General features: G+C 73.5%; 48 protein-coding genes and 3 pseudogenes (2 of these 51 only partly in view). 23 read left to right on the top strand and 28 right to left on the bottom strand.

The annotated features are described in order from the left end of the window. From A6A27_RS16120 to A6A27_RS16095, 6 genes are all read right to left on the bottom strand, one after another. Positions 1–393, bottom strand: the 5' portion of a protein-coding gene (locus A6A27_RS16120) for a DedA family protein (RefSeq protein ID WP_073835447.1). The gene continues 285 nt to the left of window position 1, outside the view; only the first 393 of its 678 coding nucleotides appear in the window; it begins with the start codon at positions 391–393; its stop codon lies beyond the left edge, outside the window. A gap of 31 nt (positions 394–424) precedes the next feature. Continuing rightward, positions 425–973: a phosphatase PAP2 family protein gene (locus A6A27_RS16115; RefSeq protein ID WP_073835427.1), complete on the bottom strand. Its 549-nt coding sequence runs from the start codon at positions 971–973 to the stop codon at positions 425–427. 103 nt (positions 974–1,076) lie between these two features. Next, on the bottom strand, positions 1,077–2,489 hold the full coding sequence (locus A6A27_RS16110; RefSeq protein WP_073835426.1) for a sensor histidine kinase: 1,413 nt from the start codon (positions 2,487–2,489) through the stop codon (positions 1,077–1,079). Between the two features lie 61 nt (positions 2,490–2,550). Next, entirely contained in the window at positions 2,551–3,228 is a 678-nt protein-coding gene (locus tag A6A27_RS16105) for a response regulator transcription factor (RefSeq protein ID WP_073835446.1), read from the bottom strand. 122 nt (positions 3,229–3,350) lie between these two features. Next, positions 3,351–4,217, bottom strand: coding sequence for a COG4705 family protein (locus tag A6A27_RS16100; RefSeq protein WP_241825278.1), 867 nt, complete (start codon positions 4,215–4,217; stop codon positions 3,351–3,353). 7 nt (positions 4,218–4,224) lie between these two features. Then, the gene (locus A6A27_RS16095; protein ID WP_073835444.1) at positions 4,225–4,767 is read right to left on the bottom strand and encodes a hypothetical protein; all 543 of its coding nucleotides are present in this window, start codon (positions 4,765–4,767) and stop codon (positions 4,225–4,227) included. A 164-nt stretch (positions 4,768–4,931) separates the two neighbouring features. Between A6A27_RS16095 and A6A27_RS42195 the strand changes: the two are divergent. From A6A27_RS42195 to tnpB, 3 genes and pseudogenes are all read left to right on the top strand, one after another. Further along, positions 4,932–5,254, top strand: a pseudogene (locus A6A27_RS42195) (nitroreductase family protein); the annotation flags it as partial. A gap of 47 nt (positions 5,255–5,301) precedes the next feature. Then, positions 5,302–5,878, top strand: a pseudogene (locus A6A27_RS16085) (IS607 family transposase). Continuing rightward, positions 5,875–7,332, top strand: a complete 1,458-nt coding sequence (gene tnpB / locus A6A27_RS16080; protein WP_073835424.1) for an IS607 family element RNA-guided endonuclease TnpB — start codon at positions 5,875–5,877, stop codon at positions 7,330–7,332. The pseudogene A6A27_RS16085 and the gene tnpB overlap by 4 nt, the downstream one beginning before the upstream one ends. Before the next feature lie 67 nt (positions 7,333–7,399). On the opposite strand, the gene A6A27_RS16075 is transcribed toward tnpB, so the two are convergent. The 6 genes from A6A27_RS16075 to A6A27_RS16050 form a co-directional block, all read right to left on the bottom strand. Further along, positions 7,400–8,443 carry a LacI family DNA-binding transcriptional regulator gene (locus tag A6A27_RS16075; RefSeq protein WP_073835423.1) on the bottom strand — a complete coding sequence of 348 codons (1,044 nt, stop codon included), beginning with the start codon at positions 8,441–8,443 and terminating at the stop codon, positions 7,400–7,402. 83 nt (positions 8,444–8,526) lie between these two features. After that, positions 8,527–9,960, bottom strand: a complete 1,434-nt coding sequence (locus A6A27_RS16070; protein WP_073835422.1) for a GH1 family beta-glucosidase — start codon at positions 9,958–9,960, stop codon at positions 8,527–8,529. Beyond that, positions 9,957–10,829, bottom strand: a complete 873-nt coding sequence (locus tag A6A27_RS16065) for a carbohydrate ABC transporter permease (protein WP_073835443.1) — start codon at positions 10,827–10,829, stop codon at positions 9,957–9,959. Before A6A27_RS16065 ends, A6A27_RS16070 begins: the two co-directional genes overlap by 4 nt. Positions 10,830–10,855: 26 nt before the next feature. After that, a complete protein-coding gene (locus tag A6A27_RS16060) occupies positions 10,856–11,839 on the bottom strand; it encodes a carbohydrate ABC transporter permease (protein ID WP_073835421.1) in 984 nt (327 codons plus the stop codon). A 126-nt stretch (positions 11,840–11,965) separates the two neighbouring features. Further along, positions 11,966–13,279, bottom strand: coding sequence for an extracellular solute-binding protein (locus tag A6A27_RS16055; protein ID WP_073835420.1), 1,314 nt, complete (start codon positions 13,277–13,279; stop codon positions 11,966–11,968). Between the two features lie 290 nt (positions 13,280–13,569). Continuing rightward, positions 13,570–14,115 (bottom strand): plasmid pRiA4b ORF-3 family protein, encoded by a 546-nt coding sequence (locus A6A27_RS16050; RefSeq protein ID WP_073835419.1) that lies wholly within the window; start codon positions 14,113–14,115, stop codon positions 13,570–13,572. Positions 14,116–14,265: 150 nt separating this feature from the next. On the opposite strand from A6A27_RS16050, the gene A6A27_RS16045 reads away from it, so the two are divergent. Further along, positions 14,266–15,051, top strand: coding sequence for a pyrimidine reductase family protein (locus tag A6A27_RS16045; protein ID WP_073835418.1), 786 nt, complete (start codon positions 14,266–14,268; stop codon positions 15,049–15,051). 200 nt (positions 15,052–15,251) lie between these two features. Here A6A27_RS16045 and A6A27_RS16040 read toward each other — a convergent pair whose 3' ends face one another. Both A6A27_RS16040 and A6A27_RS47450 read right to left on the bottom strand, forming a co-directional pair. Continuing rightward, entirely contained in the window at positions 15,252–16,784 is a 1,533-nt protein-coding gene (locus tag A6A27_RS16040) for a M4 family metallopeptidase (protein ID WP_073835417.1), read from the bottom strand. Between the two features lie 435 nt (positions 16,785–17,219). Then, a pseudogene (locus A6A27_RS47450) lies at positions 17,220–18,797 on the bottom strand (hypothetical protein). A 366-nt stretch (positions 18,798–19,163) separates the two neighbouring features. Between A6A27_RS47450 and iscB the strand changes: the two are divergent. The 7 genes from iscB (at position 19,164) to A6A27_RS16000 (ending at position 28,985) form a co-directional block, all read left to right on the top strand. After that, positions 19,164–20,735, top strand: a complete 1,572-nt coding sequence (iscB, locus tag A6A27_RS16030) for an RNA-guided endonuclease IscB (RefSeq protein WP_338013286.1) — start codon at positions 19,164–19,166, stop codon at positions 20,733–20,735. Further along, positions 20,732–22,480: an ATP-binding protein gene (locus tag A6A27_RS16025; RefSeq protein ID WP_073835416.1), complete on the top strand. Its 1,749-nt coding sequence runs from the start codon at positions 20,732–20,734 to the stop codon at positions 22,478–22,480. Before iscB ends, A6A27_RS16025 begins: the two co-directional genes overlap by 4 nt. 75 nt (positions 22,481–22,555) lie before the next feature. After that, positions 22,556–23,704, top strand: a complete 1,149-nt coding sequence (locus A6A27_RS16020; protein WP_073835415.1) for an exonuclease SbcCD subunit D — start codon at positions 22,556–22,558, stop codon at positions 23,702–23,704. Then, entirely contained in the window at positions 23,704–26,178 is a 2,475-nt protein-coding gene (locus A6A27_RS16015; protein ID WP_073835414.1) for an AAA family ATPase, read from the top strand. Before A6A27_RS16020 ends, A6A27_RS16015 begins: the two co-directional genes overlap by 1 nt. Next, positions 26,175–27,134 carry a hypothetical protein gene (locus A6A27_RS16010; RefSeq protein WP_073835413.1) on the top strand — a complete coding sequence of 320 codons (960 nt, stop codon included), beginning with the start codon at positions 26,175–26,177 and terminating at the stop codon, positions 27,132–27,134. The genes A6A27_RS16015 and A6A27_RS16010 overlap by 4 nt, the downstream gene beginning before the upstream one ends. Further along, complete coding sequence (locus A6A27_RS16005) at positions 27,134–27,991, top strand: spermidine synthase (protein ID WP_073835412.1); 858 nt, start codon at positions 27,134–27,136, stop codon at positions 27,989–27,991. Before A6A27_RS16010 ends, A6A27_RS16005 begins: the two co-directional genes overlap by 1 nt. A gap of 82 nt (positions 27,992–28,073) precedes the next feature. Next, positions 28,074–28,985, top strand: a complete 912-nt coding sequence (locus A6A27_RS16000) for a DNA-3-methyladenine glycosylase family protein (protein WP_073835411.1) — start codon at positions 28,074–28,076, stop codon at positions 28,983–28,985. A gap of 25 nt (positions 28,986–29,010) precedes the next feature. Here the strand turns inward: A6A27_RS16000 and A6A27_RS15995 are convergent, their stop codons facing one another. Both A6A27_RS15995 and A6A27_RS15990 read right to left on the bottom strand, forming a co-directional pair. Next, complete coding sequence (locus tag A6A27_RS15995) at positions 29,011–29,511, bottom strand: DUF1990 family protein (protein WP_143194015.1); 501 nt, start codon at positions 29,509–29,511, stop codon at positions 29,011–29,013. Between the two features lie 63 nt (positions 29,512–29,574). Then, positions 29,575–29,787, bottom strand: a complete 213-nt coding sequence (locus A6A27_RS15990; RefSeq protein WP_073835409.1) for a hypothetical protein — start codon at positions 29,785–29,787, stop codon at positions 29,575–29,577. A 136-nt stretch (positions 29,788–29,923) separates the two neighbouring features. Here A6A27_RS15990 and A6A27_RS15985 point away from each other — a divergent pair, with 136 nt between their 5' ends. The 4 genes from A6A27_RS15985 (at position 29,924) to A6A27_RS15970 (ending at position 33,808) form a co-directional block, all read left to right on the top strand. Further along, the gene (locus tag A6A27_RS15985; RefSeq protein ID WP_073835408.1) at positions 29,924–31,036 is read left to right on the top strand and encodes an ATP-dependent DNA ligase; all 1,113 of its coding nucleotides are present in this window, start codon (positions 29,924–29,926) and stop codon (positions 31,034–31,036) included. 55 nt (positions 31,037–31,091) lie between these two features. Beyond that, positions 31,092–32,660: an alpha/beta hydrolase gene (locus A6A27_RS15980; RefSeq protein WP_241825281.1), complete on the top strand. Its 1,569-nt coding sequence runs from the start codon at positions 31,092–31,094 to the stop codon at positions 32,658–32,660. Between the two features lie 41 nt (positions 32,661–32,701). Beyond that, positions 32,702–33,154, top strand: a complete 453-nt coding sequence (locus A6A27_RS15975) for a GNAT family N-acetyltransferase (RefSeq protein WP_073835407.1) — start codon at positions 32,702–32,704, stop codon at positions 33,152–33,154. Positions 33,155–33,259: 105 nt separating this feature from the next. Further along, positions 33,260–33,808: a hypothetical protein gene (locus A6A27_RS15970; RefSeq protein ID WP_073835406.1), complete on the top strand. Its 549-nt coding sequence runs from the start codon at positions 33,260–33,262 to the stop codon at positions 33,806–33,808. A gap of 150 nt (positions 33,809–33,958) precedes the next feature. On the opposite strand, the gene A6A27_RS15965 is transcribed toward A6A27_RS15970, so the two are convergent. The 5 genes from A6A27_RS15965 to ligD all read right to left on the bottom strand — a co-directional run bounded on the left by A6A27_RS15965 (position 33,959) and on the right by ligD (position 42,751). Next, positions 33,959–34,675, bottom strand: a complete 717-nt coding sequence (locus A6A27_RS15965; protein WP_073835405.1) for an ABC transporter ATP-binding protein — start codon at positions 34,673–34,675, stop codon at positions 33,959–33,961. After that, complete coding sequence (locus A6A27_RS15960; RefSeq protein ID WP_073835404.1) at positions 34,672–35,664, bottom strand: ABC transporter ATP-binding protein; 993 nt, start codon at positions 35,662–35,664, stop codon at positions 34,672–34,674. The genes A6A27_RS15965 and A6A27_RS15960 overlap by 4 nt, the downstream gene beginning before the upstream one ends. Position 35,665: 1 nt before the next feature. After that, the gene (locus A6A27_RS15955) at positions 35,666–38,398 is read right to left on the bottom strand and encodes an ABC transporter permease (protein WP_073835403.1); all 2,733 of its coding nucleotides are present in this window, start codon (positions 38,396–38,398) and stop codon (positions 35,666–35,668) included. Next, positions 38,395–41,574: an FtsX-like permease family protein gene (locus A6A27_RS15950; RefSeq protein WP_073835402.1), complete on the bottom strand. Its 3,180-nt coding sequence runs from the start codon at positions 41,572–41,574 to the stop codon at positions 38,395–38,397. Before A6A27_RS15950 ends, A6A27_RS15955 begins: the two co-directional genes overlap by 4 nt. Positions 41,575–41,722: 148 nt before the next feature. Next, on the bottom strand, positions 41,723–42,751 hold the full coding sequence (ligD, locus tag A6A27_RS15945) for a non-homologous end-joining DNA ligase (protein ID WP_073835401.1): 1,029 nt from the start codon (positions 42,749–42,751) through the stop codon (positions 41,723–41,725). 47 nt (positions 42,752–42,798) lie between these two features. Here ligD and msrB point away from each other — a divergent pair, with 47 nt between their 5' ends. Continuing rightward, positions 42,799–43,209 carry a peptide-methionine (R)-S-oxide reductase MsrB gene (gene msrB, locus A6A27_RS15940; RefSeq protein WP_073835400.1) on the top strand — a complete coding sequence of 137 codons (411 nt, stop codon included), beginning with the start codon at positions 42,799–42,801 and terminating at the stop codon, positions 43,207–43,209. A 40-nt stretch (positions 43,210–43,249) separates the two neighbouring features. On the opposite strand, the gene A6A27_RS15935 is transcribed toward msrB, so the two are convergent. After that, entirely contained in the window at positions 43,250–43,525 is a 276-nt protein-coding gene (locus A6A27_RS15935) for an isoamylase early set domain-containing protein (protein WP_073835440.1), read from the bottom strand. Between the two features lie 157 nt (positions 43,526–43,682). Here A6A27_RS15935 and A6A27_RS15930 point away from each other — a divergent pair, with 157 nt between their 5' ends. Next, the gene (locus A6A27_RS15930) at positions 43,683–43,943 is read left to right on the top strand and encodes a Prokaryotic metallothionein (protein WP_073835399.1); all 261 of its coding nucleotides are present in this window, start codon (positions 43,683–43,685) and stop codon (positions 43,941–43,943) included. Positions 43,944–44,091: 148 nt separating this feature from the next. Beyond that, positions 44,092–44,541, top strand: coding sequence for a GNAT family N-acetyltransferase (locus A6A27_RS15925; protein WP_073835398.1), 450 nt, complete (start codon positions 44,092–44,094; stop codon positions 44,539–44,541). 70 nt (positions 44,542–44,611) lie between these two features. On the opposite strand, the gene hemQ is transcribed toward A6A27_RS15925, so the two are convergent. Genes hemQ through hemE form a run of 3 tightly spaced genes read right to left on the bottom strand, consistent with a single transcriptional unit; the run spans position 44,612 to position 47,821 of the window. Beyond that, positions 44,612–45,313: a hydrogen peroxide-dependent heme synthase gene (gene hemQ / locus A6A27_RS15920; RefSeq protein ID WP_073835397.1), complete on the bottom strand. Its 702-nt coding sequence runs from the start codon at positions 45,311–45,313 to the stop codon at positions 44,612–44,614. Further along, the gene (gene hemG, locus A6A27_RS15915; RefSeq protein WP_073835396.1) at positions 45,310–46,719 is read right to left on the bottom strand and encodes a protoporphyrinogen oxidase; all 1,410 of its coding nucleotides are present in this window, start codon (positions 46,717–46,719) and stop codon (positions 45,310–45,312) included. Before hemG ends, hemQ begins: the two co-directional genes overlap by 4 nt. Before the next feature lie 10 nt (positions 46,720–46,729). Next, entirely contained in the window at positions 46,730–47,821 is a 1,092-nt protein-coding gene (gene hemE / locus A6A27_RS15910) for a uroporphyrinogen decarboxylase (protein ID WP_073835395.1), read from the bottom strand. 190 nt (positions 47,822–48,011) lie between these two features. On the opposite strand from hemE, the gene A6A27_RS15905 reads away from it, so the two are divergent. Beyond that, positions 48,012–48,584, top strand: a complete 573-nt coding sequence (locus tag A6A27_RS15905; protein ID WP_073835394.1) for a DUF3000 domain-containing protein — start codon at positions 48,012–48,014, stop codon at positions 48,582–48,584. Between the two features lie 60 nt (positions 48,585–48,644). On the opposite strand, the gene A6A27_RS15900 is transcribed toward A6A27_RS15905, so the two are convergent. Then, the gene (locus A6A27_RS15900; RefSeq protein WP_073835393.1) at positions 48,645–49,580 is read right to left on the bottom strand and encodes a hypothetical protein; all 936 of its coding nucleotides are present in this window, start codon (positions 49,578–49,580) and stop codon (positions 48,645–48,647) included. A 121-nt stretch (positions 49,581–49,701) separates the two neighbouring features. Next, on the bottom strand, positions 49,702–50,817 hold the full coding sequence (locus A6A27_RS15895) for a trypsin-like peptidase domain-containing protein (protein ID WP_443189973.1): 1,116 nt from the start codon (positions 50,815–50,817) through the stop codon (positions 49,702–49,704). A gap of 689 nt (positions 50,818–51,506) precedes the next feature. Between A6A27_RS15895 and A6A27_RS15890 the strand changes: the two genes are divergently transcribed. The 4 genes from A6A27_RS15890 to A6A27_RS15875 all read left to right on the top strand — a co-directional run bounded on the left by A6A27_RS15890 (position 51,507) and on the right by A6A27_RS15875 (position 57,425). Next, positions 51,507–52,763, top strand: a complete 1,257-nt coding sequence (locus A6A27_RS15890) for a ribonuclease D (protein ID WP_443189972.1) — start codon at positions 51,507–51,509, stop codon at positions 52,761–52,763. Positions 52,764–53,002: 239 nt separating this feature from the next. Next, positions 53,003–54,226, top strand: a complete 1,224-nt coding sequence (locus A6A27_RS15885; RefSeq protein WP_073835390.1) for a thiolase family protein — start codon at positions 53,003–53,005, stop codon at positions 54,224–54,226. After that, complete coding sequence (locus A6A27_RS15880; protein ID WP_073835389.1) at positions 54,223–56,292, top strand: 3-hydroxyacyl-CoA dehydrogenase NAD-binding domain-containing protein; 2,070 nt, start codon at positions 54,223–54,225, stop codon at positions 56,290–56,292. Before A6A27_RS15885 ends, A6A27_RS15880 begins: the two co-directional genes overlap by 4 nt. Before the next feature lie 305 nt (positions 56,293–56,597). After that, positions 56,598–57,425, top strand: a complete 828-nt coding sequence (locus A6A27_RS15875; RefSeq protein WP_073835388.1) for a hypothetical protein — start codon at positions 56,598–56,600, stop codon at positions 57,423–57,425. Between the two features lie 59 nt (positions 57,426–57,484). On the opposite strand, the gene A6A27_RS15870 is transcribed toward A6A27_RS15875, so the two are convergent. Next, positions 57,485–57,671, bottom strand: the 3' portion of a protein-coding gene (locus A6A27_RS15870; RefSeq protein WP_073835387.1) for a VOC family protein. 200 nt of this gene lie beyond the right edge of the window; only the last 187 of its 387 coding nucleotides appear in the window; its start codon lies off the right edge, out of view; its stop codon occupies positions 57,485–57,487.

Below are 57,671 nucleotides of genomic sequence, written 5' to 3'. Positions count from 1 at the left end.
GAACCGGGCCAGCACGATCGAGCGGGCCCCGTAGCGGGCGAAGAACTGGTTGGCCCGCTGCACGTTCTCCTGCTTGAACAGCCGCGAGTTGGGGCGGCGGAACAGAGCCGGGCCGACCCGCTTGCCGAACAGGTAGCCCACCTGGTCACCGGCGATGGCGGCCACGGCCACCAGCAGGCAGAGCAACCACAGCGGCTGGTGCAGGTAACGACCGTCGGCGACGAGCAGCCCGGCGGTGAACAGCAGCGAATCGCCCGGCAGGAAGAACCCGATCAGCAGCCCGGACTCGGCGAACACGATGGCCAGAATGCCGATCAGTCCGAAGGTGGAGATCAGCCATTCCGGGTTGAGGACGGTGGGACCCGCAGCGAGGAGCGGCTGGGGCGATGGCACGGACACCTCCAAGACGGCGGGAACCTGCGGGCTACTGGCCGACGGTCGGGCGCGAACTCCGCTGCCGCGCCCACCGGTCGTACGCCCGACCACCGGTGTGCACGACGGCGACGGCGGCGGCGGCGATGAACACCCCGGCGAGGATGTCCGCCGGATAGTGCACCCCCGCCCAGACACGTGCGAATCCGATGATGGTGGCCAACACCGTCAGCGCTACCCCCCACCGCCGGGACAGAAACGCCCCCACCGCGAACGCCACCGCGAATGCCGCCGTCGCGTGGTCGCTGGGCAGCGACGGCCCCGCGGCGTGCGGAATCAACTGGTGCACCGAATGGGTCTGGAACGGTCGCACCTCGGTACTGACGGCGGCGACGACCTGCCCGACCACGAACGCCACCGCGAGCGCCCCCGCGACCCGCACGACGGCGGCTGGTCGGGACCGCACGCTACACAGCACGGGGACCGCCGCCACGACGCCGAGGACGAAGATCAGCCACATCGCCGCCCACTCGAAGATGTCATCGACCGGGTCGCTGCGCCCGGCGGCGGCGTTGATCAGCTCGAACAGGTGGTAGTTCATCCCCCGACCACACTTCCTGGTCGACCCGGCTCCCCCGTACGGCCGGCTGCCGCCAGCCTGCCCGCCAGCACCTGAGAAGAGCCTGAAACGGACGACGGCAGGGTCAGTGCGACCGGGTGCCGCAGCTGAGCGGCAGGAGGATGCGGACCCTCAGGCCCGGTCCGGGCACGACCTGCACGGTGCCGCCGTGCGCGGCGATGATCTCCCTGGTGATCGGCAGTCCGAGGCCACTCCCGCCGTCGGCGCGGGCCCGGCTGTCGTCCAGCCGGACGAACCGGTCAAAGATGCGCTCCCACTGGTCTTCGGGGACACCCGGCCCGTCGTCACCGACCTCCACGCAACCCCACCCGTCCCGTACCGAAACGTGCAGCGCCACCTGGGAGCGCGCGTGCCGGGCGGCGTTGTCGGTCAGGTTTCGCAGCGCCCGGCTGAGGTCGTGCGCGTCGCCACTGACCCGTACCGGAGCGAGGTGGGCACGGACGGTCAGGTCGGGCCGGCGGGCGGCGATCCGGCTCCGCTCGGTATAGGCCAGGTCGTCCAGATCGACGTCGTCATGGCCCCCGGTGGCGCCCAGCTCGTCGATGCGCGCGAGCAGCAGGAGATCGGACACGAGGCGGCCGAGGCGCTCCGACTCGAGGCGCAGCAGCCCGATCAACTCCTCGGTGGTGGCGGTCCGCGGGCTCAGCGCCAGCCGGTCCAGGCCGGCCTGCAAGGTGGCCAGCGGGCTGCGCAGTTCGTGGCTGGCGTCGGCCACGAACCGCCGCTGGCTCGCCGCCGCCGTGTCCAGCCGGTCGAGCATGCTGTTCATCGTCTCGGCGAGCGCCGCCACCTCATCGTGCGCCGTCGGCACCGGAACCCGGGCATGCAGGTCACGAGCGGTGATGCCGGCGACCCGGCGACGGATCGCCTCGACCGCGTGCAGCGACCGCCCGACGAACAGGAACACCGCCGCGCCGACCACGAGCAGCATCGGTGGCAGTCCGGCGATCAGGATGGCGGCGACCGCCTCGGTGCTCTCGTTCACCGGCCGCAGCGACTGTGCCACCAGCACGGTCTGCGTGCCGGAGCCGACGGCGACCCCTTCGGCGACCACCCGGTACGGGTCCTCGTCGGCGAACGGCAGCAGCCGCTGCTCGCGCAGCACCTCGCCGGGGCGGGGGCGTAGCGGAGACAGCGGCGCGGCGCCGCCGAGCGCGGCCGAGGCGGCCTCAACCCGACCGGAGGGGCCGAGGACCTGCACCAGGGTCTGCTCCCCCGGGCTGGGCCTCAACGTCTGGGCAATCGCCGCCTGGTCGCCGGCCGCCACCGCCGAGGCGACCTCGGCCGCCCGCTGCCGGGCGGCGGCGTCAACGTTGCCGACCAGGTCCATGCGGGCCAGGTAGACGAAGGCCGCCGCGCCGACGGCAAAGGCAAACGCCACCACCACGGCGGCGGCCAACGCCGAGCGCAGGCGCACCCCCAGGCGCCTGCGCACCCACCGGACCAGGTCCCTGAACGACCCGCGCCTGCCCGCCATTTCCGCAGCGTAGGCACCGCCGGCGGGAGAAGGCCCGGAGAAGCCAGTAGTGCGCTTTCCGTCAGCCGCCATCGGCCGCCAACCGGTACCCCATCCCCCGCTCGGTCTGGATGGCCGACCGGCCGAACGGCTGGTCGATCTTGCGGCGCAGGTAGCCGATGTACACCTCGACGATGTTGGGATCGCCGTCGAAGTGGGCATCCCAGACGTTCTCGATGATCTGGGTCTTGGACACCACATCCCCGCGATGGCGCATGAGGAACTCCAGCAAGGCGAACTCGCGCGCGGTGACCCGGACCGGCTGCCCGGCCCGGGCGACCAGCCGCCGCGCGGGATCCAGCGTCAGATCACCGGCGGCCAGGACCACCGGGCGAGCGGGGGCACCCCGGCGGACCAGGGCGCGGAGCCGGGCCACCAGCACCACGAAGGAGAACGGTTTGGTCAGGTAGTCGTCGGCGCCGAGGTCGAGGGCGTCGGCCTGGTCGTACTCGCCCTCCTTCGCGGTCAGCATCAGCACCGGCGTCCACACGCCGCGCGACCGCAACTGGCGGCACACCTCATAGCCGCTGAGACCGGGCAGCATAATGTCGAGCACGACCACGTCGTAGGCGTTCTCGCTGGCCGCCCAGAGCCCGTCCGGGCCGGTGTGCTGCACATCGACGGCGAGCCCCTCCTCGACCAGCCCCGCGCGGATCACCTCCGCCAGAGCGGTCTCGTCCTCGACCACCAGCACCCGCACCAGTTCGGCTCCCATCCTGTCTCCAGACCCGCGGCTCCCCCTCGGGCCGACGTCGCCGTACCGCCCGACGGCACCACCGGGCGACGCCGGCCCCGGGCATGGTGGGGGCAGCGACGCCGCGGTCACCGCCGCGCTGCCAGATCCCTCTCGTCGCGTGTGACGAGCGGGAGCGACGCATCCCGCCTCGTCACGCCCAGGTAGCCGACCAGGACAACGATCGTCGCCAGGAACAGACCGCTGGTGATCACGGGGCCGATGCCGAGGCCACCTTCGTCACGCCCCTGCGAGAGGTAGTCACCGAGCGACGCACCGAGCGGGCGAGTCAGCACGTAGGCGATCCAGAACGCCAAAATCGGGTTCAGCCACGACCCAGCGTACGTCGCCCCGACCACGGCGATCAGCGCGGCGAAGATCAACCCGGAGCGCCAGTAGCCCAGGTCGAACCCCTCGGACAACAGATCGCCGGCCGCCGTGCCGAGCGCGAAGGTGAACAGGATCGCCGCCCAGTAGAAGCCCTCTCGGCGGGCGGTGACAATCGAGTGGATCGACAGAGTGCCCTCACTGCGGTACCAGATCCCGAAGGTGGCGGCGAGGGCCACGGCGAACACCGCCGTGCTCACCTCAAGCGGGACGCCGAGACTGTCGGTCAGATTGTCCGTGATCAGCGTGCCGACGATGCTGACCAGCACCACCGCCAGCCAGTAGATCCCCGCCACGTACCGCCGGACCCGGAACTGCCAGACGAGCACCGCGGCCAGCGCGACGGCCATGACCAGCGTGGTGCCGGTCAGGCCGAAGTGAAGGTTGACGTTGAGAAAGTCCGCCGCCGTCTCGCCCACCGTGGTCGAGAGGACCTTGATGATCCAGAAGTAGACCGTAACCTCGGGGACCTTGTTGAGCATCTGTCGCATTTGCGGTGATTTGCCAAGGGTCATGCCCGCAAACTCCCACGCCCACGCTGAGAGCAGGCTGAACTGGGCAACCGGCACGGACCGGTCAGCGGGGCGACACCCGCGCTCGGAACAGCGCCATGACCGCGTAGCCGAGAAGCAGCAGGCCGACGCCGGTGCCGACGACCGGCCCCACCAGCGCGGACGAGCCGAACCCGACGAACAGACCGACCAGCGCCACGAGGCACACCGCGAGGCCGAGCGGCCGGAGCAGGCGATCGCGCAGCACCGGCGCCAGCGGCAGGAAATGCAGGCCGACGACGGCGCTGACGAGCACCGGAATGAACGCCGACCAACCCGCCAGCCCGAGCAGCCAGGCACCGAGCCCGGCCAGGGCGAACTCCACGCCGACGATGAGCAGGTAGCGCCGGTCGGCGGCCCGGTCTCGCGGCGGCGCACCGGCATCGCGACCACCGGCACCGGCGACGACAGCGCCGAGGACCGCGGTCAGCAGGGCCGCCACACTGCCCAGGAGCAGCACCGTGTGCAGCGGCGGCTCCGCCTTCGGCACGCTGAACCAGAGGGCCGCGAAGACGCCGAGGTACAGCGCGGTCAGCCCCGCCTGCCGACGGGTTCCCGTTCGTGTCATCATCCCGTCCCCGCAGATCGCTTCACCGCCCGACCACCCGATCGACGGCTTCATGATCATATGGTGCCTCACCAGCGTCTCGGTCATGAGGTGGCGCGACCCGAGCAGCCGCTGGCCCCGACGGAGTGGGGCCGCGTCGGGCCGGCTGAGCAACTAGGTTGCTAATGGATTTTCAGGATGTTGTCCGGCGGCGACGCATGGTGCGCAGCTACGACCCGGACCGGCGGGTACCCCCGACGTCGTCGAGCGCATCGTCCACAACGCGCTGCGGGCGCCGTCGGCAGGTTTCTCTCAGGGCTGGGGCTTCCTGGTGCTCGACAATCCGGCCGACATCGCGAGGTTCCGGGACGCCGCACGACCCGAGGAGGGCACCGAGAACTGGTTCGCGGCGCGGGTCGAGTCCCCGCTGCTGATCGTTCCCCACTCGAACACGGACGCCTACCTGGACCGCTACGCCCAGCCCGACAAGGGGGTTGGCGACAGCTCGGGATTTTATGGGCAATCATAGTCGAACATTCACATGTATCGTGGGGTGTGAAGCTGCCAGACTGGGCACGCGAGCAGGGCGTGACCTATCAGACCGCCTGGTGGTGGGTGAAGGACGGCAAGATGCCCGTTCCTGTCCGTCAGGCGCCGTCTGGTACGTGGATCGTGGAAGAGGTGCGGTCCGCGGCCGGTCGCGTGGTCGCCTACTGCCGCGTGTTCTCCTGGGATCAGAAGGGTGACCTGGACCGCCAGACGGTGCGGGTTGTGGAGGGGGCCAAATGCTCAGGGTCTGGCCGTGGCGGAGATCGTGACTGAGATCGGCTCCGGCCTGAACGGCGAGCGCCGCAAGCTGCATCGTCTCCTCGCCGACCCGACTGCGGTGGTGATCGTGGTCGAGCACAAGGACCGGCTGGCCTGGTTCGGTGTGGAGCACCTGCAAGCCGCGCTCGCTGCGACCGGGCGTCGCCTGGTGGTTCTGGACCCGGAGGAATCCACGAACGACCTGGTCGAGGACATGGCCGACGTGTTGACGTCGATGTGTGCCCGGCTGTACGGGCAGCGGGCGGGGAAGATCCGTGCCGCCCGTGCTCTGGCCGCCGTGACCGGCGAGGAGCCGTTGGTGTGAAGAAGTTCGAGCCGCGGCCCGGTTTCGTGGTCCAGGCGTTTCGTTTCGCGTTGGATCCGAACGTCACGCAGGAGCAGCGGCTGCGGTCGCACTGTGGTGCGGCTCGCGCCGCCTACAACTGGGCTGTCTCGTGGGTGATGGCGTCGTGGTGGCAGCGCAAGGCGGAGGCCTCGTACGGCATCGCCGAGGAGGAGTTGACGCCGTGGCGGCCGTGGTCGCTGCTGGCGTTGCGGAAGGTGTTCAACGAGGTCAAGAAGACCGACCCGCGTTTCGCCGGCTGGTGGCAGGAGAACTCCAAGGAGGCGTACAGCACAGGTTTGGCGAACGCGGCGGCGGCGTTCGACAACTACGCCACGTCCAAGCGCGGGCAGCGTGAGGGCAAGCGGGTGGGCATGCCCCGGCCCAAGTCCAAGCACACCGCCCGGCTGGCTTGCCGGTTCACTACCGGCGCCATCCGCGTGGAGCCGGACCGGCGGCATGTCACGTTGCCGCGGCTGGGGACGATCCGCACCCACGAGTCCACCCGCAAGCTGCAACGCCGTATCGCAGGCGGCACCGCCCGCATCCTGTCCGCCACGGTCCGCTTCGAGCGAGGCAGGTGGTTCGTCTCCTTCCAGGTCGAGATCCAGCGCGCCACCAACCGGACTCCGGCACGTCCGGATGCGGCGGCGGGTGTGGACCTGGGCGTGAAATGCCTCGCGGTGATCGCCGAGAGCCAGGGCAGAGTGCGGTTCGTGCCGAACCCGGCGTACTACGACGGCGCGGTCAAGCAACTCAAACGGCTGTCCCGGCGGGTCTCCCGCCGTCAGGGGCCGGACCGGCGCACCGGGCAGAAGCCGTCCAGGCGGTGGCTCGCCGCGAACACCGAACGCAACCGCGTGCACCATCGGGTGGCGAATCTACGCGCCGACGCCCTACACAAACTCACCACCGACATCACCGCCGAGTACGGCACCGTCGTGGTCGAAGACCTCAACGTGGCCGGCATGCTCCGCAACCGACGCCTCGCCCGCAAGATCGCCGACGCCGGCTTCGCGGAGATCCGCCGGCAGGTGGAGTACAAAACCGCATGGAACGGCGGCCGGCGGATAGTAGCCAACCGCTGGTATCCCTCCAGCAAAACCTGCTCGGCCTGCAGCACGGTGAAAGCCAAGCTGCCACTGCACGTCCGAGTGTTCACCTGCGACGCCTGCGACCTGGTTATCGACCGGGACGAGAACGCAGCCCGCAACCTCGCCGCCCTCGCGACGGCAGCAACAACGGGTACCGGAGTGGCCGGAGACCCGGGCGTGCAAGCGCCGAAACCGCGTGGAGCCGACCACAAGACCCGCACCACCACCCGCAGCCGCAACGCCGCGGGTGGGCGGGCAGGTGGCGAAACCCTGCCCCGCCAACGGCAGCAGGAAACGCGAGACCGTCATCAGGACACCGAAGCGCAACCCGCGCTCCGGTGACACCGTTACGGGCTCTCCCAGCCGAAAGGCTGGGATTGCTGACATCCGACTACGGAATCAGCAACGGTCAGGCGGAGGCGCGGTGGATGAGCTTGGTGTCGAGGAGGACGTGCGGGGACACCTCCTCGCCGCGGATGCGGGAGACCAGCAGGCGGGCCATCTGGCGGCCCATCTCCTCCACCGGCTGGAAGACCGTGGTCAGCGGCGGGTCGGCCTGCCGGGCGATCGGGGCGTCGTCGAAGCCGATCACCGCCACGTCCTCGGGCACCCGGCGGCCGACCTCGCGGAGCGCCCGCAGGGCGCCGAAGGCCATCAGGTCGGAGGCGACGAAGACCGCGTCCAGGTCCGGGCAGACCTCCAGCAGCCGGCGCATGCAGGCCGTGCCGCTGCCCTCGCTGAAGTCGCCGTACTCGATCAGGTCCGGGTTCACCTCGCCGCCGGCGGCCTGGACGGCCTCCCGGTAGCCGGTCAGCCGGGCCAGGCCGGCACCCATGTCCTGGGGGCCGGCGATGGTGGCGACCCGCCGCCGGCCTCGTTCGAACAGGTGCTCCACCGCCTGCCGGGCACCGCCGACGTTGTCCACGTCGACGAACCAGGCCGGCTGGGCGTTCGGGTGCAGCATCCGGGCCGGCCGGCCGCCGAGCACGGTGGGCAGGCCGCGCTCCTCCAGCAGGGTGGGCAGCGGGTCGGCGTCGTGCAGGGAGAGCAGCAGCACGCCGTCCACGTGCTGGTTGGTCAGGTGGTGCTCGACCCGTTCCCGCTCGATCTGGGACTGCGCCATGGCCAGCCAGAGCTGCATCGGGGTCTCCAGCAACGCGGAGCTGACGCCCCGGACGATGCCGGCGAAGAACGGCTCGGTGAAGACCCGATCCCCCGACTCGGAGACCACCAGCGCCACCGAGTCGGTCCGCTGGGTCACCAGCGCCCGGGCGGCGCGGTTGGGCACGTACCCCAGCTCGGCGATCGCCGCCTGGACGGCGGCCCGGGCCTCGGGGCTGACCTGGGGCGAGCCGTTGACCACGCGAGAGACCGTGCCGCGCCCCACGCCGGCGCGGGCGGCGACCGCGTCCAGGGTCGGGCGCCCGAGCGACCGCGTGCGCTGCGTTGTCATCGTCTGCACCTCCGACGTCGGACGGACCCGGCACCTGCTTGGGCGTCGGTGCCGGGCCGCCCGTTACTGGCTGGCCTTCCGCCCTATTGTGCGGCCAGGCCGTTACGTCGGATCACCTCGGCGTACCACCTGGCGCTGGACTTGGGGATCCGGGCCTGGCTGTCGTAGTCGACGTACACCATCCCGAAGCGCTTGGTGTAGCCCCAGGCCCACTCGAAGTTGTCCAGCAGCGACCAGGCGAAATACCCCTTCAGCGGCACCCCGGCGCCGATCGCGGCGTGCGCGGCGCGCAGGTGCGTGTCGAAGTACGCCAGCCGGTCCGGGTCGTCCACCCGGCCGTCGATCACCGTGTCGACGAACGCGGAGCCGTTCTCGGTGACGTACAGCGGCAGGTCGGTGTAGTCCCGGTGGACGCGTTCCAGGGTCTCGACCAGGCCCGGGGCGTCGATTTCCCAGTCCATGTCGGTCATCGGCACCCCTCGGGTGACGAACCGGACGTCCGCGCTGCCGGGCCAGCAGGACGGCGCCCGCCAGTAGGCCTCCGCCCCGGCCGCGGGGACCGGTGCGGCGACCACGTACCGGCTGTAGTAGTTGACGCCCACCATGTCCAGCGGCGCCGAGATGATCCCCAGGTCGCCGTCGCGCACGTGCCCGAAGTCGGTGACCTGGCGCAGGTCGGCCTGCAGGTCCGCCGGGTAGGCCCCGCGCAGCACCGGGTCGAGGAAGAACCGGTTGGCCAGCCCGTCGATGCGGCGGGCGGCGTCGGTGTCCGCGGGCGAGTCGGTGGCCGGGGTCACCGGGTAGAGGTTGAGCGTGATGCCGAGCTGCGCCTCCGGCCGGGCCGCCCGCACCGCCTGGACGGCCAGCCCGTGCCCGAGCATGAGGTGGTGCCCGGCCCGGACCGCGTCCGACCCGTTCGAGCGGCCGGGCGCGTGCAGGCCGGAGCCGTAGCCGAGGAACGCCGAGCACCACGGCTCGTTGAGGGTGGTGAAGTATCGCACCCGGTCGCCGAGGGCGTCGGCGACGAGCCGGGTGTAGTCGGCGAACCGGCCGGCGGTGTCGCGGGCCGGCCAGCCGCCGGCGTCCTCCAGTGGCTGGGGCAGGTCCCAGTGGTAGAGGGTGAGCCACGGCTCGATGCCGTGGGCCAGCAACTCGTCGACCAGCCGCCGGTAGAAGTCCAGTCCCGCCTGGTTGGCCGGTCCGGTACCGCCCGGCTGGACCCGCGGCCAGGAGATCGAGAAACGGTACGACTTCAGGCCCAGGTCGGCCATCAGCCGTACGTCCGCGGGCATCCGGTGGTAGTGGTCGCAGGCCACGTCACCGGTGTGCCCGGCCACCGTCCGGCCCTCGGTGTGGCTGAAGGTGTCCCAGATCGACGGGGTCCGGCCGCCCTCGGCCGCCGCCCCCTCGATCTGGTACGCCGCGGTCGCCGCACCCCACAGGAAGCCGGGCGGGAAGGTGCGTTCCGGACCCTGGTCGAGGATCCCGACGGCGGGTGGGCTGGCTGGGTTACTCACGACTTGACGGCGCCTTCCATGATTCCGCCGATGATCTGGCGGCCGAAGATGATGAACACGGCCAACAGCGGCAGGGTCGCGAGCGCGGTGCCGGCGAACAGGGCCACGTAGTCCGTCTGGTACGGCCCGGACGAGAGGATCTTCAGGGAGTATTGCACCGTCGGGGTGTCCGGGGTGAGCACGATGAACGGCCAGAGGAACTCGTTCCAGGTCTGCATGAAGGTCAGCAGGCCGAGCACCGCCGCCGCCGGCCGCAGCGCGGGCAGCACCACGTTCCAGTAGATCCGCCAGGTGGAGCAGCCGTCGAGCCGGGCCGCCTCGATCAGCTCGTCGCTGATCGCGGCCATCGCGTACTGGCGCATCATGAACACCCCGAAGCCCTGCACCAGGAACGGCACGATGACCGCCTGCAGGGTGCCCGTCCACCCGAGATCCACCATCATCAGGTAGAGCGGGATGACGCCGAGCTGGGTCGGCACCATCATGGTCAGGATGATGAGCAGCAGCAGCGCGTTGCTGCCGCGGAACCTGAGCTTCGCGAAGGCGAAGCCGGCCAGGCTGGAGAAGAAGATCACCGAGATGGTGACCACGCTCGACACGACGGCCGAGTTGACCAGACCGTAGACGAACGAAGCGTCCTCGTTGGCGAGCATCCGGTCGATGTTGGTGAACAACTGGTCGCCGGGGCTCGGCGGCATCTCGTAGACCGCGCTGTTGTCCCGGGAGGCGATGATGAACGACCAGATGATCGGGAAGATCGACAACACGCAGCCGATGATCAGCGCTAGGTAGGTCAGCGGGCTGGCCTGCCAGAGTTGTACGCCGGGGGTGCGCCGGCGGCGTCGCGGGGCCGGCGGTGGTGGGGCCACCGACCGGGGCAGGGTCTGCGCGGTGGTCACTTCTGCTCCCCCTTCACCGACCGGCGTACGAGCGCAAAGTTGATCAGCGCGAAGATGATGATCATCATGAAGAGCAACCAGGACATCGCCGAGCCGTACCCGTACTCGGCGTTGCCGGTGAAGGTCCGCTCGTAGATGTACATGGCCAGGGTCTGGAACTGGTGGTCGGCGCCACCACGGACCAGGCCGAACCCGTACATCAGAGGCTCGGTGAAGATCTGGAAGCCACCGATGGTGGAGATGATGACCGTGAAGAGGATCGTCGGCCGGATCAGCGGCACGGTGATCGCCCAGAACTGCCGCCAGGCCGAGGCACCGTCCAACGCGGCCGACTCGTACAGGTCCTTCGGGATGGCCTGCATGGCGCCGAGGTAGATCAGCGCGTTGTAGCCGGTCCACCGCCAGTCGACCATGAAGGCGACCGCGAACCAGGAGGCGTAGCGGTTGTCCCGCCAGGCGATCGGATCGACGCCCACGGTGCCGAGCAGCCAGTTGATCAGGCCGTACCGGTCCGCGAAGATCAGCGCGAAGATGATCCCGACCGCGGCCACCGAGGTGATGTTGGGGATGAGAATGCCCATCCGCAGCAGCGTGCGGGCCCGCATCTGCCGGTTCAGCAGGTTGGCGATGATCAGCGCCACGACGAGCTGCGGCACGGTGCTGAGGATGAAGATCCCGACGGTGTTGTAGGCCGCGTTCCAGAACTGGGCGTCCGCCATCAGCTCCCGGTAGTTCTCCAGCCCCGCGAACTCCTTGGTGCCGCTGAGCAACTCGTAGTCGAAGAGCGATACGTAGGCGGTGTAGAGGACCGGGAAGAGGCCGAAGATCCCGAAGAGGACGAAGAACGGGGCGATGTAGAGGTACGGGGAGTAGCTGAGGTCCCAACGGCCGAGCCGGTACGACCGGCGCCGGCGCGGCGGGGCGGGCGGGGGTGGCGAGGCGGCACGCGACGATGGCACCGCGCCGACAGTGGAACGCATTGCGGGTCCTTCCGGGGAGTTGGGCGTTGGTGACCTCGCGGCGGCGCCCACACCCGGGCCGGGTGTGGGCGCCGCCACCGGTCTGCGGGCCCTGGACGCCCGCGGGCTCGGCGGGTCACCGGCGACTCAGCTGGCCGCCTTCCTGGCCTCGTCCATCGCCTTCTTCCAGGCGGCTTCCGAACTGATCTGGCCGCGCTCGGCCGCCTGCATCTGCGGCTCGACGATGGTCTCCCAGATCTGCTGGTGCTTGGCGCCGAGGAAGACCGGCTTCATGTTCTTGACGCTCGCACCGAAGATCTGGCCCGTGGGCGCGCCGCTGAAGTAGTCGCTCGTCTTGTCCTTGAACGCCGGGTCCTCGAGGCCGGCGATGTCGGACGGCATGGCGCCCGCCTCCTTGAACGCCGCCAGGTGCCCCTCCTTGCTGGTCAGGTACTTGGCCAGCAGGTACGCCTCCTTCGGGTGCTTGGTCTGGGCCGGGATGGCGAGGTAGGAACCACCCCAGTTACCGCCACCGCCGGGGATCGTGGCGATGTCCCACTTGCCGGCGTTCGCCGGGCCCGAGCGCTGGGCGATGACGCCCTCGGTCATCCAGGCCGGGCAGGGGAGGGTGGCGAACGCGGAGTTCTTGAAAGCGGCGTCCCAGTCGGCGCTCCACCGCTGCGCCTTGGCGGTCAGCCCGTCGGCGGCCATCTGCAGGCCCAGGTCCCAGGTCTGCTTGATCACCGGGTTGGTGTCGCCGATGAACTTGTTGTCCTTGTCGAAGAAGAAGGTCTCCGAGTTCTGCATGACGTACGGCTGCATCAGGCTGGTCGCGCTGTCCAGCCAGGCCGCCTTGACCTTGCCGCTGGCCTTGAACTCCTTGCCCAGCGCGATGTAGTCCGGCCAGGTGCTGATCCGCTTGGCGACCTCGTCCCGGTCCGTGGGCAGGCCGGCCTGCTGGAACAGGTCCTTGCGATAGCACATGGCCAGGCCGCCGACGTCGGTGCCGAGGCCGATCAGCTTCTTGCCGTCCGGCGTCAGGGCGTTGTTCCACTTCCACTCGGGGAAGTTGGCCTTCAGCTCACCGGCGCCCAGGTCGAGCAGGTTGGCGAACTTGTCGTGGTTCTGGACGTACCCGAGCAGGACGCCCTCCTCGAGACCGACCACGTCGCCGGCGCCGCTGCCCGCGGCGAGCCACTGCACCAGCTTCGGCTGGAAGTCGCGCAACTCGCCCATCTTCTGGTGCTCGACCTTGATGTTGGGGTTGGCCGCCTCGAAGTCCTTGATGGCCTGGTCATAGCCGAAGTTCTGGAAGGTCTGCAGGACCAGCTTGACCTGGCCGCCCCCGCCGGTCGACCCCTCGTCCTCGCTCTTCTTGCTGCACGCCGTGCTGCCGAGAGCCACGCCCGCGGCGAGCGCGGCTACCGCGACAGTTCGGAGCCGGCGCCTGATGACGCTCATCCCTGACCCCTCTCAGGTGGGTAACTCGTGTGGTGGTGATTGACCCGTGCCGCCCGTCGGCGGGGCGGGTCACGTGGTGGGGTTGTGCCGGTTCTGGACGCCGCCGCGACAAGCGATGTGGCTTGGAACACACGCCGGGAGCGCTCCCATGAGCTTGCCGATCCGCTTCAGGAGGTGTCAACAGGCCTGTGGGAGCGTTCCCAGATTGTTACCGGCGACGGCTCCACCGAGCCGGCCGAGGGGTGCGGCAGACCGAGACGACCAGCCCCGGCCGGCGCGCGGTCAGCAGGTCAGCAGAAGCGGCGCAGCAGGGTGGTGGCCCGGGCGGCGTCGAACGAGTCCGGGTCGAACCCGTCGGCGACCCAGTCCCGCATCGCCTCGTGCTCGGGGTGGGCCGGGTCGGCGAGCGCGGCCAGCAGGACGGCGTACCCGGACGGGCCGCCCACGTTCTCCGGCGGGCAGGCCCGCTCCCCCTCCAGGCAGGACGGGTAACGCCCGTCCGGGTCGGCGGTGCAGGAGTCCTCCACCACCAGGTCGTGCTCCCACCAGTCGCCGAAGTCGTAGGTGTAGCGGAACCGGCTGCCCTTGCCCAACACCTCGTCCAGCCGGACGTCCAACTCGTCGCGGAGCGCCAGATCGCCGTCCGGATCGGGTTCGCCGTACTGGCAGCCGTCGATCTCGAACGAGTGCAGGTGGCAGTCGCGCCAGCCCATCGCGTGCTGCACCACCCGATGCAGCCGGTCCAGGGTGTAACCGCCGGGAACCTGCACCCGCCGCCACACCGGCGGCCGGACCCCGGCGAGGGAGACCTTCAGCTGGAAGATCTGACGCGGCATGCTGTCCCATCCTTCCTCGGCATAGGCTGCCAGCATGATCTGCCGAGCGTGCCGGGAGCGGCGGCACGACGACTGTCCTGGCCGGAAGTGGTGCGACTGCCAGCACCGTACCCCCGAACCCACCCCTCCGGTCACCGGTCCGGCCGGCGAATGACCGACGGGATGGCGATTTCGCGGGTCTGGCCGGCACCCGCGACCGGGCCGCTGACCGACCCGGAACTGGCTGCCCTCTACGGCCGCGCCGCCCGGCCCCACCTGCGGGTGAACTTCGTGGCCAGCGCCGACGGGGCGGTTTCGCTCGACGGGTTCTCGGCCGGGCTCTCCGGAGAGCCGGACAAGCGGGTCTTCGGGCTGCTGCGGATGCTCTGCGAGGGGCTGGTGGTGGCCGCCGGCACGCTGCGCCACGAGGGCTACCGGGCGGTCCGGCTCGACCAGGCGCGCCGGACCTGGCGCCGGGAGCACGGCCTGGCCGAATATCCGACCCTGGTGGTGGTCTCCGGCTCGCTCGACCTGGACCCGGCCCAGGCGGCCTTCGCCGACGCCCCGGTCCGGCCGCTGGTACTCACCCGGGCCGCCGCCGAGCCGCCCCCCGGGCTCACCGACGTGGCGGAGCTGGTGCGGTGCGGCCAGGAGCAGGTCGACCTCGCCGCCGGCCTGGCCGAGCTGCGCCGCCGGGGGCTCGGCCAACTGCTCTGCGAGGGCGGCCCGTACCTGTTCGGCGCGCTCACCGCAGCCGATCTGGTCGACGAACTCTGCCTCACCGTCGCGCCGATGCTCGCCGGGGCCGGCCCGGGCCGGATCACCGCCGGGGCCGGCAGCACCGCGCGCCACCTGCCGCTGCGCCACGTGCTGGCCGCCGAGGACGGGGTGCTGATGCTGCGCTACGCCCGCGACCCGGAGGAGTCACCACCCGCCGGGTCCGCCCCCGCCGCCTGACCGGACCGACCCGATCGACCCCGGGTCGGCGATGTGGTGGGGTCCGCGGCGCCCGGATGCCGCCAGATCGGCGACGCGGGTAGTTGCCGTCCGGCACTGCGAAGGGCGCGGGCACACCCGGGAGGGCGAGCCCGCGCCCCTGGCGACGCGGCGGGACCGGGGCCGGCGGTGGAGGAGACCGCCGGCCGCGGTTCAGCGGGTCAGTTGACGGAGACGGCCGACCAGGCGGCGGCCACAGTGTTGTACTCGACGCTGCCGGTGCCGTACAGGTCCTTCGCGGCCGACAGGGTGGCGGTGCGGGCACCGGCGTAGTCGGTCCGCGAGGTCATGTACGTGGTGAGCGCGCGGTACCAGATCGCGCCGGCCTTGGCGTTGCCGATGCCGGTCACGGTGCTGCCGTTGCAGGTCGGGCTGTTGCCGTACGACGACGCGCCGCTGCCCACGGCGAGCAGGTAGAAGAAGTGGTTCGCCACGCCGGACGAGTAGTGCACATCGAGCCGCCCGACGGACCGGCTCCAGCAGTCGGCGGACGCGCCGTCCTTGGACGGCTTGTCCATGTAGCGCAGCGGGGCGCCGCTGGTGCGCAGCTTCTCGCCGATCAGGTAGTCGCCCGGGTCCTTGGCGTTGTTCGCGTAGAACTCCACCAGGGTGCCGAAGATGTCGCTGGTGGCCTCGTTGAGGCCGCCGGACTCCCCGCTGTAGCGCAGGCCGGCGGTGTTGCTGGTGACGCCGTGGCTCATCTCATGACCGGCCACGTCCAGCGAGGTGAGCGGGTACCAACCGGAGCTGCCGTCGCCGTAGGTCATGCAGAAGCAGGAGTCCTGCCAGAACGCGTTGGCGTAGTTGGTGCTGTAGTGCACCCGGCTGTACGCGCCGACGCCGTCGTTGCGGATGCCGTTACGGCCGAACGTGGTCTTGTAGTAGTCCCAGGTCATCTGGGCCCCGTACGCGGCGTCGGCCGCGGCGGTCTGCCGGTTGGCCAGGGTGCCGTCGCCGAAGACGTTCGAGACGCTGGTGACCAGGGTGCCGGTGCCGGTGGTGCCGCCGTTCAGGTCGTACGTCCGGTGGCCACCGCGGGTGGCGTCGGCGAGCTGGTAGGTGGTGCCGGAGAGGGTGCTGCCCACGGTCACCGTGCCGGAGTGGAAGGTGTTGCCGGTGCCGTCGCGCTGCACGCCCTCCCACGAGTCGCGGACCCGCCCGGTGGTGGCGTCGACCAGCACGTGCAGCTCGCTCGGCGTGCCGTCGGCGTACGCGCCGCCCACCACGACCTCGTAGGCGAGCGCGGTGCCGGCGGCGTCGGCGTCGTACACCAGCTGGCTGCCGTCGACGCGGCGGGCGGCGGCGGTGGAGGCGGCGAGTGCGGTGCGGCCGGCCGCCGCGGCGCTGACCCGGGCCTTCGCGCCCCGGGTCGGGGCGGCGGCGAGCGTGTGGCTGGCGCCCCGCCAGGTGTTGCCCTTGCCCAGGTGGACGACGGTGTCGCCGCCGAGCACCGGCAGGCCGTCCTGGTAGCGGTTGAGCCGGACGTGCTCGGTGCCGTCGACGTCGGCCTGGACGTTACGGAGCGTGAACGTCTGGCCGTCGGCGACCAGGGCGCCACCCGAGTGGGCCCGGAGCTGGGCCACCGCGCGGGTGAACGCGTCGGTGGAGACGGGGGCGGCGGAGGCCGTGGCGGGCAGGCCGGCCGCCAGCAGCGCGGCTGTGGCCAGACTGCCGAGGAGAGTGCTACGACGCATGAAGTCCCTACCTTCACTAGGACTGCCGGTCGGGGGGGTACCGACCGACGGGGCGACCCGCCGGTGGGCGACGGATCGGCACGCCCGGTGATGACCGGACGTGACGACGCACGAGGTATCGACGGAGGAAAGATCCTCGATGCGTTGTTGCACATTCTTGCGCCGCGGGGCCCTTGTCTGTCACGACCTGGTGCCAAGATTTTTTCCAGAACTTTCGTGGCCCGTTCACCACCGGTTCGTGGGAGCGACCGGCCACGCGGGCTGGATCGGGGCCCTAGCCTGGGACGACGGGCTCCACGGGGTGGGTGGCGCGGACGGCGCAGGGGATGTACGCAGCTGACATCGTCGCGTGGGCCTGGCCGCACGTCGCGATCGGCGTCGCGGTGGCGCGCGCCGGGTTCCGGCACGCCCGGGCCGGTGGCCCACCTGGTGCGATCAGCGCGGCTCGCAGACCCGGCCGGTCAGCGCCGGATCCCCTTCCCGGGTCGCCGACCACAGGGGGTTGAGCGCGAGGACCAACGGGGGCGCCTGCCAGGCTGCGCCCAGCTGCTGGAGCAGCGCGTACTCCCGGCGGGGCTGCGCCACCGGCTCGCCGGCCAGGAAGGCCTCCACCCGGTCCTCCACCGCCCGCCGCCCGATCAGGCCGCCGTGGAACGCCGGCTCCTGATAGACCGGGATGCGGCTGTACTCACCGGGTGGCGCCTCGGCAGCGCTGACCGTGGGCAGGAAAGCGATCATCCGGACCCCCGGCACCGGGCAGAGGATCCGGTTGCGGTAGAACGGCGCGTCGACCAGCACCGAGCGGACGAACGGCTCGTCGGGATGGTCCTTGACCGGCCGGGGGAGATTCGCGAGCCAGAACAGCACCCGCAGCTCCCAGCCCGCCGCGACCCCCCAGCCCTCGTGCCCCGGCGGCGGGTAGTACGTCCGCCCCGCCTGGACCAGCGGGCTGAACATCACCACGGCGCTGACCGGGCCACGGGGCAGCCGCTCCAGGTAGGTGCGCGCCACCATGGAACCCTCGCTGTTGCCGAACAGGGCGATCGGTCGGCCGGTGCGGTGGTGCAGCGCGTCCACCTGCGCGGCGAGCAGGGCGCTGCTGGAGTCGAGCGACCGGTGGGTCGCCTCCGGCGGGTACGGCAGCGGCCGGCCGTGCGCGTCCAGCCCCCGGTAGGAGAAGCGCTCGACCCGGGGATCGGCGGACGGCTCGCCGTCCCAGCGCGAATCGTGCCCGCTGAGGACGATGATCGCGTACGGCACCCGGTCGGACAGCCGGTCGCTGAGGATCGGGGGCATTCACGGGCCGTGCCGGCCACCTCCGGCGATCCCGACCAGCGCCTCGGCCCAGACCGCCCCCACCACGGCCAGCCCGATCGCGATCGGGGCGACCGGGAGCCGGGGCAGCCGGACCCGGGCCGGCAGCACGGCGGCGGCCACCGCCCCGCGCCACAGCAGCCCGTTGGCCACCCCGGTCAGCGCGGCCACCCCGACCGCCCACCAGCCCGGGACGCTGGAGATCAGCGCGCCGGCCAGGGTCAGCAGCAGGAAGTTCAGCGACGACCAGCCGAGCAGCTCGATCGTGGGCAGCCCTCGCCACCAGCCGGCGGCCACGCCGGCCCGGGCCAGGAAGGGGGCGAGCACCAGCATCGGGACCAGCGAGGCGAACAGGTACCAGGAGAGCGACACCGCGGAGAAGGCGACCGAGAGCGCGGCCCACGGCGAGATGACCAGCGCGGCCAGCACCGCGACCGACAGGTTGCGCCGGACCAGCCAATTCCAGGCGGGACGCGCCGCGCCGGCCGGCCAGGCCAGCGCGGTCAGCCCGGCGGAGAGCAGCCCGCGGGCCACCGTGACCGTCACCAGCCCGAGCAGGAAGGTGCCCCACGAGTCGTGGTACACCAGCAGCCAGCGCAGGTCGTGGTACGAGTCGTAGGGCCAGACGGCGGTGGCCTGCGGGGTGAGTCCCTGGGCGGCGCGGAAGCCGAACGCCATCAGCAGCCCGCCCTCGAGCATCGGCGGCAGCGCGGCGAGCACGAGCAGCGCGACCACCCGGCGCCGTGTCGATCCCACGTCCACTCCCCGCTTCCCCGGCCTCCTGAGGATCTCGCGGATCAGTCGCCGGTGGGATGGGAATCGCGCGGAGAGGCGTACCGTCCGTGGCCATCCGACCCCGCTGGGCAAGCTCGGCGGACGCGGGCCGTGGCGTCCGCCGCGTCGCGTGGCAACCTGTCGCATCCCTCGGGCAGGATGCACCTCGTGCGCCGCGAACGGGACGACCAGCCGACCGGAGACTGCCGGTCAACTTTCTCGGCCCTGACGGATCGAGCTTGCTCGGTTCTTCGGGATGGTTGACCAGCCCCAGAAACCCCTGAAAGGGAGGTGACTACGTTGTACACAGGTGTGAAGACCAATTCCGGGGTGCTTCCTCAGCTCCGGACTCTGGAATCCGTGTCAGCAGACACGGCCCCGAGAAGCCACGAAACGGGACACGGACGCCGCAAGGCAGCCGGTGTGCGACATGGGCGAGGGGAGACCGGCGTGAGCCGGCGTCACCCGGAACCTGCCTCGGCGGGAACCGGCGAGGGCCGTGAGGCCCACACCCATCCGGTGGTGTTCGTTGTTGACCGACACCATCGTCCGTTGCAGCCGTGTTCCCCGGCACGGGCACGCAAGCTGCTCGCCTCCGGGCGGGCGGTGGTGCACCGGCACACTCCGTTCGTGATCCGGCTCAAGGACCGTGGGGTCGCCGACTCGCAGGTGGATGGGGTTGAACTCGGCATTGACCCGGGTTCAAAGGTCACCGGTATCGCAGTCTTCCGCGCCGACAACACGCTTCGGACCGGCCTGTTCGCGATCGAGGTCCGCCATCGGGGCGGGCAGATTCGTGACAAGCTGACCGCCCGTGCCGTATTCCGGCGTGGCCGCCGGTCGCGGAACCTGCGCTACCGGGCACCCCGGTTCCTCAACCGCCGCCGGTCGGATGGATGGCTAGCGCCGTCGCTGCGGCACCGGATCGACAACACCGTGTCCTGGGTCCAACGGCTGTGTCGGTGGGCCCCCGTGACCGGCCTGCATGTGGAGCGGGTCGCGTTCGACACCCAACTCATGCAGAACCCGAACATCGCAGGTGTCGAGTACCAGCACGGCACCCTGCACGGCTACGAGGTGCGTGAGTATCTGCTGGCCAAGTGGGGACGCGAGTGCGCCTACTGCGGCGCGTCCGGGGAGCCTCTGAACATCGACCACATTGTGCCGCGTTCGCGGGGCGGCTCGGACCGGGTGTCGAACCTGACCCTGGCCTGCGTCCCGTGCAACTTGGCTAAGGGCGCCACCCCGGTCGAAGTCTTCCTCGCGGACCGGCACGATGTATTGGCCCGGATCCGACTCCAAGCGAAACTGCCGCTGCGGGACGCCGGGGCCGTGTCGGCGACCCGGCGGGCGGTGTGGCAAGCGCTGGCCGCCACCGGCCTGCCGGTTGAGGTATGCACGGGTGGACGCACCAAGTGGAACCGGCACCAGACCGGCGCGCCGAAAACCCACTCCCTCGACGCCCTGCACGTCGGGGTCCTCGCTGGCGTGCAGTCCTGCCCGGGGGAGGTGCTGGTCGCCGCCGCGACCGGACGCGGCTCGTACGCCCGCACACGCTGTGACCGGTACGGCTTTCCCCGGCTGCGATTGCCAAGGAGCAAATCGGTGTACGGGTTCCAAACCGGCGACCTGGTGCACGCTGTCGTATCCGCCGGTAAGAACAAGGGCCGGCACATTGGTCGAGTCGCTGTGCGAACCACCGGAGAGTTCAACATCCGCACCAGCCACGCCCTTGTGCAGGGCATCCATCACCGGCACTTCCGGCTGCTGCAACGCGCCGACGGATGGGCCTACGCCCGAGAGGAGGAGCGGCGTTTTTTCCCGGCCCTGAACGGCCGGGTTTCCACGCCGCAACGCCGATGACCGACGACCTGCTCGACGGCCCCGGCGACGGGGTCGGCCGGGTGCTCGGCACCGCCGACGCCACCCCGCTCACCTTCTGGACCGCCGTCTCCCCCGGCAGCTACCTGCAGCTCGACGACGTGGTGGTCACCCGCCGCGAGCTGCCCGACCGGGAGCCGGTGACCATCGCCGGCGTGGTCACCCAGGTGCGGGCCCGACACGAGGGCGCGCAGTTCGACTCCGACGTCTTCGCCATCGCCGACGGCACGCTCCCCGCGCAGGTGCAGGAGGCGGCCGAGGTCACCACCACCCGGGTCGACCCTGAGTTCTACGTGCCGCCCACCCCCGGTGCGGTGGTGCACCGGGCTGAGGGCGACGCCCGGGCCCGGGCGCTGCACTTCGACCGGATGGAGCGGCGCATCCCGATGGGCATGGGCCGCGACGGCGTGCCGGTCTACCTCAACGCCGACTTCCTCGACGGCACCCGGGGCGCGCACGTCTCCATCTCCGGCATCTCCGGGGTGGCCACCAAGACCAGCTTCGCCACCTTCCTGCTCTACTCGGTCTTCCGCTCGGGCGTGCTCGGCGGCGACGCAGTCAACGCCAAGGCGCTGATCTTCAACGTCAAGGGCGAGGACCTGCTCTTCCTCGACCACCCGAACGCCCGGCTCGACGACGACACCCGGGCCGGGTACGCGAAGCTCGGGCTGGCCGCCGGTGCCTTCCCCGACGTGCGGGTCCACGCGCCGCCCCGGGTCGGTGACTCCTCCGGCACGCCGGACGTGAGCAGTCGGCTCACCGGCGTCGACAGCTTCTACTGGACGCTGAGCGAGTTCTGCGCCGACCGGCTGCTGCCCTACGTCTTCGCCGACGCCGACGACGAGCGCCAGCAGTACACGATGGTGGTCCACTCGGTCGCCGCCCACCTGGCCCGGTACGCCCAGCCCGCCGACGGCGGGGTGAGCATCGACGGGGTCCGGCTCGGGTCGTACGCCGACCTGGTCGACCACATCGTCGAGCAGCTCAACGACGACGAGACCCGGGGCGACTGGGCGGGCAGCGCGGTTGGCCTGGGCACGGTCAACGCGTTCGCCCGCCGGCTGATCGGCAGCAAGAAGGACCTCGGCCGGCTGATCCGGGGCGACCTGGCCACCCGCCGCCCGCACTCGATCAACACCGCGGAGAGCGCCCAGGTCACCGTGGTCGACCTGCACAATCTGCCGGACCGGGCACAGCGCTTCGTGGTGGGCGTGACGCTCAAGAGCGAGTTCGAGCGCAAGGAGAAGGCCGGCACCGCCAAGCCGCTGCTCTTCGTCGTCCTCGACGAGCTCAACAAGTACGCCCCACGCGAGGGCTCCTCCCCGATCAAGGAGGTGCTGCTCGACATCGCCGAGCGGGGCCGCTCACTCGGGGTGATCCTGGTCGGCGCGCAGCAGACCGCCAGCGAGGTGGAGCGGCGGATCGTGACCAACTCGGCGATCCGGGTGGTCGGCCGGCTCGACCCGGCCGAGGCGTCCCGCCCGGAATACGGCTTCCTCCCGCCCGCCCAGCGGCAGCGTGCCCTGCTGGCCAAGCCGGGCACCATGTTCGTCAACCAGCCCGACATCCCGGTCCCGCTCTGCCTGGAGTTTCCCTTCCCGGCCTGGGCCACCCGGGTCTCCGAGGCCGGCCGCGCGCCGTCGGAAACGCTGCGCTCGATCACCCAGGCGGCCGACCCGTTCGCGGTGGTGGGCTCCGGCACCTCCGACGACGACATCCCGTTCTAGGAGGCGTGAGCGACCGGTGAGCGCGAGGAGCGCAGCGCGGCGGAGCCCCGCAGCCGCGAACGAAAGGGTGGCACGGTGAAGATCCTGCACACCTCCGATTGGCACGTCGGCAAGGTCCTCAAGGGGCAGTCCCGCGCCGACGAGCACAAGCAGGTGCTCGCCCAGGTGATCGAGATCGCCCGGGTCGAGCGGCCCGACCTGGTCATCGTGGCCGGCGACCTGTACGACACCGCCGCGCCCACCCCCGAGGCGACCCGGCTGGTGACCCGGGCGCTGACCGCGCTGCGGCGCACCGGGGCGGACGTGGTGGCGATCGGCGGCAACCACGACAACGGCCAGGCGCTCGACGCGCTGCGGCCCTGGGCCGAGGCCGCCGGCATCACCCTGCGGGGCAGCGTCCGGGACAATCCTGCCGAGCACGTCATCGACGGGGTCACCGCTGGCGGCGAGCGCTGGCAACTGGCCGCGCTGCCCTTTCTGTCCCAGCGCTACGCCGTCCGCGCGGTGGAGATGTACGAGCTGACCGCCGCCGAGGCCAACCAGACGTACGCCGACCACCTCGGGCGGGTGCTCGCCCGGTTGGCCGACGGCTTCACCGAGCCCGACCGGGTGCACCTGGTCACCGGCCACCTGACCGTGGTCGGGGCGAGCACCGGCGGCGGCGAGCGGGACGCGCACACCGTCCTCGGCTACGCGGTGCCGGCGACGGTCTTCCCGGGCAACGCGCACTACGTGGCGTTGGGTCACCTGCACCGCTCCCAGCGGGTCATCGGGCCCTGCCCGATCCGCTACAGCGGCAGCCCGCTCGCCGTCGACTTCGGGGAGCAGGAGAACGTGGGTTCGGTGACGCTGGTCGAGGTGACGGCGACGGCCGCCGCCCAGATCCGCGAGGTGCCCGTGCCGGGGGCGGTGCCGCTGCGGACCGTCCGGGGCACCCTGGCCCAGCTCGCCGAGCTCGACCCGCCGGACGGCTGGCTGCGGGTCTACGTCCGCGAGCAGCCCCGCGCCGGCCTGCGGGAGGAGGTGCAGGAGCTGCTGCCCCGGGCGCTGGAGATCCGGATCGACCCGGAGCTGATGCCGGCCCCCGGCAGCGCCACCCGCACCGCCCAGCGGGCCGGCCGCTCGCCGCGGGAGCTCTTCGCCGACTACCTGAGCAGCCGGGGCCACGGCGACGACGGCGTCCAGGAACTCTTCGACGAGCTGCTCGAGGGGATCGATCACTGATGCGGCCGATGCGGCTGGACATGGCCGGGTTCACCGTCTTCCGCGAGGAGACCACCGTCGACTTCACCGACGCGGACTTCTTCGCGCTGGTCGGGCCGACCGGCTCCGGAAAGTCGACGGTGCTCGACGCGATCTGCTTCGCCCTCTACGGCACCGTGCCCCGCTGGGGCGGCGCCCGGGGCCTGGCCAACGCGCTCGCCCCGTCGGCGAACGAGGCCCGGGTCCGGCTGGTCTTCGAGTCCGCCGGTGACCGGTACGTGGCCACCCGGGTGGTGCGCCGGGACGGCCGGGGCACCGTGAAGACCGCCAACGCCGGGCTGCAGCTGATGCCGGCCGGGTTCGACGTCACCAAGCTCGACACCGGGCTCAGCCCGGAGGACCTGGGCGAGGTGGTGGCCGGCACCCCCGCCGAGATGGAGCAGGCGGTGCTGGACGCGGTCGGGCTGCCGTACGAGCAGTTCACCAGCTGCGTGGTGCTGCCGCAGGGGCAGTTCGCCGACTTCCTGCACGCCAAGCCGGCCACCCGGCAGCAGATCCTGGTCAACCTGCTCGGCCTCGGCATTTACGAGGAGGTGCAGAAGAAGGCCACCGAGCGCGCCGGGCAGGTCGAGGCGAAGCTGGAGACGGTCGACAAGCTGCTCGGCGGCCTCGCCGACGTCGACGACGAGACGCTGGCCGACGCGCGGCAGCGGGTCGGCCGGATGGGCGGGCTGGCCGAGGCGGTCGCGGTCGCCGTACCCGAGCTGGACCGGGCCCGGGCGACGGCGCGCGAGCAGGCGGCGGCGCTGGCCGAGCGGGACGCGGAGCTGGCCGTGCTGGCCGGGGTGCGGCCGCCGGACGGGATCGCCGAGCTGGCCCGGGCGGTGGCGGCGGCGCGGGTCGCGGCCGACGAGGCGGCCACGGCCGTCGGGCTCGCCGAGGAGCGGGAGGAGAAGCTGCGCGGCGAGCTGGCCGCGGCCGGCGACGAGAGCGCGCTGCGGCTGCTGCTCAAGGCGCACGCCGACCGGGAGAAGCTGACCGGCCAGGTGGCGGCGGTCCGGGCGGCGGTGGCCGCGGCGCAGACCGAGCACGACGCGGCGGTCGGCGCCCTGGCGGAGGCCCGGGCCGCCGCCGAGCGGGCCGAGGCGGAGCTGGAGGCGGCGTTCCGGGCGCACGAGGAGGCGAAGGCCACCGACCATGCCGTGGCGCTGCGCGCGCACCTGGTCGAGGGCGGCCCGTGCCCGGTCTGCGAGCAGGCCGTGCCCCGGGTGCCGGCGGTGCCGGCCGGGTCGGCGGTGGCCCGGGCGATCGCGGCCGGCAAGGCGGCCCGGGCGGCCAGCGAGGCCGCCAAGCGGTTGGTGCAGGAGCGCGACACCGCCGCCCGCGAGCTGGACCGGGTGCTGCTGCGCGCCCGCGCCGAGCACGACCAGTTGCGGACCCGGCTGACCGAGCTGGACGACCAGCTCGCCGACGCCGCCGCGCCGGCCGCGCTGCGGGAGGCGCTGGACGAGCACGCCCGGCTGCGCCGCGCCCTGGAGGAGGCCGCCGGCGCGGTCCGCGCCGGACGGGACGCCGCCCGCCGGGCCCGGGGCGCGCTCGACGGCGCGGAGGAGCGGCTGCGCCGCGCCTGGCGGGACTTCGACACGGCGCGGGACGGGCTGGCCCGGTTCGGCCCGCCGGCCGCCGACCGCGACGACGTGGCCGCCGCGTGGAGGGCGCTCGCCGGCTGGACCGCTGAGCAGGCCGAGCGGCGGCGGGCCGACCGGGACGGGCTGGCCGCCTCGGTCGGCGCGGCCGAGGCCGCCGCGGCCGAGGTCGAGGAGCGGATCGGCGGGCTCTTCACCGCGGCCGGGCTGGCCGTGGCCGACGATCCGCGGCGGGACGCCGCAGTGGCGGTCGAGCGCGCGGAGGCGGAGCTGCGCCGGCTGACCGAGCGGCGCGAGCAGGCCGCCGAGCTGCACGAGCAGCGGGCCGGTCACGAGCGGGAGGCCCGGGTGGCGCGGGCGCTCGCCGGGCACCTGCGAGCCAACAACTTCGAGCGGTGGCTGCTGGCCGAGGCGCTGGACCTGCTGGTCGACGGCGCGTCGCGGATCCTGCGGGAACTCTCCAACGGCCAGTACGACCTGGTGCACGACAAGGGCGAGTTCTTCGTGGTCGACCACCACGACGCCGGGCTGCGGCGCGGGGTGCGGACCCTCTCCGGCGGGGAGACGTTCCAGGCGTCACTGGCCCTGGCGCTGGCGCTGTCGGAGCAGCTCGCCGGGATGTCCACCAGCGCGGCCAGCCTGGAGTCGATCGTCCTGGACGAGGGCTTCGGCACGCTGGACGCGGCCACCCTGGACACGGTCGCCGCCACCCTGGAAAATCTGGCCGCCCGGGGCGACCGGATGGTCGGCGTGGTCACCCACGTGCCGGCCCTCGCCGAGCGGATCCCGGTCCGCTTCGAGGTCCGCAAGGACGCCCGCACGGCCCGGGTGGAACGGACGGGCCTGTGACGCGGTTCTACGTCGACGCGTGGGATCCGGCGTACGGGGCGTCGTTCGAGGCAGCCGGCGGGGGCGGACCGGCGGCGCCGAGCAGCGCCCAGGTCGACGTCGGCGTCGAGCTGCCGGCGACGGACTGGCGGGCGATCGACGCCCGGCGGGACGTGCTCGCCCCGGACGTGGTGCTACTGGTCGACGGGGTACGCCGGATCGACGCGAGCGTCTGGACGGCCGAGGACGACGGCGGCTCGTTCCCGGGCATCGCTGCCTCGTACGCCGCCGGCGTGGTGCGCTGCGACCTGGAGCGCGGCGCGGCGGAGCTGGCCGGGGCCCAGGTGGGCCGGGGCCTGTTCACCGCCAGCCCCTCCGCGCAGGACGTGGTGGCCGGGCAGATCCGCTACCCGGTGCATCGGGTCGGCGGCACCGGTGAGCTGAGCAAGCTGCCGGCCGCGGTGCAGGCCCCGCTGACGGCGCTGGAGGTGGCGGTCTCCGACGCCGCGCGTACCGATGGTGACCTGCTGGTGGTGGACGGCCCGCTGCGCAGCCGCCGGCACCTGCCGCGCACTCTGGGCTACATCAAGACGCAGCACAGCCAGTACCTGGACGCGCGGCTGACCGCGGTGGTCACCGGGTTGGCCCCGGGGCAGCGCTGCCCGGTGTTCCGGCTGGAGACCGCGTGGGGCGGCTATTCCTGGTATCTGCGGCTGCCGGTGGCCGGGGGCGCGCCCTGGGCGGGCATCGTCCGGATGGAGTGTTCCGCCGAGCTGACCCCGGCCGAGGCGATCGAGCTGGCCGACCTCGCCCTGGTCACCCTGCCCCGGTTCGCCTCCACCCCGTACAAGGATCCGCGGGCCCCGCAGAACCTGATCCCGATCGCCGGCCTGGAGCGCCGGCTGCGCAGGCTGCTCGGCGACGCCCGCCTGCTGCACCGGGTGCTGACCGCGGCCGCCCGGGGGATCCGCCGCTGATGGGCCGGCGACGCGGTGCGGACCGGGTGGTCGAGCAGGTCGACACCGGGCAGGCCGAGCTGGTGCCCGACCCGGACCGGCCGGGTTCCTGGACGCTGCTGCTCGACGGCGCACCGCAGTCTCATGTGGATCTGGCGGATCCGACGCACCTGGAGTTCGAGTACGTCCGGCGGCTGGCCGCGGCGATCGACCTGGTCGCCCCGGCCGGCACCCCGCTGCGGGTGCTGCACCTGGGCGGGGGCGCGCTGACCCTGCCCCGGTACGTCTCGGCCACCCGTCCGGGTTCGACGCAGCGGGTGTCCGAGGTGGACGGCGCGCTGGTGGAGCTGGTCCGCCGGGCGCTGCCGTGGCCCGCCGAGGCGCGACTGCGGGTACGGGTGGCGGACGCCCGGGCCACCCTCACCGCCAGCGGGGAGGCCAGGTACGACCTGGTGGTGGCGGACGTCTTCGCCGGTGCCCGCACCCCGGCGCACCTGACCTCGGTGGAGTACGCCGCCGAGGTGGCCCGGGTGCTCCGTCCGGGTGGTTTCTATCTGGCGAACATCGCCGACGGCCCGCCGTTGCGGCACGCCCGCGCCCAGGTCGCCACGGTTCGTGCGGTGCTGCCCCGGGCCTGTCTGGTCAGCGACGCGGCGGTGCTGCGGGGGCGCCGCTACGGCAACCTGGTGCTGGTCGCGTCGCGGGTCGACCCGCCGGTGGCGGAGCTGTCCCGGCGGGCCGCCGGCGACTGGTTTCCGGGCCGGGTGCTGGCGGGCGACGAGCTGGACCGGTTCGCCGGGGGCGCTGCGGTGGTGCGGGACGCCGACGCCCGGGATTCCACTCCGCCGCCACCCGGGATTTTTTCCGTGCGCCGTTGATCCGTCCGGCGGACCGCTCCGTATCGCCCCGGCGGCCATGCCCGTGGGGGCCGGCTGATGGTCCGCGTGGCAGAGTGACCGGGTGACCTCCCCCGCCGCCCACCGGACGCTGCGCCCCCCGGCCGGCTACCGGCTGGCCAGGTCGGTCCGGTCGCTCACGTTCAGCCCGTACGACCCGTGCGCGCGGGTCGCCGGCGGCGCCTTCTGGTGGGCCACCCGCACCCCGGCCGGGCCGGCCACGCTCGCGCTGCGCCCCGCCGGGGACGAGTTGGTCGTCGAGGGGTACGGGCCGGGAGCGGACTGGGTCGTCGAGCGGGCCGACGCGATCGCCGGGCTCCGGGACGACCTGACCGGGTTCGCCGACCTCGCCGCCGCGCACCCGGTGGTGGCCCGGCTGGCCCGCGAGCACCACGGGCTGCGGATGCCGGCCACCGGCCAGGTCTTCCCCCGCCTGTTGCGGGCGGTGCTGGAGCAGAAGGTCACCGGCAAGGAGGCGTACCGGGCGTACGCGGCGACGGTCCGGCACTTCCGGGAGCCGGCGCCGGGACCCCTGTCGCTGCTCCTGCCGCCGCCGGCGGCGGCGGTGGCGGCCACCCCGTACTGGGTCTTCCACCCGTTCGGGGTGGAGCAGCGGCGGGCCGAGACGCTGCGCCGCGCGGCCGCCGCCGCTGAACGGCTGGAGCAGTGCGCCGACACCGTCGAGGCCACCCGCCGGCTCACCGCGATCCCCGGGATCGGCCCGTGGACCGCCGCCGAGGTGGTCCGGATCGCGTACGGCGACCCGGACGCGGTCAGCGTCGGCGACTACCACATCCCGAACACCGTGGCCTGGGCCCTCGCCGGGGAGCCGCGCGGGAACGACGCCCGGATGCTGGCGCTGCTGGAGCCGTTCCGCGGCCACCGGGGGCGGGTCTGCCTGCTGCTGGAGGCGGCCGGCATCCAGGCGCCGAGGTACGGCCCCCGCGCCACCATCCGTTCCTTCGCCGGCTACTGACCGGCCCGACGAGCCGGGGCGCGGGTCAGCCCCGGGCGCAGAGCCGGCGCAGGGTGCGGCCGAGCCACCAGGCGTAGCCGTGCTGCACGGCCTGGGCGAGCGGACCGGCGGCCCGGAGGTACCAGCGGGCCGGGCGGCTGAACGTGGTCACCTCGAACCAGACCCCGTCGGCCGCCCGGGTGACCACGAACGCCTCCTCGCCGATCTCGGGATGCCCGGGCAGGGTGCCGTAGCCGAAACCAGCCCGGTCCGGCTCGTCCGCCGTCCAGACCACCTCCGTCGGGCCCCAGATCCGCAGCGGGCCGACGCCGAGCCCCGGGGTGACCCGCACGCCCGCGGCGGCGCGTGGCGCGTCGGTGCGCATCACCACCCCGGCGGCCCGGTGCAGCCGCCAGTCGAGCACCGCCTCGGCGGCGGTGGGAAAGCCGCCGTCCGGCAGCCGGACCCGGTGGCGCAGGTGGTGATAGCCGGCCGGCAGCGCGCCCTCGCGGGTCGCCCCCACCTCGGGGTACGTCAGCTCCGGCACGGCGGCCACCTCCTCGCGCGGGGACAGCGCCAGCCTACGGCCCGCACCCGGGCGGGCGGGCGGCTACGCGGCCTCGTGGAGGTCGGCCAGGCTCACCGGGGCGTACCGGCGGAGCAGCTCCTCCAGCTCCGCCACCGAGGCGACCTCGCCGATGACGTTGGCGCCGCCGCCCTGGTCCGGGCGGTAGCGGTGCACCAGCCGGTAGCGGTACCGCCCGCGGATCAGCTCCAAACTGACCCGCCAGCGTCCACAGCATCCGCAGATCCACTCCGGCACGCGGCGAACGGTAGCCCTGACCTGCGGTTTCACCATCCGGTCGGGGGTGACGAACCGGCCCGTCCGGGGACACGCCGCCCGACGCCACCGGTGATCTGCCTCACCACTGTCGGTGGCGTCTGATTGACTGGTCGCCGTGGACCTGCCGATCAATCCGCCGGTCGAGCCGATGCTGGCCAAGAGCGTGCCCCAGCTGCCCACCGCCCCCGGCATGACGTACGAGCCGAAATGGGACGGCTTCCGCTGCATCATCTTCCGCGACGGCGACGAGGTCGAGCTGGCCAGCCGGGGCGGTAAGACGATGACCCGCTACTTCCCGGAGGTGGTCGAGCAGGCACGGCGCCAACTCCCGCCCCGGTGCGCGGTCGACGGCGAGCTGATCGTGATCCGCCGCGACGGCCCGAGCGGCCAGCCCCGGCTCGACTTCGAGCTGCTCGCCCAGCGGATCCACCCGGCCGCCTCCCGGGTGAAGCTGCTCGCCGAGACCATCCCGGCCGACTTCGTCGCGTTCGACCTGCTCGCCCTCGACGACGAGCTGTTCACCGACCGGCCCTACCCGGAGCGGCGGGCCGGGCTGGAGCAGGCCCTAGCCAAGGTCCGCCCGCCGGTGCACGTCACCCAGATCACCACCGACCCGGAGACGGCTCGGCGCTGGTTCGACGTGTTCGAGGGGGCCGGGCTGGACGGGCTCATCGTCAAGCCGGCCGACCTGCCGTACGAGCCGGGCAAACGGCTGATGTTCAAGGTCAAGCACGCCCGCACCGCCGACGTGGTGGTGGCCGGCTTCCGCTGGCACAAGTCCGGCCCGGTGGTCGGCTCGCTGCTGCTCGGCCTCTACGACGACGCCGGCGTGCTGCACCATATCGGGGTCAGCTCGTCGTTCACCGCGGCCCGGCGCAAGGAGCTGCTGGACGAGCTGGAGCCCTACCGCGACGTCGGCGGGGACCACCCGTGGGTGCACGGCGACCACGAGCGGGGCCAGCGCATCCCGGGCGGGGTGAGCCGGTGGACCGGCACCAAGAACCTGGAGTGGGAGCCGCTGCGCCCGGAGCTGGTGGCCGAGGTCGGCTACGACGCGATGGAGGGTGACCGGCTGCGGCACACCGCCCAGTTCGTCCGCTGGCGCCCCGACCGTGATCCCCGCTCCTGCCGCTACGACCAGCTGGAGCGCCCGATCCGCTACGACGTCGACCAGGTGCTGCGCGGGGATCCGGCGGCGACCATCGGCAGCGCGTCCGGTCGGGCGTAGCCTGGCCGTTGATATGATCACGGAAGGCTGCCACGTGACCCGCTTCTCCGACCGGATCCGCCGGGTCCGACCCGGCCTGGCCGGGTTCGCCGCCGCGGTGGTGCTCACCGCCGGCTGCACGCTGCCGGCCCTCGCCCCGCGCACCGAGAGCCAGGGCCCGGCGGCCGCCCCGGGCACCGCCCCGACCTGGCGCGCCTGCCCGGAGGTCCCCGACGAGCTGGTGGGCCGGGGCGCACCGGGCATGCGCTACGAGTGCGCCCGGATCGCCGTGCCCCGGAACTGGGGCAACGGTGCCGCCACCGGCGCGACGGCCGGGCCGGGGGCCGGTGAGACCTTCGAGATCTCGCTGATCCGGATCCGGTCGAACAAGCAGCACGATCGGATCGGCTCGCTGGTGGTCAACCCCGGCGGTCCCGGCGCCTCCGGCGTGGACACCGCCGTCTACCTCTCCTTCGGCCCGGCGTTCGGCGGGCTGCCGGCCGCGGTGACCGACCGCTTCGACATCGTCGGGTTCGACCCGCGCGGGGTGTCCCGGTCCAGCCCGGTCAAGTGCATCTCCGACGCCGACCTGGACGCCAGCTTCGGCTACGACCCCGACCCGCAGAGCCAGGCGTCGTTCGACGGGTTGGCCGCGCTCAACCGGCGGATCGGCACCGGCTGCGGCACGAAGTACGGCGACCAGCTCCCGCTCTACGGCACCGAGCAGGCCGCCCGGGACATGGACGCGGTGCGCGCCGCGGTCGGCGACGAGAAGCTGACCTACCTCGGCTACTCGTACGGCACCCTGCTGGGCGCCGTGTACGCCCAGCTCTACCCCAAGCGGGTGCGGGCGCTGGTGCTCGACGGCGCGGTGGACCCGCAGCAGAAGCTCATCGCCGGGTCGGAGAGCCAGGCGAAGGGCTTCGAGCGGGCCTTCGACAACTTCGCCCGCTGGTGCGCGGACAACGCCGGCCGCTGTCCGATCGCGCCGGACGCCCGGGCCGCCGTCACCAGCGCCATCGATAAGGCCAAGGTCTCCCCGGTCCGCAGCCGCGACGGCCGGGAGGCCACCGCGGGATGGGTGTTCTACGCGGTCATCTCGTCCCTCTACACCGAGGCGGGCTGGCAGGAGCTGGCCCGGGCGATCGACGCGTTGCAGGGCGGCGACCCGACCGGGGTGTTCAAGCTGGCCGACGCGTACGCCGGCCGCGGCGACGACGGGCACTACTCGAACCTGTTCGACGCCAACATGGCGGTCAACTGCGCGGACGAGACCGAGAAGCCGAGCCCGCAGCAGATCCGCCAGCTCCAGTCCCAGTGGCGGGCGAAGTATCCGCTGTTCGGTCCGGCCCTGGCGGTGGGCATGTTCGGCTGCGTCGAGTGGCCCGGGGGGCGGGATCCGTACCCGACCGGGAAGGCGGCCGGCGCCCCGCCGATCGTGGTGGTCGGCACCACCGGCGACCCGGCCACCCCGTACGAGCAGACCGCCGCGTTGGCCTCGATGCTGGGCGTCGGGCAGGTGCTCACCTGGGAGGGCGAGGGGCACACGGCATACCCGCAGACCGCCTGCATCACGGCCGCCGTCGACGCGTACCTGATCTCGCTGACCGTGCCCCGGGCGGGGCTGCGCTGCCCGGCGCGCTGACCACCGCCCATCGCCGGCTGTCGCTGTGTCACGCTGCCGGCATGACCGACACGATCTTCCGGGAGGCGGTCCGCGCGGACCTGCCGGCCATCATCGCCCTCCTCGCCGATGACGTGCTGGGCAAGGCCCGCGACTTCACCGAGGTCGACGACGCGTACGAGAAGGCGTTCGCCGACATCGCCGCCGATCCGCGCAACCACCTGGTGGTCGCGGAGGCCGGTGGCGAGCTGGTCGGCTGCATGCAGATCACGTACATCCCGGGGCTGGGCCGACACGGCGCCGAGCGGTCGCTGATCGAGTCGGTCCGGGTCCGCTCCGACCTGCGCGGCCGGGGGTTGGGGCGGCAGCTGATGACCTGGGCCATCGACCAGGCCCGGGCGCGGGGCTGCGCGCTGGTGCAGCTCACCACCGACAAGACCCGCGCCGACGCGCACCGTTTTTACCGCAACCTCGGCTTCGTGGCCAGCCACGAGGGGATGAAGCTGGCGCTCTGACCCCGGCCGCTCCCCCGCCGGAGGGAGCCGACTCCCCGCCGCGCGGGATGATCGCCGGCGGCCGGCACGGGCAGGCTGGGCGGGCAGCCGACGAACGGGAGTCAGATGTCCACCGCCACCGCACCGGCCGCCGCCCACCCGCGCGACGGCCGGCCCGCCCACGCCTGGGCGGTCCGCGCCGCCCACCTGGTCCCGCTGGTCGTCCTGCCGTCCGGGCTCTGGCGGCTCGCCCTGGTCGCCGGGGTGCCGATCGGCGCGTACGAACACGGCGCGCCGGTCCGCACGCACGGATGGGAGAGCGTCTATGTCGTCTCGCTGACCGTGTTCTCCGAGGCGCTGGCGCTGCTCGCGCTCGGCCTGGTCCGCCCGTGGGGCGAGGTGTTCCCCCGGTGGCTGCCGCTGCTGGGCGGGCGTCGGGTGCCGCCGTCGTTCGCGGTCACCGCCGCCACCGCCGGCGCCATCGGGGTCACCCTCGTCTGGGCGTACGCGGCCTGGGGCATCATCGTTCGGGACCTCGTCGTCGAGGGCGATGGCCTGGGCTTCTCGCCGGCCGGCTTCGCGCTGCTGGTGGCCTGCTACGTCCCGCTGCTCCTCTGGGGCCCTCTCCTGCTCGCGGTCACCCTGTCCTACCACCGCCGCCGCTGTCGCGACTGACCGGTTGCCCGGCGGTGGCGGGCGGGCCCGCCCTGGTCGCCCACGCCGCGCCACCCCGACCGGTGGTGTCGCCGGCGGGCCCCCGGACCGCCCGCTGGGCCGCGGCTGAACCGCTACGAACTTGATGACGTGGACGACTCACGCGAGCGGTCAGTCGGTGACCAGGCGGCCGTCGCGGAGGGTGAGGGTGCGGTCGGCCATCTCGATCAGCGCCGGGTCGTGGGTGGCGACCAGGGCGGTCATGCCCCGGGCGTGCACCACGGCCCGGATCAGGTCCATGATGGACCGCCCGGTCTCCGAGTCGAGCTGGCCGGTCGGCTCGTCGGCGATGAGCAGGTCCGGCTCGTTCGCCAGGGCACGGGCCACCGCCACCCGCTGCTGCTGCCCGCCGGACAGCTCGTACGGGCGCTGCGCGGCATGCCCGCCCAGCCCGACCAGCTCGAGCAGCACCGCCACCCGCTGCTCCCGCTCCGCGGCCGGCACCTTGGCCAGCCGCAGCGGCACCCCGACGTTCTCGGCCGCCGACAGGATCGGCACGAGCCCGAAGGTCTGGAAGACGAAGCCGACAGTGCCCCGGCGCAGCGCGAGCAGCTCCCGCTCGCTCGCGCCGGTCACGTCGTGCCCGGCCACCCGGACCCGGCCGCTGTCCGGCCGGTCCAGGCCGCCGACCAGGTTGAGCAGCGTGGTCTTGCCGGCGCCGGAGCGACCCCGGATCGCGACCAACTCGCCCCGCCCGGCGGAGAAGGACACGTCCCGTACGGCGTGCACCGCATGCTCGCCCCGCCCGAAGGTGCGGCTCACCGCCTCGACCCGGACCACCTCGCCGGTGGTGACGACGCGGGCCGGCGCCAAAGTCGACTCGCTCATGCCTGCTCCTTCTCGGCGTGCGCCCGGTCGCCGGGCCGCACCTCGACGTGGTCGGGTTCCAGATTGAGCCGGACCCGGTCGCGCAGCGACAGCGCGTCCACGAAGGACGCCGGGAGCTGCATCCGGCCGGTCCGGTCGAGCACCGCGTACTCCTCGCTGACCAGCTCGGTGCTGCCGTCGGCGGCGACGCGGGCGGTACGGCGTACCTCGGAGGAGGTGCGGCCGTCGCGGATCGCGACGGTCCGGCGGACCTGGCTGGCCACGGCGTGGTCATGGGTGACCACCACGATGGTGACGCCCAGCTCGGCGTTGATGGTCCGCAGCGCGGCGAAGACCTCGGCCCCGGTCGCCTCGTCCAGCTCACCGGTCGGCTCGTCGGCGAAGAGCACCTCCGGGTCGTTGGCCACCGACACGGCGACCGCGCAGCGCTGCTGCTCGCCGCCGCTCATCTGGCCGGGCTTCCGGTCCGCGCAGTAGCCGACGCCGACCAGGTCGAGCAGCTCGCGGGCCCGTTCCCGCCGGGCCCGCCGGCTGCGCCCGCCGGCCAGCCGCATCGGCAGCTCCACGTTCTCCAGCGCGGTCAGGTACGGCAGCAGGTTCCGCCCGGTCTGCTGCCAGACGAAGCCGACCATCTGCCGGCGGTAGGCGAGCCGGCGCCGGTTCGACAGGGCGAGCAGGTCGTACTCGGCAACCCGGGCGATGCCGGCGGTGGGCGTGTCCAGCCCGGAGAGGATGTTCAGCAGCGTCGACTTGCCGGAGCCGGAGGCCCCCACGATCGCCACCAGCTCGCCCCGGTCGATGACCAGGTCGAGACCCTGGAGGGCGACCACCTCCACCCCCTCGGTCTTGAAGATGCGGACCAGGCCGTCGCAGACGATGTGCCCGCGCAACCGGTCCCGCCCGCCGGCCCGTTCGGCGGCGCGCTGCGCGGCGCGCTGCTGGAGGGCGGCCAGGTCCGGCACGGCGGACGCCTCGGCGGTCGCTGTCATCTCAGCTCTCCTCTCCGAGCCGGAGCACCTCGCCGAGGCGCATCCGGCGGTTGTTCAGGGCCTCGACGGCGATCGCGAAGCCGAGGGCCAGTGCGGCGAGGCCCAGCACACCGGCCACCAGGCCGGGTTCGAAACTCGCCCGCACAGCGACGCCGCCGGTGAACGCGGGCAGGCCGAGCACCGGGGTGAGCAGCATCGGCAGCAGCGCCCCGACCACCGCGCCGGTGAACACCGACACCAGCACCAGCGGGGTCAGCTCGACCAGCAGCAGCCCGCGCCACTGCCGGCGGGACAGGCCCATGGTGCGCAGCCGGGACAGCACCTGCCCCCGCCCCCGCGCCCCGGCGAGGACCGCGAACGCGAGCGCGAGCAGGCCCAGCGCGCCGCCGCCGGCCGCGCCCATGGTGAAGCCGAAGACCAGCAGGCCGTTCACCCCGCTGCCGCCCAGTTCGGCGCGGACCGCCGACCGGACCCGCAGCTCCGGCTGGCGGGGCCGCTCCCCGGCGGTGACCGCCCCGGTGCGCTGGTAGCGCTGCTGCCCCTCGTTGACCACCCGGGCCACCGCGGCCTGGTCCACCCGCTCCCCGGCCAGCACGAAACCCGTGGGTACGACCGGATGCGGGGCGTTCGCGGGCAGCGCCGGCCAGGGCAGCACCACGAACCGGTCCACGTTCCGGTCGATCAGCGGGAACTCGGTGACGGTGGCGGCGGTGCGCACCGGCAGCCGATTGCCCTGCACGTCCAGCCAGGCGGGTCGGCGGCCCTGCGGGTCGGCGAGCCCGGCCTCGGTGAACTCGTCGGCGAGCGCCGGGGAGACCAGCGCCGGCAGCGGCGTGGTGCCGTCGCCGGTGGCGCGCAGCGCGTCGGGCACGGTCACCGGTACGCCCGCGCGGCGGGCCACCTCGGCGAAACGGGCGCCATCGACCAGCAGCACTCGGGTGTCGCCGACCCCGCCGAACCGGCCGGCCTGGTCGGCGTACGGGCGCACGTTGGGCTCGACCAGCAGCGGGGCCACCGCTTGGGCGCCGGGCAGCGCGGCCAGCGCCTCGGTGGTGTCCGGGGCGAACCGTTCCCCGTTGACCAGGACGTCCCCGGGGACGGCCCGGACGGCGGCCCGGTCCCGGCCGGCCTCGATGCCGGCCGCCACCACCCCGCAGAACGCGGCGGTGGCGACGGCGAGGACGACCACGACGAGCGGGCCGGTGGTGGCGGCCCGGCCGGCGCGGGCGGTGCCGAGGAACGCCACGCTGCCCCGGGCCCGGGCGGCGAGCCGGCTGAGCAGCCGCAGCGGCCACGGGTACGCGCGCAGCGCGACCAGTGCGGCGGCCACCGCCAGCAGCACCGGCACGGAGACCAGCAGCGGGTCCACCGACCCGTCGAGGGCCAGGCCCCGGCGGCGCAGCAGGAACGCCCCGAGCACGGCGATGCCGAGCACGGTCACCTCGACGGTGAGCCGGACGGTGGTGGACCGGGTGTTGATCAGGTCGGCCCGGCCGGCGCCACCGCGTGCGGCCGTGAGCGCGGCGACCGGCGGGACCAGGGTGACCAGCACCGCGACGAGCAGCACCCAGCGCAGCTCGGTGCCCTCGCCGGGCAGTAGGCCGCCGAGCAGCCAACCGAAGCCGGCCGCGGCCGGCAGCACGAGCACCGACTCGGCGAGCCCACGGCGGAGCACCGCGCCGGTCGAGCCGCCCCGGGCGCGCAGCAGCACGTACTCGGACCGGCGTCGACGCGCCGCCAGACGGGCGGCGAGCAGGGTCAGGCCGACCAGGGTGGCGAGCAGCCCGGCCGCGATGATCGCGAGCAGCGTACGGGCGGCGGCGAGCGAGTCGGCGAACTGCCGCAACGGGATGTCGACGCCCTGGGAGAAGCTGAGTCCGGTCGGCTTGGGCGTGCGGTCGAGGCTGCTCAACCCTTCGATCAGCGCATCGAGCCGGGCCGGGGTGATGCGATCCGGTGCGATCCGGTAGCGCCAGCTGAAGCTGACCGGCCAGCCGGCCCCGGCCAAGGCGGCGAGGCCGCGGTCGGCGGTCACCCCGACCATCAGGAACGGCTCTCCGTCCCCCTCGGGCTCACCGAGCCGCAGCAACGACGGAAGGGCGTCCCAGATCCCGCTCTGCCCGTCGACCGGCCGGAACAGGCCGACCACGGTGATCTTCCTGCTCTTCGTCGGGTTGCCGTCGGCGTCCAGGGTGGACAGCGTGAGCCGGCTACCGGCACGCAGTCCGAGCCGGCCGGCGACCGTGTCGGCGAGGGCCAGCTCGACGGAGCCGTCGGCAGCCACGCCCGCATCGGGCCACCGGCCCTCGACCAGGGCCGCCGCGTCCGCCATGCCGGTCACCGTCCGCACGCTGAGATCAATCAGCCCCTTGTCGGCGGTCAGCTCCGGCCCCTTCAGCCGGGCGAACGAGGTCTGCGCGGCGAACCACCGCTCGCCGATCACCTGCCGCACGTCGGGCGGCATCCGCTCCTGGAACGTGTCCAGGTCGGCTGCTCGGCTGGCCAGCAGCTCCTGGCTCCCGGACCGGATCTGCGCCTCCTCCGTCGCGTAGTTCAGGTCCCGGTGGGCCACCGCCTGGGCCGCCACGTGCTCCCGCAGCCCCTGCCCGGTGAGCCGATCGGCGATTCGCGGCACCGCCGTGATCAGCAGGGCCGTGACCAGCGTCAGCGCCGCGAGGAGGAGGAAATGGCCCCCGTACGCCCGGACCCGCCGGGCCACCCTGAACAGGCTCATCGTTCCCCCCCGATCCGCAGCTGCACGGCGGCCACCCGCTGGCGGATGCCGGTGGTGATGACGGCGGCGAACGCCAGCGCGGCGAGCAGCAGCCCGGCCGCGGTCAGTCCGATCGGGGTCCATGGCACCGTAAAGATCGCCTCCGGCACCGGCCGGCCGGCGGCCGGGGTGAGGATCACCAGCGGCACCATGGTGGCCGCGACCCCGGACCCGACCAGCAGCCCGACGCCGACCCCGATGCCGGCCAGGAAGGCCTGCTCGGCGAGGAGGGCCCGGGCCAGCAGCCGGGCGTTGGCGCCCAGCGTGTGCAGCACGGCGAACTCGGTCAGCCGGTGCCGGGTGGTGGCCCACACGTCCACGGCGAGACCGACCAGGGCGAGCAGTGCCGACCCGAGCGCGGCGGCCAGCAGCCCGACCCGGGCACCCCGCCAGTACGGGTCCCGGGCTGCCTCCGCCGCCACCTGGCGCCGGTCGAGCAGGGCGGTCCCGGGCAGCGCGGCGAGGGCCTCCGCCGCGGCGGCGTGACCGCTGTCATCGGTGCGCAGCCACCACTCGGCCGTCGACCGGACCGTGCCCTGCTGGCGTAGCAGCAGGTTGGTGGCGGCGGGCAGGTCCAGCAGCACCCCGTCGCCGGCCGTGCCGGGGACGGCCTTGACCTGCCCGACCACCGTCACCGGCAGGGAGACCCCGGACAGCGACAGGTTGACGGTGTCGCCGGTGCGGACGTTCAGCGCCGCGGCTGCGCCGGACGTGACCAGCGCCGGCACCGGCGGGTCGTCCCCGACGGGCACCACGGCGATCCGGGCCGACGGCGCGCTGATGAACTCCCGCATACCCTCCGGCACCACGAACCCGCGGGTGGCGTCAACGGAGTCCCCGCCGACCTGGGCCGGTGCTTGCGCTCCCTCCTCGCCGCTGATCCGCCACTCGCCATCGAGTGCCAGTGGCCGGCTGCCGCCGGCGGAATCGGTGAGCCGGAGCCCGTTGATCCGCAGCCGGTAGCTCTCGCCGACCGCCTCGCCGCCGTCGGCCTCGAACCCGGCCAGCCGCAGCGGGGCGCCGCCGGTCTCGGGCAGCGGCACGGAGAAGGACACCGGCCGGCCGTCGCCCTGGCCGACCGCCAGCGGCAGCCGCCAGGCCGTACCGGAGTCGGTGACGAGCAGCGCGGCCACGGACACCCGCGGCTGCTCGAACCGCGTCTCGACGGGGGTGCGAACGGTCCCGGCGAGCGCCCGCGCGCCGGCCGGGAGGGCGATCCCGGCGGCCGCCGCCCGCTTGCGGACCAGCCGGTCGAGCAGCGCGTCACTGGACGCCCCACCGGCGGCGTCGTCGAGCCGGAGCATGCCGGTCGCGCCGGCAGCGTCCAGGCTCACCACGGTCGCCTCCCGGTTGTCGCGGCCGAGCCGCACGTCGTCGCGCCAGGCCGGCAGCACCCGGTCCAGCCCGGACACCGCGGCCAGCTGGCCCGCCCGGTCGGCCGGGGCGCTCCCGCTCCGTTCGACCAGCCGCAGGTCGGTGCCGACGGTGTGCTGGGCTTGGTCCCGCTGCGACCGTTCCCAGGAGGCCACCAGCGACCAGGCGAGCGTGCTGCCGCCGACGGCGAGGGCGAGCAGCAGCACCGGCCCGGCGTGCGGCCGGCGGCCGGCCTGCCACATGCCGAACATGGTGGCCGTCCACGGCCGCCGGTCGACGAACCGCTCGGCGACCCGGGTAGCCAGCGGGAGCAGCCGCAACGCGACGACCGCGCCGGCCAGCACCCCGATGGTGGGCGCGGCGGCGAGCAGCGGGTCGATGCCGAGCCGCCCGCCGGCCCCGGCCAGCGGCGAGGAGTACTGCCGGAGCTGGGTCCAGGCGAGCACGGCGAGCACGACGAGGGCCAGGTCGACGCTGGCGCGCTGCACCGCCGCGCCGCGGGTCGGGCGGGACCGGGCCGCCATGTCGGCGACGTAGGTGCCGGCCCGGCGCAGCGCGGGCATCACCATGGCGAGCAGGCAGCCGATCGCGGCGGCGACCGCGACCAGCCAGACCTGGGCGAGGCCGCCGTCGGCCAGCCGCAGGTCGGCGCCGAGCCGGTGCACGGCCTGCCCGGTCAGCGGCGGGGCGAGCAGCATGGCCGGCGCCACCACCAGGGTCGCCTCCCGGACGGCGAGGCCGGCGAGCTGGCCGCGGGCGGCGCCCCGGGCGCGCAGCAGTGCGGTCTGCGCCCGCCGGTCCTCGTTGAGCAGCGCGGCGACCAGCACCAGCGCGTACCCGCCGAGCACCACGATCAGCAACAGCGGGGTGAGCAGGGCGGACCGGCCCACCAGGTCGGCTCGGCCGAGCCGGTCGATCAGCTGGTCCAGCTTGGTGACGGCCTGCGCGGACGAGCCGAGGCCGGTGGCGTCGGGGATCTTCGCCGAGATGGTGGCGACGGCGGTCTTGACCGAGACCAGCCGGCTCGGTTCGACCACCGCGAGGTCCGGCTGCACGAGCCAGGACGCGGACACCGAGCCGGGGAAGGTACGGGCGAAGTCGGCCGGGTCCAGCGCGAACGGCCCGTACGAGGTGACCGCACCCGGGTCACCCTCGCCCACTCCGGGAGCCAGCCGCCAGTACGCCTCGGTCGGGTCACGGGGCCGCCAGATTCCGGCGACCACGACCGCGCCGGCCCGCTCGCTGCTGCGGTCGTAGAGCGGCACTCGATCGCCGGTGCGCAGCCCGAGCTGGCCGGCGACCTTCTCGGGCAGCGTCACCTGCAGCGGGTTCGCCCCGGGCGTCGGCCACGACCCTGCGGTGAGTTGGGCGTGCGCGGCCAGGTTGTCGAGGGTGCCGAGGTTGGCGAAGACCGCGTCGTCGCCGGCCCGGGCGGCGCCGAGGTCCCCGGTCAGCTCGCGCCCGGTGCCGTAGCGGGCGGCGGCGACGGTGACCGGCACCTCGCCCAGGCCGGCGGCGAACTGGGCGCGGACCGCCCGGTCCCGTTCGGCGTACGCGGCCGCGTCCGGGCCGCCGGAGCCGCTGACCAGCAGGCTGCGCTCCTCGGCCGGGGCGGCGTCGAGCACCGCCCGCGCTCCGGCGTCGACGGCCCGCCGGTTGTAGTCGGAGAGCCCGGTGACCAGTGCCACCGCGACCAGGGCCGCCACGGCGGCGGCGAGCAGCAGCCCGCGCGCCTCGACGGCCCGCCTCCACACCAACTTCATCCGACGCCCTCCCCTGGCCCCCGGTCGGGCCGATGAAAAGGAAGACCGGTCGGGGGGCGGGAAAGGTTCGCGCCCGTTACATGATCGTTACCAGCCACCAACGGGCACCGAACCGACCGGGGTCCTGAGGCCGGCCGCCCGCTGATCGTCAGGTGGTCTTGCGGTCGCGGTCCTTGGAGGGCTGCACCCGTTTCGGCTCGCCCGGCATCTTCGGGTATTCCGGCGGGTACGGCAGGTCGCCCTGCCCGGCGGCGGCGTCCCGCTCGGCCCACGCCAACAGCGGGCTGATGTCCCACGGGGCATCGTCGATGCCGGCGTGCGGGTCACCCCGCCCGGCCAGCCGGGCCGGCACGCTGCGCAGGTCGAAGTCGTCCGGGTCAACCTGGGTCAGTTCGTCCCAGTCGACCGGGGTGGAGACGGTGGCCCGCGCGTTGGCCCGCAGCGAGTACGCGCAGGCGATGGTCCGGTCCCGGGCCATCTGGTTGAAGTCCACGAAGACCCGGCTGCCGCGCTCCTCTTTCCACCAGGCGGTGGTGACCAGCTCCGGACGGCGGCGTTCCAGCTCCCGGGCCAGCGCGATGGTGGCCCGGCGCACCTCGACGAACGTCCAACGAGGCTGGATCCGCAGGTAGACGTGCACGCCCCGGCCGCCGGACGTCTTCGGCCAGCCGGCCACGCCCAGCTCGTCCAGCAGCGCCCGCAGCTCGCCGGCCGCGGTGACCGCGTCGGCGAAGTCGGTGCCGGGCTGCGGGTCCAGGTCGATCCGCAGCTCGTCGGGACGGTCGACGTCGGCGGCGCGGACCGGCCACGCGTGGAAGACCACCGTGCCCATCTGCGCCGCCCAGGCCACGTGGGCCAGGTCGGCCGGGCAGAGCTCCGCGGCCTTCCGGCCGCTGGGGAAGCTGATCTCCGCGGTCCGGATCCACGGGGGTACGCCCCGGGTCGGCACCCGCTTCTGGAAGAACATCTCCCCCTCGATGCCCTCGGGGAAGCGCTGCAACGTGGTCGGCCGGTCGCGCAGGGCGCGCATGATCCCCTCGCCGACCGACAGGTAGTAGTGGAAGACGTCCGCCTTGGTGAAGCCGCGCTGCGGGAAGATCACTCGGTCCGGGCTGCTCAGCCGTACGGTGTGCCCGGCGACCTCGATCTCCTCGGCGGCGGCCTTGGTGCCACCCATTGCGCGACCATATGCGATGCCACCGACGCCCGACGTACCGTTGTCCGGTGAGTCTTTCCGAGAGCGAACTGCCCACCACCGAGGAAGAGTGGCGGGTCCGGCTGAGCCCCGAGGAGTTCCGGGTGCTCCGCGAGCACGGCACCGAGCGGCCGTGGACCGGCGAGTACGTCGACACCAAGACCCCCGGCCTCTACCACTGCCGAGCCTGCGGGGCGGAACTGTTCCGCAGCGAGGACAAGTTCGACTCGCACTGTGGCTGGCCGAGCTTCGACGACGCGATCCCCGGCGCGGTGAAGGAGATCCCCGACAACACCCTCGGCATGCGGCGTACGGAGATCCGCTGTGCCCGGTGCGACAGCCACCTGGGGCACGTCTTCGAGGGTGAGGGGTTCACGCCGAAGGACACCCGGCACTGCGTTAACTCGGTCTCGATCCGGCTGGAGCCGAACCAGGGCTGAGCTGCCGCCCGGCGGCACCGGCACCGGTCGTGCCGGGCGGTCAGAGCAGCAGGCGGCAGCCCCGCTCGTCGACCGCGTCGGCGGACTCGTCGTCCAGCCAGACGCCGCCGGTGGCGAGGTAGCGGAAGTGGTGCTCGCCGGGGCCGAGCCGGACGGTGATCGTCCGGGTGCCGTCCCGGCGGGGCACCAGCTCGTGCCGGCCAGGCTCCCAGTCGTTGAAGCAGCCGACCACGCTCACCGTGCCGGACGGGGTGTCGCGCGGCAGGCAGAAGGTGACCCGGGTTTGGTTGCCGAACAGCTTGTTGCGCTTGATCACGTGGTCCTCCGGGGGTGTCGGGGCGGTCACCAGGCCTAACGTCCGACACGCCGGGGGCGACTCGCCGTCGAGCCGGACCAGATTCCCCGGTTCCGGTTGCCCGCATGTGTCGGCTGCTCGACGCTGGGGTGACGTGTCCATATCGAGGGGATTTGTAATGGCAACCTGCGAGGTATGCGGTAACGACTACTGGGGGGCGTTCGAGGTCCGTACGGCCAGCGGGGCGGTGCACACCTTCGACTCCTTCGAGTGCGCCATCCACCGGATGGCGCCGATCTGCGAGCACTGCCAGATCAAGATCGCCGGCCACGGCGTCGAGGTCAACGGCCGCTTCTTCTGCTGCGCGCACTGCGCACGGGCGGTAGAGGGCGCGCAGGGCGCCGAGGTCCGCGACGCGGTGGGCGCCCGCCCGTCCTGACCGAGAGGCGCCCCGCGCGGTTCCCCGGGTCGGCGATGTGGCATCCGCCCGCGCAGCCTTCGGATCGGGCGAGGTGGCGGCATCCGGAGCGCCCAGACATCGCCAGGTCGGCGATCTGGCGCCGCCCGGCCACGCCTACCATCGCGGGATGCCCGTCGAGTCGCACGTCGCCAGCTTCGCCGAGCTGGCCGCCCGCACCTTCCACGACCTGCTCCGGCTGCGCATCGACGTGTTCGTGGTCGAGCAGAAGTGCCCGTACCCGGAGTTGGACGGCCGGGACGTCGAACCCGGCACCCGGCACCTCTGGTTGACCCGGGGCGGCGTGGTCGTGGCGTACCTGCGGATCCTGGCCGACCCGGACGGCGTGGCACGGATCGGCCGGGTGGTGGTGGCACCGGCGGCCCGCGGCGCGGGCCTGGCCGGCCGGCTGTTGACCGAGGCACTGGCCGTGGTCGGCGCGGGTCCGTGCGTGCTGGACGCGCAGACCCACCTGGTCGACTTCTACGCCGGCCACGGCTTCGCGATCACCGGCCCCGGGTACGTGGAGGACGGCATCCCGCACACCCCCATGCGGCGGGAGGGCCGGCCGGCCGCCTGAGCGGTGACGCGAACAAGGCGCCAGCAGGGGCCCGCGGTACGACGCGAGGCGTTGGCCGGGGCCCCTCCTGTCAGGGCAGGCAGGTGACGATGTCGGCGACGGACCGGCGGCGACCGGTGTAGAACGGGATCTCCTCCCGCACGTGCCGCCGGGCCCGGGAGCCCCGCAGGTCCCGCATCAGGTCGACGATCCGGTGCAGCTCGTCGGCCTCGAAGGCGAGCATCCACTCGTAGTCGCCGAGGGCGAACGAGGCCACCGTGTTGGCCCGCACGTCCGGGTAGCCGCGGGCCATCCGGCCGTGCTCGGCCAGCATCTCGCGCCGCTCGGCGTCCGGCAGCAGGTACCACTCGTACGAGCGGACGAACGGGTAGACGCAGAGGTAGGCCCGGGCCTCCTCGCCGGCCAGGAACGCCGGGATGTGGCTCTTGTTGAACTCGGCCGGCCGGTGCAGCGCCATCTGCGACCAGACCGGGGTGAGCGCCCGGCCCAGCGTGGTCCGGCGGAACCGCAGGTACGCGTCCTGGAGCGCGTCGCTGGACGAGGAGTGCCACCAGATCAGCAGGTCGGCGTCGGCGCGCAGGCCGGCCACGTCGTACGTGCCCCGGATGGTCACGTCCTTGCCGGCCAGCTCGGTGAAGAGGGACTCGACCTCGTCGACGACGTTCTCGCGCAGCGACGGGAGCGGGCTGGTGGCCCGGTACACCGACCACATGGTGTAGCGGATGGTCTCGTTGAGCTCCCGCAGCCGGGCCGCGTTGGTCTGCTCGGTCATGCTGCCGATCCTCCCAGTGCTGTGATGATCTCTTCGGCCGCCGTCTCGCCGGAGCGGACGCAGACCGGAATGCCGACGCCGTCGTAGCCGGCCCCGGCCAGGGCCAGCGTCGGGTGGGCGGCGCGCAGGCCCTTTCGGACCGCCGCCACCCGCGCGCCGTGGCCGGGGGTGTACTGCGGCAGGGCCCCGCCCCACCGCTGCACGTGCCGGGCGACCGGTTCGGGCAGCGGGGCGCCCAGCACCTTGGACAACTCCCGGTGCACGGTGGCGACCAGGTCGTCGTCGGTGAGCTGGAGCGACGTCTCCTCCCCGTACCGGCCGACCGAGGCGCGCAGCAGGGCGAGCCCGTCGGCCCGGCGCAGGTGGCCCCACTTCGTGGTGAAGAACGTGGCCGCCTTGATCAGCAGGCCCTCGGTGGCCGGCGCCAGGAAGCCGGAGAGCTCCGGCAGCTCCGGCGCGGGCAGCGCCAGGGTGACCAGGGCGACGCTGGCGTAGTCGAGCCCGCCGACGGTGGCGGCCACCTCGGGCGCCGGGCCGGCGAGCAGCCGGGCGGCCGGGCGGGCCGGCACGGCCAGCAGCACCGCGTCCACCTCGACGTGCTCCGTTTCGCGGGTCGGGCCGACGGTGAGCCGCCACCCCGTCGATGTCCGGTGCAGCTCGCGGACCGCCGCGTCCCGGCGGATCGTCGCGCCGCTCTCCCGCGCCGCCGCCTCGACCAGGGTGCTCAGCCCGCCGGCCAGGGTGCCGAAGACCGGCGCGCCGGGGGTGCGCGGCGCGGCCGCCTGCGCGGCCCGGACCGCGCCGACCAGGGTGTGCTCGACCCGGGCCGCGCGGGCCAGCGCCGGCATGGTGGTGACCAGGGAAAGGCCGTCGGCCCGGCCCGCGTAGACGCCGCCGAGCATCGGGTCGACCAGCCGGTCCACCACCTCGTCGCCGAACCGCTCCCGGACCAGGGCACCGACCGCCAGGTCGGCGTCCGGGCCGAGCAGCGGGCGGCCGGCGTCCCGGTCGGCGTCCGCCGCCGGCCGCGCCACCGCCGCCACCTTCTCCAGATCACCGGGTACGCCGACCAGCGTGCCGCCGGGAACCGGGCGCAGCCCGCCGTCGACGACCAGCGCCGCCTGCCCGACGGTCGGGTGCACGATCGAGTCGACCAGCCCGAGCCGGCGGACCAGGGCCACCGCGGCCGATTCCCCGCCGGTCGGGTCGCGCATCAGGAACGACTCCGCGCCGAACTCGACGGGCTGCCCGGCCAGCTCGCCGGTACGCAGCTTGCCCCCGAGGAGGCCGGACTGCTCGTACACGGTGACCTCGGTGCCGGCGGGGGCGCGGTCGCGCAACCGGACGGCGGCGGCCAGCCCGGTGACGCCGCCACCGACGATCGCCACCCGCCACGGTCGCGCCATGGTCCCTCCCCTACTCGGCTGGCCGCGCGCTGAGCTCGTGCACCAGCGCGACCACCCGGGTCAGCACGTCCGGGTCCGTCTCGGGCAGGACGCCGTGCCCGAGGTTGAACACGTGACCGGGGGCGGCCCGCCCCTCGTCCAGGATCCGGCGCACCTCGGCCTCCACCACCGGCCACGGGGCGAGCAGCACGCACGGGTCGAGGTTGCCCTGCACGGCCTTGTCCGGGCCGATCCGGCGGGTCGCCACGTCCAGCGGGGTACGCCAGTCGACGCCGACCACTTCGACGCCGGCCTCGCCCATCGCGCCCAGCAGCTCGGCGGTGCCCACCCCGAAGTGGATCCGGGGCACGCCGGCGTCGGCCAGGCCGGTGAGCACGTGGGTCGAGTGCGGCAGCACGTAGCGGCGGTAGTCGGCCTCGGACAGCGCGCCGGCCCACGAGTCGAAGAGCTGCACCGCGGACACCCCGGCGTCGACCTGGACCCGCAGGAACGACAGCGTGACCTCGGCCAGCCGGGCGCACAGGGCGTGCCAGAGGTCCGGGTCGCCGTACATCAGCGCCTTGGTCTTCGCGTGGGTCCGCGACGGCCCGCCCTCGACCAGGTAGCTGGCCAGAGTGAACGGGGCGCCGGCGAAACCGATCAGCGGGGTGTCCCCCAGCTCGGCGACGAGCAGCCGGACCGCCTCGTCCACGTAGGACACGTCGTCGCGGGTGATCGGCCGGATCCGCTCGACGTCGGCGGCGGCGCGGACCGGCTCGGCCACCACCGGCCCGGTGCCGGCCACGATGTCCAGGTCGATGCCGGCGGCGGCCACCGGGACCACGATGTCGCTGAACAGGATCGCCGCGTCGACCCCGTGCCGGCGGACCGGCTGAAGGGTGATCTCGGTGACCAGCTCCGGACGGCGGCACGACTCCAGCATCGGCACGTTGGCCCGGATCTCCCGGTATTCCGGCAGCGACCGACCGGCCTGCCGCATGAACCAGACCGGGGTGTGCGGGGCCGGCTCGCGCCGGCAGGCGCGGACGAAGGGCGAATCGGCCGGCCCGCCACGGCGGGATTGTCCGTCTCGGGCGGCGGTGCCCGTGGTGTCGGTGGTCATCGCGGCAATCGTGCCACGCGTGCGGGCGACCCCCGCCGCCACCGTCACCTTTTGTGACGTGAACGGAAGGCCCTGGTTGACGCCCCCGGCACCCGAAGGCCCCGGACGGCAGGTTCCTCGACGCATGATCGCGGCCGCCGCTCGGCGCGCCGTCCCGCCGTACCGGCGGGCGGCGGCATAGGCTGCCCGCATGGCCCCCCCGATCGCGCTCCCGGAAACCTTCGCCCGCGCGGTCGCGGGGTTGCGATCGGTGACCCCCCGCCCGGAGATCCTGCTGGAGGAGGTCGGCGCCCCGCAGCGCCTGGCCCCGTACGCGTTCGCGCTCTCCGCCGCGGTCATGCGCGACGACGACGAGGTGGCCACCGGGCGGCTGATCCTGCTGCACGACCCGGCCGGGCACGAGGCGTGGCAGGGCACCCTGCGGCTGGTCACGTACGTGACGGCGGAGCTGGAGGTGGACCTGGCCAGCGACCCGCTGCTGCCGGGGGTGGGCTGGACCTGGCTGACCGACGCGCTGGACGCGCAGGACGCCCGGCACCGGGCCATCGGCGGCACTGTCACCCAGACCCTCTCCACCCGGTTCGGCGAGCTGGCCGGGCCGCCCGCCGCCGGGGACATCGAGATCCGCGCCTCCTGGACCCCGCTCGGCGTCGACCTGTCCCCGCACCTGCTCGGCTGGTGCGCCCTGCTGGCCTCGACGGCCGGGCTGCCGCCGCCCGGGGTGACGGCCCTGCCGTCCCGCCGCCCCGCCGGCGCCGCCTGAGCGGCCGAAAGCCGGCGACGGGCCACCCCGGATGACCGGAGCGGCCCGCGCGGTATCCCGTCAGAGGTAGTTCTCGGCCTCGTCGCAGACCTTGTCCAGGCCCTTGTTGGCCTTGTCGAAGGCGGCCTTGTTGCCGGCCGACGCCGCCGCGATGGCGGTGGTGAGCTTGTCCAGGCAGGTCGCGATGACCTTCTTCTGTCGAGCCTGCTCGTCCCGGTCGTTCTTGGTGCCGGTCAGGTTCTGCTCGGTGTCGGCGAGCTTGTCCCGGACCGTCTGCAGGTCGGCCCTGAGCTTGTCGATCTCCTGCCGGTTCGCCGCGATGGTGCCGTCCCGCTGGCTGACCTTCTGCTCGGCGCGGTGCAGCTTCCCGTTGGTGGTGACGTAGAGGCCGGTCATCACGCCGCCGAGGACGAACAGCAGCCCGGCGACCAGGGCGAGGATCAGGGTGCTCCGCCCCTTGCCGGCGCGCGCCGCCGGCGCTCCGTACGGCGGGACCGCGCCGGGCGGGGCCGACATCGGCTGCGGCCCGAAACCCGGCCCGGACACGGGCGGGGCGGACATCGGCGGCGCCGACATCGGCTGCGGGTAACCGGGCGCGGAGACCGGGGCGGCGCCCGGCGCGTACTGCCCGGGGACCGGGGCGGCAGCCGGCGGGTACTGCCCCGAGACCGGGGCGGCAGCCGGGGGGTACTGCCCCGAGACCGGGGCGGCAGCCGGCGGGTACTGCCCAGGGACCGGGGCCGTGCTCGGCGCGTACTGCCCGGGGACCGGGGCCGCGCTCGGCGCGTACTGCCCGGGGACCGGGGCCGCGCTCGGCGCGTACTGGCCGGGCACCGGCGGGGCGGGCGCCGGGGTGACGGGTTGGGGCAGGGTGGGGTCGGGCTGGCCGGCCGGGTACTGCTGCGGCGCGGGCTGGCCGCCGTACGGGCTGCCGTACCCGGTGCCGCCCGGCGGCTGGGGCGGGTAGCCCTCCGCTCCGGTCGGTGGCTGGGACATGACGTACCTCCAGGGTGTGCTGGTCCCCGTGGGGTGGCCCCGAAGGGCCGGGGTCTGCGGGTCGACGTGGTCGGGCCACGCGTCGACGGATGCGGTCAACGGCGACCGGGGTGCGGGCCGGTCAGCAGAGCGTGAAGGTGTCGCAGGCGGTCTTGATCGGCACCGCGAGGCCGATGCCCTCGGCGTCCCGGGCCTTGGCGGTGGCGATGCCAACGACCTCCTTGGCTCCGTTGATCACCGGTCCGCCGGAGTTGCCGGGGTTGATCGGCGCGTCGAACTGGATCACCGGGCCGGAGCCGCCCTCGTCCGGGCGGAACGCGCTAACCACCCCGGTGGTCACGCTGTCCTGCAATCCCAGCGGGGCGCCGACCACCACTATCTGCTGCCCGGACTTGACCGGCGTACCGGCCGCGACCAGCCCGGTGAACCGGGCCGTGGTGCGCAGCTGGGCGAGGTCCTTGTCCTTGTCGACCTTGACGATGGTGGCCTCGAAGCGCTGGCCGGTCCGCTCCAGGAAGACCTTCCGGCCGCCCCCGTCGTAGACCGACTCCACCACGTGGAAGTTGGTGAGCAGCATGGTGCCGCCGCCGGACGGCGGCTTGCCGATCGCGAAGGCGGTACCGGTGAACTGGCCGGCGCTGACCCGGAACACGCTGGGCAGCACGGCACTCGCCACGGCCTCCGGGTTGAAGGCGGAACCGGCCTGCTTCTCCAGGCCCTCCGCCCGCTTCTCCAGCCCGTCCAGCCGGCTGCCGTCCGCGCCCTGGGCGTCGGCCAACCGCCGGTCGGTGGCGGCGAGCCGGTCGTCCAGCCGGTGGATCTGGTACGCCTGCACCCCCGCGACCACCGCCAGCACCCCGGCCAGCACGAGCGCCACCACCGGCAGCCGCCGCCCGCGGCCGGTCCCGCCTGCGGCCCCGCCCGGGTACGCCGGCCCCGGGGCGGACTGCCCCGGCAGGGCCGGCCCGGCGATGGGCTGGCCCGGGTAGGCCGGTCCCGAGATCGGCTGCCCTGGGTAGGTCGGCGCGGCGACCGGCTGCCCCGGGTGGGCGGGTGCGGAAGTCGGGTGGACCGGTGCGGTAGTCGGCTGAGCCGGATGGGCCGGCGTGGAGATCGGCTGTCCGGGGTGGGTGGGCGCCGGGGCCGGCTGCCCCGCGAACGCCGGCCCCGGGACCGGCTGCAACGGAACGGAGGCCGGTGGGGCGGGCGCGGACGCCGGTGGGGCGGGCGCGGTGATGGGCTGGGCGGCGAAGCCGACGGTTGGCTCGGCGCCGACCGGCTGCCCGGGCGCGCTGCCCGGCGGGGCCGGCGGCCATCCGTCCTGGGGGCGCGGGGCGGTCGAGCCGCCGGCCGGGCCCCACTGGCCGCTGTTCGGCACCGCCGGCCAGGTGGCTCTGGGCGCGGGCACGGCCGGCTGGCCCGGCGCACCGGCGGGCTGCTCGGGAGCGGGGACGCCACCGGTGGGCGCGGCCGGGAAACCGGCGGGCGCGCCGAACGGCGCCGGCTGACCGGGCGCGACCGGTGGGATCATCCGCGGCGGCAGAGGCCCCGGCCGGACGGTCTCGCCGCGTGCCTGGTCGGCCGTCTCGTCGGAGCCCGGCCCCGGCACCTCGGCACCGCCGTGCGCAGCCGTCATGATCGCTCGTCCTCCCCCGTGAACGCCCCGCCGACACCGCCCGACGGCCCCTCGACACCCCGGCTGCGGCTCGATGGACCGTACCTGCGCGAACGGGGTTTGTCTCCCCTGTTGTCTGACCCTGCCACGGGCGCGCAAGCCGACCTGCCCCGACACTCGGCGGCCATCCGGCCGACACGCGCCGGACCGGCTGCGCACACCGCGTCGGGCGCGCGCACTAGGGTTGTCAGGTGACCGACGAACCACCCCTGCGCCGTCGGGCCGCCGAAAGCCGTACGGGAGAGGCAGCACTGCGTCCGTCGTCGGCCGGGTCGGAGCCGGCGGACGCGGGGACCGAACCCACCGCCGGCGGGCCCGTGCCGCTGACCGCCCCGCGCGAGGGCACCCCCGCGCCGGTGGCCGTGCCGAGCGAGCTCGAGGAGGTCGTGGCCCGCTTCGCGGCGGGCATCGGCCCGGTGGCCCTGGACGCCGAGCGTGCCTCCGGATACCGCTACAGCCAGCGGGCCTACCTGGTGCAGCTGCGCCGGGCCGGCTCGGGCACGGCGCTGATCGACCCGTTGCCGCTGCCCGACCTCTCCGCCCTGGACGCGGTGATCGCCGAGGCCGAGTGGGTGCTGCACGCCGCCAGTCAGGACCTCGCCTGCCTCGGCGAGCTGGGGCTGCGCCCGCGCCGGCTGTTCGACACCGAGTTGGCCGCCCGGCTGGCCGGGTTCGAGCGGGTCGGCCTCGCCGCGCTGACCGAGCAGCTGCTCGGCTACACGCTGGAGAAGCACCACTCGGCGGCGGACTGGTCCAGCCGGCCGCTGCCGGAGTCCTGGCTCACCTACGCGGCGCTGGACGTGGAGATGCTGGTCGACCTGCGCGACGCCCTCGACGAGGAGTTGCGCGGGCAGGGCAAGTCGGAGTGGGCGGCGGAGGAGTTCGCCGCGCTGGTCCGCAACGGCGCTCGACCGCCCCGGGTCCGGGCCGAGCCGTGGCGGCGCACCTCGGGCATCCACCGGGTCCGCGGCGCCCGCGCGCAGGCCCGGGTCCGTTCCCTCTGGTACGCCCGCGACCAGATCGCCGCGCGGCGGGACGCCGCCCCGGGGCGGGTGCTGCCCGACTCGGCGATCGTGGCCGCCGCCGAGCTGGACCCGAAGGACGAGAAGACGCTGCTCACCCTCCCCGGCTTCGGCGGCCGCTCGGTACGCCGGCTCGCCCGGACCTGGCTGGCGGCCCTGGACGACGCCCGGCAGCTGCCGGACGACGCGCTGCCGGTGACGCCGGTGGTGGAGGGGCCGCCCCCGCCGCACCGCTGGGCAGAGCGGGATCCGGTGGCGGCCGGCCGGCTGGCCCGCTGCCGGGAGGTGGTGCTACGCATCGCCGGTGAGCACAACCTGCCGCCGGAGAACCTGATCGCGCCGGACTACGTCCGCCGGCTCGCCTGGCAGCCGCCGGAGGAGATCACCGACGAGACCGTGGCGGAGACCCTCCGCGGCTTCGGCGCCCGGGAATGGCAGCTCACCCTCCTCCTCCCCGCCCTCCCCCAGGCCCTCACGATCCCCTGATCTCGCGTTGATCATGAGGTTGACGGCATTTTTGGAGATCCACATCGCCGTCAACCTCATGATCGACGATGCGCGGGGCCGCGGGCGGCGTGTGGGGTTGGCCACACGGGGGGTGGTGTCGGCGTTGGTTACTGGCGAGTAGCATCCGGGGAAACGCCAGCGCCGGCGACCTTCATTCGGCCCGTGGCGCCGCCGGTCGGCGCGCGGAGGCCGAATTGTGGTCGAAAAGGAGGCTCCAAGTGCCCCGTGAAGTTCGGGACGTCGTCTTCGTCGACGGCGTCCGCACCCCGTTCGGCAAGGCGGGTGGCATGTACGCCAACACCCGCGCCGACGACCTGGTGATCCGCTGCATCCGCGAGCTGATGCGGCGCAACCCGCAGCTGCCGCCGGAGCGGGTCGAGGAGGTCGCCATCGCCGCGACCACCCAGATCGGCGACCAGGGCCTGACCATCGGCCGCACCGCCGCCCTGCTGGCCGGACTGCCGAAAACGGTGCCGGGCTTCGCCATCGACCGGATGTGCGCCGGGGCGATGACCGCCGTCACCACCGTCGCCAGCGGCATCGCGATGGGCGCGTACGACGTCGCCATCGCCGGCGGCGTCGAGCACATGGGCCGCCACCCGATGGGTGAGGGCGTCGACCCCAACCCGCGGATCATCGCGGAGCGGCTGGTCGACCCGTCCGCCCTGGTCATGGGCGCCACCGCGGAGAACCTGCACGACCGGGTCCCGCACATCACCAAGGAGCGCACCGACGCCTTCGCGCTCGCCTCCCAGCAGAAGACCGCCAAGGCGTACGCCAACGGCAAGCTCCAGGGCGACCTGGTGCCGGTCGCGGTGCGCGACCCGGAGACCGGCTGGGGCCTGGCGACCGTGGACGAGGCGCCCCGGGACACCTCGCTGGAGAAGCTCGCCGGCCTGAAGACCCCGTTCCGCCCGCACGGCAAGGTCACCGCCGGCAACGCGGCTGGCCTGAACGACGGCGCCACCGCTGCGCTGGTCGTCGCCGAGGAGACCGCCCGCGAGCTGGGCCTGCCGATCGCCATGCGGCTGGTGTCGTACGGCTTCGTCGGCGTCGAGCCCGAGGTGATGGGCGTCGGCCCGATCCCCTCGACCGAGAAGGCGCTGCGCATCGCCGGCCTCAGCATCGACGACATCGGCCTGTTCGAGCTGAACGAGGCGTTCGCCGTGCAGGTGCTCGCCTTCCTCGACCACTTCGGCATCGCCGACGACGACCCGCGGGTCAACCCGTGGGGCGGCGCGATCGCCGTCGGTCACCCGCTCGCCTCCTCCGGCGTACGGCTGATGACCCAGCTCGCCCGGCAGTTCGCCGAGCACCCCGAGGTCCGCTACGGCCTCACCGCCATGTGCATCGGCATCGGCATGGGCGGCACCGTCATCTGGGAGAACCCTCACTGGACGGAGTCCGGCAAGCCGGTTCAGCGGGAGGGTGGAGACAAGTGAGCACGCCAGCCGCACCGAACGAGGTGGTCACCAGGGCGCTGCTACGCCAGGTGAACGTACCGGGGCTGGACCGGCCCGCCGCCCTGATCACCCTGGACAACGGTCTCGACCACACCAAGCCGAACACCTTCGGGCCGGGCGGGCTGACCAGCCTGGACGAGGCGATCACCGCGGCCCTCGCGGCGAACCCGGCGTTCATCGCGGTCACCGGCAAGCCGTACATCTTCTGCGTGGGCGCGGACATCACCGGTCTGCTGCTGCTGGCGAACCGCGAGCAGGCCCTGGAGATCGGCCGGCTCGGCCACCGGGTCTTCGCCCGGCTCAAGGACAGCCAGATCCCGACCTTCGCCTTCGTCAACGGCGCGGCGATGGGCGGCGGCCTGGAGCTGGCCCTGCACTGCCACTACCGGACGCTCTCGGCGGGCGCGGCGGCCCTCGCGCTGCCCGAGGTCTCGCTCGGGCTGGTCCCCGGCTGGGGCGGCACCCAACTGCTGCCGAACCTGATCGGTATCCCGGCCGCCACCCAGGTGATCCTGCAGAACCCGCTGATGCAGAACAAGATGCTCAAGCCGAAGCAGGCCGCGGAGATGGGCATCGCGGACGTGCTGCTGGAGCCGGCCGACTTCCTCGAGCGGTCCCTGGAGTGGGCCGCCGGCGTGGTCAGGGGCGAGGTCACCGTGACCCGGCCCGAGGTCGACAAGGACATGTGGGCGGGGGTGCTCTACTTCGCCCGGCAGACGCTCGACCAGCGGCTGCACGGCGCGGTCCCGGCCGCGTACCAGGCGCTGGACCTGCTGGAGACCGCGAAGGACGCCGACTTCGCCGCCGGCACCGCCGCGGAGGACGAGGCCCTGGCGGACCTGGTCTTCTCCGAGGAGCTGCGCAGCGGCCTGTACGCCTTCGACCTGGTGCAGCGGCGGGCCAAGCGGCCCGCCGGCGCGCCGGACAAGGGACTGGCCCGCCCGGTCACCAAGGTGGGCATCGTCGGCGCCGGTCTGATGGCCAGCCAGCTCGCCCTGCTGTTCGCCCGCCGCCTGCAGGTGCCGGTCGTCCTGACCGACCTGGACCAGGCCCGGGTGGACAAGGGCGTCGGCTACGTACACACCCAGATCGAGAAGGCCGTCAGCAGGGGCCGGATGGACAAGGGCACCGCCGCCAAGCTGTACGGCCTGGTCAGCGGCTCGGTCGACAAGGGCGTCTTCGCGGATGCCGACTTCGTCATCGAGGCGGTCTTCGAGGACCTGAACGTCAAGAAGCAGGTCTGGGCCGAGCTGGAGAAGATCGTCAAGCCGGAGGCGGTGCTCGCCACCAACACGAGTTCGCTGTCGGTCACCGCGATGGCCGAGGACCTGGAGCACCCGGAGCGCGTGGTCGGCTTCCACTTCTTCAACCCGGTCGCCGTGCTGCCGCTGCTGGAGATCGTCCGGGGCGAGCGGACCGACAACGCCACCCTGGCCACCGCGTTCGCGGTCGGCAAGCAGCTCAAGAAGTCGAGCGTGCTGGTCAAGGACGCTCCGGCGTTCGTCGTCAACCGGCTGCTGACCCGCTTCCTCGGCACCGTGTTCGCCGCCGTCGACCAGGGCACCCCGCTGGACGTGGCGAACAGCGCGCTGGACCCGCTGGGCCTGCCGATGCGCCCGCTCGCCCTGCTCCAGTTGGTCGGCCCGGCCGTGGCGTACCACGTGGGCGGTACCCTGCACGCCGCCTTCCCGGACCGGTTCGGGGTCAGTGAGAACCTCAGGCGGATCGCCGACTCCGGCCAGCCGATCGTGGTCGACGACCAGGTCAACGAGGAGGTCGCCAAGCTGCTCGTGGTCGGCGACCAGCCGCTGACCGCCGAGCAGGTCCGGCAGCACGCGCTCGACGCGTTGGCGCAGGAGATCCGGCTGATGCTCGACGAGGGCGTCGTCGCCGAGGCGCAGGACATCGACCTGTGCCTGATCCTCGGTGCCGGCTGGCCGTTCCACCTGGGCGGCGTCACGCCGTACCTGGACCGGACCGGCACCTCCGAGCGGGTCACCGGCCAGCGGTTCCTGCCGCGCGGGGTGGCCAGCCTGCCCGCCTGACCACCGCCGCTCCCCGCGATCGCGGTGGCCGACCGTCCCTCCCGGACGGTCCGGCCACCGCGTTCGTCGTTTCCGGGACCGGACCGGCACCGCTCGCCGCCTGCCCCACCGGGCGGACGATGCCGACAGCTCGGGCGCACCGGTCCGTCACCGCCCGGTCACCCCGCGCTCGCGGCCGCAGCGGCGGTGTGGCGGGGCCGGTCACGAGCCGGTTCCGGTTTCATCACGTCGGCACCCGCCGGTCAGCGGCCTGTCGGTCGGGCTCGCTACCATCACGCGTCCAGATTTCTTAGGAGCTGACCAACATGTCCCAGCCGCCGTCCAGTCCGTACCCCGGTTCATACCCTCCGCCGCAGCAGCCCGGCCAGCAGCACGGCGGTGGCTACCCGCCGCAGCAGCCCCAGCACGGTGGCGGCTACCCGCCGGCTCCGCAGCAGCCCGCCCCCCAGTACGGCGGCCACCCGGAGGCGCCCCAGCAGCCCGCCCCGCAGTACGGCGGGTACGTGGAGACCGGCCAGCCCAGCTTCGGCGGCCCCGAGGTGCCGCCGAAGAAGAAGTCGAAGGTCGGCAAGATCCTGCTGATCGTCCTGGCCGTCGTGGTGGTGCTCTGCGTGGGTGGCGGTGCCGCCATCTACTTCGCCGCGAAGGACACCGTGGGCGAGGTGGTCGACGCCACCAAGACCCGGGTGTCGGCTCCGGAGACCCTCGGCGGCCGGGCGAAGGTGGACAACCCGCAGCTCCAGGCCGCCGCCACGGAGATGGAAGCGGAGATCAAGAAGGACGTGCCGGACGCCACCAGCGCCGTCGGCGCCTTCTACGGCGACCCCACGAAGCAGGATCTGGTCATGATCGCCGGCGCGTCCGGCGTGATGGCCGACCCGAAGAAGGAGCTGGAGGACGCCACCACGGGCCTCGGCAGCGAACTCGGGGTGACCGAGTTCAAGACGGTGGACGCCGGCCCGCTGGGCGGCGACGCCAAGTGCGGTGACGGCAAGATCGACGGTGACCCGGTCGGGGTCTGCGTCTGGGCCGACCGGGGCAGCGTCGGCATGATCGTCATGTACTTCAAGCCCGCGTCCGCGTTGCAGTCCGAGTTCGTCGCCATGCGGGGCGAGATCGAGCAAAAGAACTGATCTCCCGCCAGACCGGTGACCGGGCCCCCGCCGTGGCGGGGGCCCGGTCCCGTTCCGGGTCAGGCCGACGCGACCCGCTCAGCGGGGCTGCGGCAGACGCAGAACTCGTTGCCCTCCGGGTCGGCGAGCACCACCCAGCCGGTGCCGTCCGACCGGCGCCGGTCGGCGACCAGGGTGGCCCCGAGGCCGAGCAGCCGCTCGACCTCGGCGTCCCGGGTGCCCTCGGCCGCGTGCAGGTCGAGGTGG

The sequence above is a fragment of the Micromonospora sp. CB01531 genome (assembly GCF_001905095.1).
Lineage (GTDB): Bacteria > Actinomycetota > Actinomycetes > Mycobacteriales > Micromonosporaceae > Micromonospora.
The sequence above is the reverse complement of the archived record's forward strand: the minus strand, read 5'-3'. Positions and strand labels throughout refer to the sequence as shown.

Excerpts from the sequence above, each read along its gene's own strand:
- A6A27_RS16115 (WP_073835427.1), bottom strand. The coding sequence starts at position 973 with ATGAACTACCACCTGTTCGAGCTGATCAACGCCGCCGCCGGGCGCAGC.
- A6A27_RS16110 (WP_073835426.1), bottom strand. The coding sequence starts at position 2,489 with ATGGCGGGCAGGCGCGGGTCGTTCAGGGACCTGGTCCGGTGGGTGCGC.
- A6A27_RS16095 (WP_073835444.1), bottom strand. The coding sequence starts at position 4,767 with ATGACACGAACGGGAACCCGTCGGCAGGCGGGGCTGACCGCGCTGTAC.
- A6A27_RS16075 (WP_073835423.1), bottom strand. The coding sequence starts at position 8,443 with ATGACAACGCAGCGCACGCGGTCGCTCGGGCGCCCGACCCTGGACGCG.
- A6A27_RS16060 (WP_073835421.1), bottom strand. The coding sequence starts at position 11,839 with ATGCGTTCCACTGTCGGCGCGGTGCCATCGTCGCGTGCCGCCTCGCCA.
- A6A27_RS16055 (WP_073835420.1), bottom strand. The coding sequence starts at position 13,279 with ATGAGCGTCATCAGGCGCCGGCTCCGAACTGTCGCGGTAGCCGCGCTC.
- A6A27_RS16050 (WP_073835419.1), bottom strand. The coding sequence starts at position 14,115 with ATGCCGCGTCAGATCTTCCAGCTGAAGGTCTCCCTCGCCGGGGTCCGG.
- A6A27_RS16045 (WP_073835418.1), top strand. The coding sequence starts at position 14,266 with ATGACCGACGGGATGGCGATTTCGCGGGTCTGGCCGGCACCCGCGACC.
- A6A27_RS16040 (WP_073835417.1), bottom strand. The coding sequence starts at position 16,784 with ATGCGTCGTAGCACTCTCCTCGGCAGTCTGGCCACAGCCGCGCTGCTG.
- A6A27_RS16025 (WP_073835416.1), top strand. The coding sequence starts at position 20,732 with ATGACCGACGACCTGCTCGACGGCCCCGGCGACGGGGTCGGCCGGGTG.
- A6A27_RS16015 (WP_073835414.1), top strand. The coding sequence starts at position 23,704 with ATGCGGCCGATGCGGCTGGACATGGCCGGGTTCACCGTCTTCCGCGAG.
- A6A27_RS16005 (WP_073835412.1), top strand. The coding sequence starts at position 27,134 with ATGGGCCGGCGACGCGGTGCGGACCGGGTGGTCGAGCAGGTCGACACC.
- A6A27_RS15975 (WP_073835407.1), top strand. The coding sequence starts at position 32,702 with ATGACCGACACGATCTTCCGGGAGGCGGTCCGCGCGGACCTGCCGGCC.
- A6A27_RS15970 (WP_073835406.1), top strand. The coding sequence starts at position 33,260 with ATGTCCACCGCCACCGCACCGGCCGCCGCCCACCCGCGCGACGGCCGG.
- A6A27_RS15965 (WP_073835405.1), bottom strand. The coding sequence starts at position 34,675 with ATGAGCGAGTCGACTTTGGCGCCGGCCCGCGTCGTCACCACCGGCGAG.
- A6A27_RS15960 (WP_073835404.1), bottom strand. The coding sequence starts at position 35,664 with ATGACAGCGACCGCCGAGGCGTCCGCCGTGCCGGACCTGGCCGCCCTC.
- A6A27_RS15955 (WP_073835403.1), bottom strand. The coding sequence starts at position 38,398 with ATGAGCCTGTTCAGGGTGGCCCGGCGGGTCCGGGCGTACGGGGGCCAT.
- A6A27_RS15950 (WP_073835402.1), bottom strand. The coding sequence starts at position 41,574 with ATGAAGTTGGTGTGGAGGCGGGCCGTCGAGGCGCGCGGGCTGCTGCTC.
- ligD (WP_073835401.1), bottom strand. The coding sequence starts at position 42,751 with ATGGGTGGCACCAAGGCCGCCGCCGAGGAGATCGAGGTCGCCGGGCAC.
- A6A27_RS15930 (WP_073835399.1), top strand. The coding sequence starts at position 43,683 with ATGGCAACCTGCGAGGTATGCGGTAACGACTACTGGGGGGCGTTCGAG.
- A6A27_RS15925 (WP_073835398.1), top strand. The coding sequence starts at position 44,092 with ATGCCCGTCGAGTCGCACGTCGCCAGCTTCGCCGAGCTGGCCGCCCGC.
- hemQ (WP_073835397.1), bottom strand. The coding sequence starts at position 45,313 with ATGACCGAGCAGACCAACGCGGCCCGGCTGCGGGAGCTCAACGAGACC.
- hemG (WP_073835396.1), bottom strand. The coding sequence starts at position 46,719 with ATGGCGCGACCGTGGCGGGTGGCGATCGTCGGTGGCGGCGTCACCGGG.
- hemE (WP_073835395.1), bottom strand. The coding sequence starts at position 47,821 with ATGACCACCGACACCACGGGCACCGCCGCCCGAGACGGACAATCCCGC.
- A6A27_RS15905 (WP_073835394.1), top strand. The coding sequence starts at position 48,012 with ATGGCCCCCCCGATCGCGCTCCCGGAAACCTTCGCCCGCGCGGTCGCG.
- A6A27_RS15900 (WP_073835393.1), bottom strand. The coding sequence starts at position 49,580 with ATGTCCCAGCCACCGACCGGAGCGGAGGGCTACCCGCCCCAGCCGCCG.
- A6A27_RS15875 (WP_073835388.1), top strand. The coding sequence starts at position 56,598 with ATGTCCCAGCCGCCGTCCAGTCCGTACCCCGGTTCATACCCTCCGCCG.